This window comes from Streptomyces echinoruber (assembly GCF_014651135.1).
Lineage (GTDB): Bacteria > Actinomycetota > Actinomycetes > Streptomycetales > Streptomycetaceae > Streptomyces > Streptomyces echinoruber.
The window spans coordinates 309194-366864 of the sequence record NZ_BMWH01000001.1; the positions used below are offsets into that span (position 1 = coordinate 309194).

The 57671-nt window shown below is 72.5% G+C and carries 44 protein-coding genes and 1 tRNA gene (1 of these 45 cut by a window edge); 16 read left to right on the forward strand and 29 right to left on the reverse strand.

Annotated elements, in window-relative coordinates; genetic code table 11:
• Positions 1–86: 86 nt before the first annotated feature.
• The 4 genes from IE225_RS01255 to rpsA form a co-directional block, all read right to left on the reverse strand.
• Positions 87–467 carry a tetratricopeptide repeat protein gene (locus tag IE225_RS01255; protein WP_190055367.1) on the reverse strand — a complete coding sequence of 127 codons (381 nt, stop codon included), beginning with the start codon at positions 465–467 and terminating at the stop codon, positions 87–89.
• A 111-nt stretch (positions 468–578) separates the two neighbouring features.
• Positions 579–1196: a dephospho-CoA kinase gene (gene coaE / locus IE225_RS01260; protein WP_190055368.1), complete on the reverse strand. Its 618-nt coding sequence runs from the start codon at positions 1194–1196 to the stop codon at positions 579–581.
• 139 nt (positions 1197–1335) lie between these two features.
• Positions 1336–2274: a PAC2 family protein gene (locus IE225_RS01265; protein ID WP_190055369.1), complete on the reverse strand. Its 939-nt coding sequence runs from the start codon at positions 2272–2274 to the stop codon at positions 1336–1338.
• Positions 2275–2760: 486 nt separating this feature from the next.
• Complete coding sequence (rpsA, locus tag IE225_RS01270) at positions 2761–4251, reverse strand: 30S ribosomal protein S1 (protein WP_190055370.1); 1491 nt, start codon at positions 4249–4251, stop codon at positions 2761–2763.
• 394 nt (positions 4252–4645) lie between these two features.
• On the opposite strand from rpsA, the gene IE225_RS01275 reads away from it, so the two are divergent.
• Together IE225_RS01275 and hrpB are read left to right on the forward strand one after the other, a co-directional pair.
• Positions 4646–5455 carry a class I SAM-dependent methyltransferase gene (locus tag IE225_RS01275; RefSeq protein ID WP_190055678.1) on the forward strand — a complete coding sequence of 270 codons (810 nt, stop codon included), beginning with the start codon at positions 4646–4648 and terminating at the stop codon, positions 5453–5455.
• A 224-nt stretch (positions 5456–5679) separates the two neighbouring features.
• Complete coding sequence (hrpB, locus tag IE225_RS01280) at positions 5680–8301, forward strand: ATP-dependent helicase HrpB (RefSeq protein ID WP_190055371.1); 2622 nt, start codon at positions 5680–5682, stop codon at positions 8299–8301.
• Between the two features lie 231 nt (positions 8302–8532).
• Here the strand turns inward: hrpB and IE225_RS01285 are convergent, their stop codons facing one another.
• Positions 8533–10371: a lytic transglycosylase domain-containing protein gene (locus IE225_RS01285; RefSeq protein WP_190055372.1), complete on the reverse strand. Its 1839-nt coding sequence runs from the start codon at positions 10369–10371 to the stop codon at positions 8533–8535.
• A 402-nt stretch (positions 10372–10773) separates the two neighbouring features.
• Between IE225_RS01285 and IE225_RS01290 the strand changes: the two genes are divergently transcribed.
• On the forward strand, positions 10774–11727 hold the full coding sequence (locus tag IE225_RS01290) for a DUF4184 family protein (RefSeq protein ID WP_190055373.1): 954 nt from the start codon (positions 10774–10776) through the stop codon (positions 11725–11727).
• A 545-nt stretch (positions 11728–12272) separates the two neighbouring features.
• Here the strand turns inward: IE225_RS01290 and polA are convergent.
• Complete coding sequence (gene polA / locus IE225_RS01295) at positions 12273–14999, reverse strand: DNA polymerase I (protein ID WP_190055374.1); 2727 nt, start codon at positions 14997–14999, stop codon at positions 12273–12275.
• A gap of 375 nt (positions 15000–15374) precedes the next feature.
• Here polA and IE225_RS01300 point away from each other — a divergent pair, with 375 nt between their 5' ends.
• The 7 genes from IE225_RS01300 to IE225_RS01330 all read left to right on the forward strand — a co-directional run bounded on the left by IE225_RS01300 (position 15375) and on the right by IE225_RS01330 (position 24470).
• The gene (locus IE225_RS01300; protein WP_190055375.1) at positions 15375–17654 is read left to right on the forward strand and encodes an FdhF/YdeP family oxidoreductase; all 2280 of its coding nucleotides are present in this window, start codon (positions 15375–15377) and stop codon (positions 17652–17654) included.
• Between the two features lie 52 nt (positions 17655–17706).
• Positions 17707–18195 (forward strand): PaaI family thioesterase, encoded by a 489-nt coding sequence (locus tag IE225_RS01305; protein ID WP_190055376.1) that lies wholly within the window; start codon positions 17707–17709, stop codon positions 18193–18195.
• A gap of 568 nt (positions 18196–18763) precedes the next feature.
• Positions 18764–19990 carry a branched-chain amino acid ABC transporter substrate-binding protein gene (locus tag IE225_RS01310; protein WP_190055679.1) on the forward strand — a complete coding sequence of 409 codons (1227 nt, stop codon included), beginning with the start codon at positions 18764–18766 and terminating at the stop codon, positions 19988–19990.
• Positions 19991–20120: 130 nt separating this feature from the next.
• Positions 20121–21050, forward strand: coding sequence for a branched-chain amino acid ABC transporter permease (locus tag IE225_RS01315; RefSeq protein ID WP_190055377.1), 930 nt, complete (start codon positions 20121–20123; stop codon positions 21048–21050).
• A 5-nt stretch (positions 21051–21055) separates the two neighbouring features.
• Positions 21056–22888, forward strand: a complete 1833-nt coding sequence (locus IE225_RS01320) for a branched-chain amino acid ABC transporter permease (protein WP_190055378.1) — start codon at positions 21056–21058, stop codon at positions 22886–22888.
• A gap of 5 nt (positions 22889–22893) precedes the next feature.
• Positions 22894–23757, forward strand: a complete 864-nt coding sequence (locus tag IE225_RS01325; protein ID WP_190055680.1) for an ABC transporter ATP-binding protein — start codon at positions 22894–22896, stop codon at positions 23755–23757.
• Positions 23754–24470 (forward strand): ABC transporter ATP-binding protein, encoded by a 717-nt coding sequence (locus tag IE225_RS01330; RefSeq protein ID WP_190055379.1) that lies wholly within the window; start codon positions 23754–23756, stop codon positions 24468–24470. Before IE225_RS01325 ends, IE225_RS01330 begins: the two co-directional genes overlap by 4 nt.
• 176 nt (positions 24471–24646) lie before the next feature.
• On the opposite strand, the gene IE225_RS01335 is transcribed toward IE225_RS01330, so the two are convergent.
• Complete coding sequence (locus IE225_RS01335) at positions 24647–25321, reverse strand: ANTAR domain-containing response regulator (protein ID WP_190055380.1); 675 nt, start codon at positions 25319–25321, stop codon at positions 24647–24649.
• 102 nt (positions 25322–25423) lie between these two features.
• Between IE225_RS01335 and IE225_RS01340 the strand changes: the two genes are divergently transcribed.
• Both IE225_RS01340 and IE225_RS01345 read left to right on the forward strand, forming a co-directional pair.
• Positions 25424–25496: transfer RNA gene (locus IE225_RS01340), tRNA-Leu, on the forward strand.
• Between the two features lie 107 nt (positions 25497–25603).
• Positions 25604–26383, forward strand: a complete 780-nt coding sequence (locus IE225_RS01345; RefSeq protein WP_190055381.1) for a helix-turn-helix domain-containing protein — start codon at positions 25604–25606, stop codon at positions 26381–26383.
• 3 nt (positions 26384–26386) lie between these two features.
• Here the strand turns inward: IE225_RS01345 and pyk are convergent, their stop codons facing one another.
• Positions 26387–27823 carry a pyruvate kinase gene (pyk, locus tag IE225_RS01350; protein WP_190055382.1) on the reverse strand — a complete coding sequence of 479 codons (1437 nt, stop codon included), beginning with the start codon at positions 27821–27823 and terminating at the stop codon, positions 26387–26389.
• Positions 27824–28310: 487 nt separating this feature from the next.
• On the opposite strand from pyk, the gene IE225_RS01355 reads away from it, so the two are divergent.
• A complete protein-coding gene (locus IE225_RS01355) occupies positions 28311–30125 on the forward strand; it encodes a bifunctional metallophosphatase/5'-nucleotidase (protein ID WP_190055383.1) in 1815 nt (604 codons plus the stop codon).
• A 124-nt stretch (positions 30126–30249) separates the two neighbouring features.
• A complete protein-coding gene (locus IE225_RS01360) occupies positions 30250–31164 on the forward strand; it encodes a hypothetical protein (protein WP_190055384.1) in 915 nt (304 codons plus the stop codon).
• Positions 31165–31319: 155 nt separating this feature from the next.
• Here the strand turns inward: IE225_RS01360 and IE225_RS01365 are convergent, their stop codons facing one another.
• The 4 genes from IE225_RS01365 to IE225_RS01380 all read right to left on the reverse strand — a co-directional run bounded on the left by IE225_RS01365 (position 31320) and on the right by IE225_RS01380 (position 37718).
• Positions 31320–32771 (reverse strand): lysine N(6)-hydroxylase/L-ornithine N(5)-oxygenase family protein, encoded by a 1452-nt coding sequence (locus tag IE225_RS01365; protein ID WP_190055385.1) that lies wholly within the window; start codon positions 32769–32771, stop codon positions 31320–31322.
• Positions 32768–34315, reverse strand: a complete 1548-nt coding sequence (locus IE225_RS01370) for a pyridoxal phosphate-dependent decarboxylase family protein (protein ID WP_229879123.1) — start codon at positions 34313–34315, stop codon at positions 32768–32770. The genes IE225_RS01365 and IE225_RS01370 overlap by 4 nt, the downstream gene beginning before the upstream one ends.
• Before the next feature lie 207 nt (positions 34316–34522).
• Complete coding sequence (pepN, locus tag IE225_RS01375; RefSeq protein ID WP_190055386.1) at positions 34523–37066, reverse strand: aminopeptidase N; 2544 nt, start codon at positions 37064–37066, stop codon at positions 34523–34525.
• Positions 37067–37373: 307 nt separating this feature from the next.
• Entirely contained in the window at positions 37374–37718 is a 345-nt protein-coding gene (locus tag IE225_RS01380; protein ID WP_190055387.1) for a chorismate mutase, read from the reverse strand.
• A gap of 188 nt (positions 37719–37906) precedes the next feature.
• Here IE225_RS01380 and IE225_RS01385 point away from each other — a divergent pair, with 188 nt between their 5' ends.
• Positions 37907–38806, forward strand: a complete 900-nt coding sequence (locus IE225_RS01385; protein WP_190055388.1) for a hypothetical protein — start codon at positions 37907–37909, stop codon at positions 38804–38806.
• A gap of 148 nt (positions 38807–38954) precedes the next feature.
• Here IE225_RS01385 and IE225_RS01390 read toward each other — a convergent pair whose 3' ends face one another.
• The 14 genes from IE225_RS01390 to hisI form a co-directional block, all read right to left on the reverse strand.
• The gene (locus tag IE225_RS01390; protein WP_190055389.1) at positions 38955–40418 is read right to left on the reverse strand and encodes a glutamate synthase subunit beta; all 1464 of its coding nucleotides are present in this window, start codon (positions 40416–40418) and stop codon (positions 38955–38957) included.
• On the reverse strand, positions 40411–45006 hold the full coding sequence (gene gltB / locus IE225_RS01395) for a glutamate synthase large subunit (protein WP_190055390.1): 4596 nt from the start codon (positions 45004–45006) through the stop codon (positions 40411–40413). The genes IE225_RS01390 and gltB overlap by 8 nt, the downstream gene beginning before the upstream one ends.
• Before the next feature lie 414 nt (positions 45007–45420).
• Positions 45421–46152, reverse strand: coding sequence for a VIT1/CCC1 transporter family protein (locus IE225_RS01400; protein ID WP_190055391.1), 732 nt, complete (start codon positions 46150–46152; stop codon positions 45421–45423).
• Positions 46153–46346: 194 nt separating this feature from the next.
• Entirely contained in the window at positions 46347–47357 is a 1011-nt protein-coding gene (gene lgt, locus IE225_RS01405; protein ID WP_190055392.1) for a prolipoprotein diacylglyceryl transferase, read from the reverse strand.
• A gap of 116 nt (positions 47358–47473) precedes the next feature.
• Complete coding sequence (locus IE225_RS01410) at positions 47474–48247, reverse strand: DsbA family protein (RefSeq protein WP_190055393.1); 774 nt, start codon at positions 48245–48247, stop codon at positions 47474–47476.
• A 104-nt stretch (positions 48248–48351) separates the two neighbouring features.
• Positions 48352–49170 (reverse strand): tryptophan synthase subunit alpha, encoded by an 819-nt coding sequence (trpA, locus tag IE225_RS01415; RefSeq protein WP_190055394.1) that lies wholly within the window; start codon positions 49168–49170, stop codon positions 48352–48354.
• Complete coding sequence (gene trpB, locus IE225_RS01420) at positions 49167–50450, reverse strand: tryptophan synthase subunit beta (RefSeq protein WP_190055395.1); 1284 nt, start codon at positions 50448–50450, stop codon at positions 49167–49169. The genes trpA and trpB overlap by 4 nt, the downstream gene beginning before the upstream one ends.
• 127 nt (positions 50451–50577) lie before the next feature.
• Complete coding sequence (gene trpM / locus IE225_RS01425) at positions 50578–50784, reverse strand: tryptophan biosynthesis modulator TrpM (RefSeq protein ID WP_190055396.1); 207 nt, start codon at positions 50782–50784, stop codon at positions 50578–50580.
• Positions 50785–50829: 45 nt separating this feature from the next.
• A complete protein-coding gene (gene trpC / locus IE225_RS01430) occupies positions 50830–51639 on the reverse strand; it encodes an indole-3-glycerol phosphate synthase TrpC (RefSeq protein ID WP_190055397.1) in 810 nt (269 codons plus the stop codon).
• 164 nt (positions 51640–51803) lie between these two features.
• Positions 51804–52196 carry a DUF2752 domain-containing protein gene (locus IE225_RS01435; RefSeq protein ID WP_229879178.1) on the reverse strand — a complete coding sequence of 131 codons (393 nt, stop codon included), beginning with the start codon at positions 52194–52196 and terminating at the stop codon, positions 51804–51806.
• Positions 52197–52425: 229 nt separating this feature from the next.
• Positions 52426–52689: an HGxxPAAW family protein gene (locus IE225_RS01440; RefSeq protein WP_190055399.1), complete on the reverse strand. Its 264-nt coding sequence runs from the start codon at positions 52687–52689 to the stop codon at positions 52426–52428.
• A gap of 118 nt (positions 52690–52807) precedes the next feature.
• A complete protein-coding gene (locus tag IE225_RS01445; protein WP_190055400.1) occupies positions 52808–53446 on the reverse strand; it encodes a TIGR02234 family membrane protein in 639 nt (212 codons plus the stop codon).
• A gap of 41 nt (positions 53447–53487) precedes the next feature.
• Positions 53488–54981 carry an anthranilate synthase component I gene (locus IE225_RS01450; protein ID WP_190055401.1) on the reverse strand — a complete coding sequence of 498 codons (1494 nt, stop codon included), beginning with the start codon at positions 54979–54981 and terminating at the stop codon, positions 53488–53490.
• 11 nt (positions 54982–54992) lie between these two features.
• On the reverse strand, positions 54993–55388 hold the full coding sequence (hisI, locus tag IE225_RS01455; protein ID WP_190055402.1) for a phosphoribosyl-AMP cyclohydrolase: 396 nt from the start codon (positions 55386–55388) through the stop codon (positions 54993–54995).
• An 81-nt stretch (positions 55389–55469) separates the two neighbouring features.
• Here hisI and IE225_RS01460 point away from each other — a divergent pair, with 81 nt between their 5' ends.
• The gene (locus IE225_RS01460; protein WP_190055403.1) at positions 55470–56105 is read left to right on the forward strand and encodes a TIGR03085 family metal-binding protein; all 636 of its coding nucleotides are present in this window, start codon (positions 55470–55472) and stop codon (positions 56103–56105) included.
• 229 nt (positions 56106–56334) lie between these two features.
• Here the strand turns inward: IE225_RS01460 and hisF are convergent, their stop codons facing one another.
• From hisF to priA, 3 genes are all read right to left on the reverse strand, one after another.
• Entirely contained in the window at positions 56335–57105 is a 771-nt protein-coding gene (hisF, locus tag IE225_RS01465) for an imidazole glycerol phosphate synthase subunit HisF (protein ID WP_190055404.1), read from the reverse strand.
• A gap of 86 nt (positions 57106–57191) precedes the next feature.
• On the reverse strand, positions 57192–57587 hold the full coding sequence (locus IE225_RS01470; RefSeq protein WP_190055405.1) for a RidA family protein: 396 nt from the start codon (positions 57585–57587) through the stop codon (positions 57192–57194).
• Positions 57584–57671 carry the 3' portion of a bifunctional 1-(5-phosphoribosyl)-5-((5-phosphoribosylamino)methylideneamino)imidazole-4-carboxamide isomerase/phosphoribosylanthranilate isomerase PriA gene (gene priA, locus IE225_RS01475; protein WP_190055406.1) on the reverse strand. It continues 638 nt past the right edge of the window, so only the last 88 of its 726 coding nucleotides appear in the window; its start codon lies beyond the right edge, outside the window — the gene reads right to left on this strand; the stop codon is at positions 57584–57586. The genes IE225_RS01470 and priA overlap by 4 nt, the downstream gene beginning before the upstream one ends.

The following is a 57671-nucleotide window of genomic DNA, read 5'->3' on the forward strand; positions in this document are numbered from 1 at the left end:
CCCCCCCCCCCCCCCCGGGGTCGGGGCCGGGCGTCGCGGCCGAGGCAGCCGATGCGGCCGACATGGCCGATGCGGCCGGCGCGGGGTCAGGAGTCGAACCGCGCGGCCTTCAGATACTGCGGGTTGGGGTCGAGCGCGGCCGCCAGGCGGAAGTGGCGCCTGGCCTGGTCGGGCCGGCCCTGGCGCTCATAGGTGCGGGCGAGCGCGAAGTGGGCGAACGCGTTGTCCGGCTCGCGCTCCAGCACGAGGGAGAACTCCAGCTCGGCGGGCCGCAGTTGCGCCGCCGCGAAGAAGGCCCGGGCGCGCAGCAGCCGGGCGGCCGTGTTCTCGGGGTGGGCGGCGATGACCCCGTCGAGCAGTTTCACGGCGCCCCGCGGGTCGCGGGCGGCGAGCAGTTGCTCGGCGGCCCGGTAGTCGATGACGTGCGTCTCCGGTGAACGTCCGGTGGAATCGCTGGTCTCGGACACGGCACATTCCTTCCCTTGCGAGCAAGGTTCAACGCCCGCGGGAAGGCCGCTATTCCTGGGTGCCCGGGGTGTCCGGGGTGTCCGGGAGGGTGCCGGGGCTGCCGCCGCCGCTCAGGGCGTCGGCCGGGCCTTGTCCCGGGCTCGGCGTTCCAGGTCGGCCCACACCTCCCGCACGCGCTGCCGGAGCTGCTCGCGCGAGCCGTCGTTGCCGATCACGATGTCCGCGATCTCCAGCCGCTTCTCCCGCGGGGCCTGCGCGGCCATGCGGGCGCGGGCGTCCTCCTCGGTCATGCCGCGCTGCCGGACCAGCCGGTCGAGCTGGGTCTCGGGGCGGGCGTCGACGACGACCACGACGTCGTAGAGCGGGGCGAGGCCGTTCTCCGTGAGGAGGGGCACGTCGTGGACGACGACGGCGTCCTCGGCCGCGGCGGCCTCCAACTCCCGGGAGCGGGCGCCCACCAGGGGGTGGACGATGGAGTTCAGGACGGCCAGCTTCTCCGGGTCGGCGAAGACGATCGAGCCCAGCCGGGGCCGGTCGAGGCTGCCGTCGGCGGTGAGCACGTCCTCGCCGAAGGCGTCCACGACGGCCGCGAGGCCGGGCGTGCCGGGGGCGACGACCTCGCGCGCGATGCGGTCCGCGTCGATCAGCACGGCCCCGTGCTCCACGAGCAGCCGCGACACCTCGCTCTTGCCGGCGCCGATGCCGCCGGTCAGACCCACTTTCAGCATGAGCGGAAGCTTAGGCCCTGCCGTCGGCGGGCATCCGGTGGGACCGCGTCGGCAGGGCGTCCGGCGGGCCCGGAGTGTCCGTGTCCGGGAGCGCGGCAGGCCCGGAGTGTCCGTGTCCGGGAGCGCGGCTGGTTCTCGCCTAGTTCTCGCCTTCCCGCTCCGCCAGGAACCGCTCGAACTCGCGCCCGATCTCGTCCGCGGACGGGATCTCCACGGGCTCGGCGAGCATGTTGCCGCGGGTCTGGGCGCCCGCCGCGGCGTCGTACTGGTGCTCAAGTCCCTGGACGAGCGCGGTGAGCTCCTCGTCGCCCTCCCGGATCTGCCGGTCGATCTCGGTCTGGGTGCGGTGGGCGTCCGTGCGCAGGGAGTGGGCGACGGAGGGCAGGACCAGCCCGGTGGCGGCGGTGATGGCGTCCAGGACGGTCAGGGCCGCGTCCGGGTAGGGGGAGCGGGCGATGTAGTGCGGGACGTGCGCGGCGACGCCCAGGACGTCGTGGCCGGCCTGCATGAGGCGGTACTCGACGAGCGCCTCGGCGCTGCCGGGCACCTGCGCCTCCTCGAAGGGGCTGCGGTGGCCGGGCACCAGGTCGGTGCGGTTGCCGTGCGGGGTCAGGCCCACGGGGCGGGTGTGCGGGACGCCCATGGGGATGCCGTGGAAGTTGACCGCCAGGCGGACCCGCAGCCGCTTCACGATCTGCTGGACGGCCGCGGCGAAGCGCTCCCACTCCACGTCCGGCTCGGGGCCGGACATCAGCAGGAACGGGGCACCGGTGGCGTCCTGCACGAGGCGCACCTCGATGGCGGGCTCCTCGTAGGCCACCCACCGGTCGCGCTTGAACGTCAGCAGCGGGCGGCGGGCCCGGTAGTCCACGAGCCGGTCGTGGTCGAAGCGGGCGACCGGCTGGTGCGGCAGCAGGTCCAGGAGCCGGTCGACGATGAGGTCCCCGGTCTCGCCCGCGTCGATGTATCCGTCGAAGTGGTAGAGCATGACCAGGCCGGCCGACTCCTGGGCGAGCGCCATGTCGACGACGGCCAGGCCCTTGGGATCCCACGCGTACAAACCCTGCGGATCAAGCACTGTGACGGCTCCTCCTCGTGTCCGTTACTGCACAACGTGGTGCAGGGGCACGGGCATTCCCGCCTTCGGGCCTCGGGTTTCGGACCTCGGGTTCCGGGCTCCGGGCTCAGGGCCTTACGGGTCCCGGTTCGGGGCCTTGCGGGCTCCGGGCCTTGCGGGCTCCGGCTCCGGGCTTGGAGACCCGACCCGGTTCCGTACTTCGAGCTCCGGTTCCGGGACCGCGGGGGCGCAGCCCGGCTGCGCGTCCCGTCGGCCGTTCGCCGCGCCGCGTATCGCCGACCATGCGCTCATGCGCTTATGCGGCTCATGCGCCGTGCGCGCGGCGTGCGCTGCGTGTCGCCGGAACGGCCGGAGCGGCCGGAGCGGCGGGGCCCGTGATCACACGGCTGCGGGGCCCGCCCCCGGAGGGACGGACCCCGCAGTCACCGGTCATCGTGCCGCCGAGCGGTCACCGCTCGGCGGCCGTGTCTCGGCCTCGGCAGTGCCTCAGCTCTGGCCGCCGGCGAGCTTCTCGCGCAGCGCGGCCAGCGCCTCGTCCGACGCCAGGGCGCCGGAGTTGTCGCCGCCCTCGGAGGAGTACGAGCCGCCGGAGGCACCGGCACCCGCGCCCTCGCCGGTCTCGGCCGCGGCAGCGGCGTCGGCCTCGCGGGACTTGATGACCTGCTGCTGGTGCTGCTCGAAGCGGGCCTGCGCCTCGGCGTACTGGCGCTCCCACTCCTCGCGCTGCTTCTCGTAGCCCGGCAGCCAGTCGTTGGTCTCCGGGTCGAAGCCCTCGGGGTAGATGTAGTTGCCCTGCTCGTCGTAGGACGCGGCCATGCCGTAGAGGGTCGGGTCGAACTCGACGGCGGTCGGGTCGGCACCGAAGGCCTCGTTGGCCTGCTTCAGCGAGAGGCTGATGCGACGGCGCTCGAGGTCGATGTCGATGACCTTGACGAAGATCTCGTCGCCGACCTGGACGACCTGCTCCGGGATCTCCACGTGGCGCTCGGCCAGCTCGGAGATGTGGACCAGACCCTCGATGCCCTCGTCCACGCGGACGAACGCACCGAACGGCACCAGCTTGGTGACCTTGCCCGGGACGACCTGGCCGATCTGGTGGGTGCGGGCGAACTGCTGCCACGGGTCTTCCTGGGTCGCCTTCAGCGACAGGGAGACGCGCTCGCGGTCCATGTCGACGTCGAGGACCTCGACGGTGACCTCCTGGCCGACCTCGACGACCTCGGAGGGGTGGTCGATGTGCTTCCAGGACAGCTCCGAGACGTGGACCAGGCCGTCGACGCCACCCAGGTCCACGAAGGCACCGAAGTTGACGATCGAGGAGACCACACCGGAACGGACCTGACCCTTCTGCAGGGTCGTGAGGAACGTCTGGCGGACCTCGGACTGGGTCTGCTCGAGCCAGGCACGGCGGGACAGGACCACGTTGTTGCGGTTCTTGTCCAGCTCAATGATCTTCGCCTCGAGCTCCTTGCCGACGTACGGCTGGAGATCACGGACGCGGCGCATCTCGACGAGAGAGGCCGGCAGGAAGCCACGGAGGCCGATGTCGAGGATGAGACCACCCTTGACGACCTCGATGACGGTACCGGTGACGATGCCGTCCTCTTCCTTGATCTTCTCGATGGTGCCCCAGGCACGCTCGTACTGGGCGCGCTTCTTCGAGAGGATCAGGCGGCCTTCCTTGTCCTCCTTCTGGAGAACCAGGGCCTCGATCTCGTCGCCGACAGCGACGACCTCGTGCGGGTCGACGTCGTGCTTGATCGAGAGCTCGCGGCTGGGGATGACACCCTCAGTCTTGTAGCCGATGTCGAGCAGGACCTCGTCCCGGTCGACCTTCACGATGACGCCGTCGACGATGTCGCCGTCGTTGAAGTACTTGATCGTCTCGTCGATCGCTGCGAGGAACGCTTCCTCGTTACCGATGTCGTTGACCGCGACCTGGGGGGTGGTGGCGGTGGTCTCGGTGCTGCTCGTCATGTGGTAAAGGGCTCCGGTACGGACATTGAAGTCGTAGGTACTGCTCACGCTGGAGCCCGTTTCGCTCTGCAGAAGCCGGACAGCCAAGGAAGCGCCGGACAAGCAGTGCCCTTTCGGGCCCCGCCGACCGACGCCTCGACAACCGAGGGGACATACATACAGATGCGAGCGCAGCCTGCTCCGTCCGAGGCGCGCAGGCCCGCAGCGCAACTTGTAGCATACGGGGGCAGCCCAGCAGGGTCAATGCGCGAAGGCGCACAGCCGGGGCGGATCGCCGCATTCCCGGCAGAAATTCCGTCCCTTCAGGCCACGCGGGTCCCGCGGTGTCCCCGGAGCGACACCGGACGGCGCCCCCGGGCCGGGCTGGACGAAGGGTACGACGAGGGAGCCGACCATCCAAGAGCCCGAACCGTTCGAGCCGGAGGCCACCCGCCGGGAGGCCGGTGTCGCGGAGAGCACCCGCGCCAACCGGGGCTGGTGGGACCGCAACGCCGACGAGTACCAGAGGGACCACGGCACCTTCCTGGGCGACGACCGCTTCGTGTGGGGCCCGGAGGGCCTGGACGAGGCGGAGGCGGGGCTGCTCGGCCCGCCGGAGGACCTGCGGGGCAAGGACGTCCTGGAGGTCGGCGCCGGGGCCGCCCAGTGCGCGCGCTGGCTGGCCCGGCAGGGCGCGTGGCCGGTCGCCCTCGACCTGTCCCACCGGCAGTTGCAGCACGCGCTGCGCATCGGCGGGTCGTTCCCCCTGGTGTGCGCCGACGCGGCCGCGCTGCCCTTCCGGGACGGCTCCTTCGACCTGGCCTGCTCGGCGTACGGGGCGCTGCCCTTCGTCGCCGACCCGCGGCTGGTGCTGCGCGAGGTGCGCCGGGTGCTGCGTCCGGGCGGCCGCCTCGTGTTCTCCGTGACCCATCCGATCCGCTGGGCCTTCCCGGACGAGCCGGGGCCCGAGGGCCTGTCCGTCTCCGCGTCCTACTTCGACCGCACGCCCTACGTCGAGCAGGACGAGGAGGGCCGCGCGGTGTACGTCGAGCACCACCGCACCCTCGGCGACCGGGTCCGGGACGTGGTGGCCTGCGGCTTCCGGCTGGTGGACCTGGTCGAGCCGGAGTGGCCCGAGTGGAACACCTCGGAGTGGGGCGGCTGGTCGCCGCTGCGTGGCCGGCTGATCCCGGGCACCGCGATCTTCGTGTGCGAGCGGGACTGAGGCTCCCCGGCACGGGCGGGGCGGGTCTCCCGCCGGACGGGGCGGATTCCCTGCCGTCAGTGCCGTTGGTGGGGGCAGGTTCCCTGCCGCGACAAGGGCAGGTTCCCTCCCGGGCAGGGCGCACGCGCCGGGGGCGGGACGTTCCCGTCGGCACGTCCTGCGTCCCGCCGCCGTCGGGGGCGCGCGTGTGAAGGGCGTTCCCGCCGGCGTACGACACTAGGGGCGTGATCCGTGACGACGCCCTGGACGCCCTGCCCGTACGCGGCGCCCTGCCCGCCCTGACCGAGGCCCTGGAGCGGCACGGCACCGCGGTCCTCGTCGCGCCGCCCGGCACCGGCAAGACGACGCTGGTGCCGCTCGCGCTGGCCGGTCTGGTGGGCGCGGGGCCCGCGCGGCGGGTGGTCGTGGCCGAGCCGCGGCGGATCGCGGCGCGGGCGGCGGCGCGGCGGATGGCGTGGCTGCTGGGTGAGCGGCCCGGGGAGAGCGTCGGGTTCACGGTGCGCGGGGAGCGGGTCGTCGGGCCGCACACGCGCGTGGAGGTCGTCACCACCGGTGTGCTGCTGCAGCGGCTGCAGCGCGACCAGGAACTGGCGGGCGTGGACGCCGTCCTGCTCGACGAGTGCCACGAGCGGCACCTGGACGCCGACACCGCGGCCGCGTTCCTGTGGGACGTGCGTGAGACGCTGCGGCCGGAGCTGCGGCTGGTGGCCGCGTCGGCCACGACCGACGCGGAGGGCTGGGCGCGGCTGCTGGGCGGTGCGCCGGTGGTGACGGCGGAGGGTGCCGCGCACCCGGTGGAGGTGGTGTGGGCGCCTCCCGCGCGCCCCGTACGGCCGCCGCACGGCACGCGCGTGGATCCCGCGCTGCTGGCCCACGTGGCGTCGGTGGTGCGGCGGGCGCTGGCCGAGCGGCCGGGGGACGTGCTGTGCTTCCTGCCGGGCGTGGGCGAGCTCGCCCGGGTGGCCGGGCTGCTCGGGGACCTGGGGGACCTGGGGGACCTGGGGGACCTGGGGGACATCGACGTGCTGCAGGTGCACGGGCGGGCGCCGGCGGCGGTGCAGGACGCGGTGCTGTCCCCGGCACGGCGGCGGCGGGTGGTGCTGGCGACCTCGGTGGCGGAGTCGTCGCTGACGGTGCCCGGGGTGCGGGTGGTCGTCGACTCCGGGCTGGCGCGCGAGCCGCGCGTCGACCACGCGCGCGGGCTGAGCGCGCTGGCGACCGTACGGGCCTCGCTGGCGGCGGCGCGGCAGCGGGCCGGGCGCGCGGGGCGTGAGGCGCCGGGTGTCGTCTACCGGTGCTGGGCGGAGGCGGAGGAGGCGCGTCTGCCGCGCTTCCCCTCCCCCGAGATCAGGGTGGCCGACCTGACGGCGTTCGCCCTGCAGGCGGCGTGCTGGGGCGATCCGGACGCCTCCGGGCTGGCGCTGCTGGACCCGCCGCCCGCCGGGGCGATGACGGCGGCGCGGGCCGCCCTGGAGGCGGTGGGGGCGGTGGACGCCGCCGGCCGGGCCACCGGGCGGGGCGTGCGGCTGGCCCGGCTGGGTGTGCATCCGCGCCTGGGGCGGGCCCTGCTGGACGCGGACGCCCCGGACGACCGGGTCGCCGAGGTGGTCGCGCTGCTCGGCGAGGAGGCGCCCCGGGAGTACGGGGACGATCTCGCCGGTGCCGTGCGGCGGGCCCGGCGCGGAGGCGACGCCTACGCGCGGCGCTGGGCCGCCGAGGTGCGGCGGCTGCGGACCGTGCGCGGGGAGGGGACGGCCCGTTCCGCTGCCCCGGAAGCCGCGGCCGGGGCAGGCGGCCGGGGAGCCGCGGCCGGGGCGGACGCCCGGGCCCGGGGAGCCGCGGCCGGGGCGGACGCCGCCTGGGGCGCCGACGACGAGCGGGTCGCCGGGCTCGTCGCCGCTCTCGCTTTCCCCGAGCGGGTCGCCCGGCTGGACGGAGGGTCGTACCTCATGGCCTCCGGCACCCGCGCCGAGCTCGCCGAGGGGTCCGCCCTGCACGGCGCCCCCTGGATCGCCGTCGCCGTCGCCGACCGGCCGCTCGGCAGGGTGCACGCGCGCGTGCGGCTCGGCGCCGTGATCGACGAGGACGTGGCGCGGGCCGCCGCCGGGGCGCTGCTCCAGGAGCGGCAGGAGGTGCACTGGGCGGACGGGGATGTCGTGGCGCGGCGGGTGGAGCGGCTCGGTGCGATCGAGCTGGCGGTGCGGCCCTTGGCCGACGCCGACGCCGGGCTCGTGCGCGGCGCCCTGCTGGAGGGGCTGCGGCAGGAGGGGTTCGGGCTGCTGCGGTGGACGCCGGAGGGGCGGGTGCTGCGGCAGCGGCTGGCGTTCCTGCACCGGCACCTCGGCGAGCCGTGGCCCGACGTGTCCGACGACGCGTTGCACGCGCGTGTGCAGGACTGGCTGGAGCCGGAGCTGAGCCGGGCCCGGCGCCGGGCCGACCTCGCCCGGATCGACGCCCGGGAGGCGCTCGCCCGGCTGCTGCCGTGGGCGTCCGGGGAGGCGGCGCGGCTGGACGAGCTCGCGCCGGAGCGGATCACCGTGCCCAGCGGGTCCCGGGTCCGGGTCGACTACGCCGATCCGGAGCGGCCGGTGCTGGCGGTGAAGCTGCAGGAGATGTTCGGTCTGGAGCGCACCCCGGAGGTGGCCGGGGTGCCGCTGCTCGTCCACCTGCTCTCCCCCGCGGGCCGGCCCGCCGCCGTCACCGCCGACCTCGCCTCCTTCTGGCGGGACGGCTACCGCGCCGTGCGGGCGGAGTTGCGCGGGCGGTACCCGAAGCACCCGTGGCCGGAGGATCCGGCGGCCGCGGAACCGACCCGGCACACCAACGCCCGGCTCCGGCGCGCCTGAGGGCGGTGACGCCGGTCCACAGCCCGGGCGTGACGTCATGTCATATGACGTATGTGCGCGGGCGCGTACGGCCTCTGGTGCGTACGCGCCGGGGGCGCCCACCGCGTAAAGCGGGGGCGCCCCTTCGGGAACGCCTCTCCAAGAGCGTGCTCCGGAATTCGGAGCGTGCCGCCGTGGCCTCAGGCCGGCCTCGGACGGCCTCAGGCCGGCCTCGGACGGCCTCGGACGGCCTCAGGCGGAGAGGCTGGGGCTGGACGGCGCGGAGACGGTGGCCGACGCCGAGGGGCTGCTCGAAGTGTTCGGCGAGGCCTCGGCCGCCTTCACCGTCAGCTCGACGGTGAGGGTCGCGCCGCCGGTGGTGGTGATGCGCAGCAGGAACGTGCCGGCGGTGTCGTCGGCGTACAGCCGCGGCAGCGTCAGCAGGCCGTCCTTGTCGGTCGTCAGCCCGCTCAGGGTGCGTACGGCCTTGCCGCTCGCGTCCTTGAAGTAGGGGCCCTTGTCGTTGACGGCCGGGTCGGTCGCCGACTTGACGAGGGTGGCGGTGGCCGCGACGCCGTCCGCGACGGCCTTGCGGTAGGTGGCCTTCACCTGGACGCGCTGCTCGAACGTGCCGCCCGGGATGCAGGTCAGCGGCGTGTCGCTGGTACGGGTGAGGGTGTCGGCGGCGCGCGGGGTGACGGTCGCGGTGTAGGTGACGCCGGAGACGGTGCGGCCGACGACGACGGCGCGGACGGTGAACGTCCCGGTCTTCTCCCCCGCTTGGAGCGCGGGCGCGGCGGCCACGCCGGAGGCGTCGGTGAGGACCGTGGCGGTCTTCTCGCCGCCGGTGAACGCCGCGTCGGTGTCGCCGGTGACGGTGAAGCGGATCCTCACCTTGGCGACGGGCTTGCCGTCGCTGGTCTCGGCGCGGGTGGCGATCCTCTTCGCGAAGGTGTCGCCGGCCCTCGCGGTGAGCTGCCCGGTGCCGGCGTCCTCCAGGTGGTCCACCGTGTCGGTCGGGGTGGGGGCGGGCGATGTCGTGCCGCCGCCCGGCGGGGTCGGGGTGGGGCTGCCGGGGGTGTCGCCCTTCCCGCCGGGCCCGGGGCTCGGTTTGGGCGACTCGGTGCCCTTCTTGTCCCCGCCGCCGTTCTTGCCGCCGTTCTTGCCGTTCTCGTCGCGGTGCTTGCTTCCGTTCTTGGCGTTCTTGGCGCTGTTGCCGCCCTTGCCGCCGGAGCCCGTCGTCCGGTCGCTGCGGCCGGAGGGCAGGCTGCCGGTGCCGTCGGGGATCGAGTGGGTGCCCTTGCGGTAGTACTCGAACCAGGACATGACCGTGTTCAGGTAGTCCTGCGAGTTGTTGTAGCTGAGGACGGCCCGGTCGATGTCGGCCTGGACGGACAGGTCCCGGCCGTCGCGGCACAGGTAGTGGCCGGTGGCGAGGGCGGCGTCGTAGATGTTGTTCGGGTCCTTCCTGCCGTCGCCGTTGCCGTCGCGGCCCGCCCACGCCCAGGTGGACGGGATGAACTGCATCGGCCCGACCGCCCGGTCGTAGGCGCTGTCACCGTCGTAGGCGCCGCCGTCGGTGTCCTTGATGAGCGCGAAGCCGTTGCCGTCGAGCTTGGGGCCGAGGATGGGCGTGAAGGTGGTGCCGTCGGCGCCGACCCGGCCGCCGTTGGCCTGCCCGGACTCCACCTTGCCGATGGCGGCGAGGAGTTCCCAGGGCAGGTTGCAGCCCGGCTTGGCCTCGCGCAGCGCGGCCGCGGCCCTCTTGTACGCGTCGAGCACGGTCGCGGGGATGCCCGCCTCGGTGGCGCCCGGCGCGGGCGTGGGGCCGGCGGTCGGGGGCGTGCTCGTACCGGGGCTGGGGTTGGGGCTGTTCAGCGGCGGCAGGTCCGTGTAGTAGGGGGAGTTGCCGGTCGCGCTGTCGTCGGCGTTCACCTCGGGCGAGGTCTGCGCTCCCGCGGTGGCCGGTCTGCCGCCGTCGCCGGCCGTGACGCCGGGGGCCTGGGATGCGGACAGTGCAGCGACCGCCGCAGCGGCCACGGCGGTGGTCGCCGCTCCTTTGCGCAGCCTCCTGCCGAAATGCGCCGCCATAGAGTGAACCCCTCCCGTGGACGCCCGAGCGCCCGTCTCCGTCTGCTGTGTTCGCCCTGTTGTGACGGTTGACCCGCCGTGCGGGTTGCCCCCGCGCCGCTTCCCGGGTGCTTTGCCGGTGGTTCTTCCGGTATGCCGTTGTGTTCCGTGGTGCCGGCGCACTTGTCCGTACGGGCGCCGCTCACCCGTTCGGCCACGCGCCGCCGCCCGGCGACCCACGTGACACTACGACAACTTCCTTGGGGCGGGGAGCAGTCCGCGTTCGGTTTTCACCGATCGGCCACGCGCCGTTGGCCGGGGTGTCGCGCGGTGGCGTGCCGCATACTGGCCGCGATACTGGCCGTGGCCGATCTCGGGGCGCGCGCCCCGTCCGACAAGCCCGTGACGCCGTGAGGAGCCCGGTTGCCGTTCACACTGAGCCATGCGGCGGCGGTCCTGCCCGCCGTGCGGGGCGACGGGACGGGGCGGGCCCGGCTGGTGCCCGCGGTGCTCGTGGCCGGTTCCTTCGCGCCGGACCTCACCTACTACGCGGCGGGACTTGTGCCGGGCGCCATGGAGTTCGGCGGGGTCACCCACTCCTTCCCGGGCGTGTTCGGTGTCGACGTGCTGTTCGCCTGGGTGTTGACGGGGTGGTGGCTGTTCGTGCGGGAGCCGCTCGTGGCGCTGCTGCCGCGGGTCCGGCAGGGACGGGTGGCGGCGCTGCTGCGCTGCGGGGCGCCACCCGTGCGCGTGCGGGCGTCGACGGTGGCGCGGTGGTACGTCTCCGCCGTGCTCGGCGCGCTCACCCATGTGGTGTGGGACGCGTTCACGCACGTCGGGCGGTGGGGTGTGCGGCTGTTCCCGGTCCTGGACCAGCCGGTCGCGGGTGTGCCGCTGTACTCGCAGCTGCAGTACGGCACCTCGCTGCTGGGCGCGGCCGTGGTCGCCGTCTTCGCGGCGCACGCGCTGCGCCGGGCGCCGGCCGTCGCGCCGGCGGGGGAAGCAGCGGTGACGGAGGCGGCGGTGGCGGCGGCGGGGGAAGCAGCGGTGACGGAGGCGGCGGTGGCGGCGGTGGCGGTGCTGTCGGCGCGGGACCGGTGGCGGGCCGCCGGGGCCCTGGGCGGCTGCACACTGCTCGGGGCGGCCGCGCGGGTGGCGCGGTGGGCGGCGGGGCGGGGGCCGGGCGCCGATCCGTTCGACCTGATCCCGGCGGTGTGCTTCGGCGCGGGCGCGGGGCTGCTGGCCGGGCTGCTCGGCTGGGCCGCCGCGGTCAGGGCGCGGCGTCCGGTCCCGGTCCACGGTGGCCCGGAAGAGGGCCCGGGGGAGGCGGTGGGGAAGGTGGGGGAGCCGAGCGCGAGCCGTCCCGGCGGCCGGTGACGGCGACGGCCGACGCGACGAACACGGTGACGGTCCGCACCGGCCGCGACCGCGGCAGGCTGTCGAGCAGAAGGGCCAGGTAGCCGCAGGCCAGGTCGGCCCACAGACGCCAGGGCGGGGTCGTGTCGTGGGGTCGTGCGCTCTCCCCGGGCGCGGGTTCCTCTCCCCGGCGCGTCAGGCGGCGCCGGGCGTTCGCGGCGGTGCGGCGCAGCGCCGCGAGCGGGTCGGTGGGGACGCGGGCGGTGCTGGCGCCGGCCGCGAAGGCCGGGACCGGCGGCGGCGCCGAGGAGGCCGCGTCGGCGTCCGCCTGCGCTTCCGCCGGTCGGCGGTTGAGCATGCGTATACCCATGCCCGCATCTTGGGGGCGGGGGACGGCGGCGGCTTTCCCGCGGGGGCCGGAGGAGTGACGGGGCGGCGGCGCCTCCGGCCGCCGCCCCGGCCGGAGGCGGCCCTTCCCGTCCTCCCTGAAGCAGCCCTTCCCGCCCTCCCTCCAAAGGCGGTCTCCCGTCCTGCGGCCGGAGGCGGCCCCCTCCTCCCGCCGCAGGTCAGTGCGCCGCCGACTCCCAGTCCGGCCCCACGCCCACCGAGACGTCGAGCGGGGCGCGCAGGTGGACGGCGGTGGCCATCTCGTGGCGGACGATCTCCTCCGCGGCGGTGCGCTCGCCCGGGGCGATCTCCAGGACGATCTCGTCGTGGACCTGCAGGAGGATGCGGGACCTCAGGCCGGCCTCGCGCAGGGCGCCGTCCACCTTCAGCATGGCGATCTTCACGATGTCGGCGGCCGTGCCCTGGATGGGCGCGTTGAGGGCCATCCGCTCGGCCATCTCGCGGCGCTGGCGGTTGTCGCTGTTGAGGTCGGGCAGGTAGCGGCGGCGCCCGAACAGCGTCTCGGTGTAGCCGGTGGCCCGCGCCTCCTCCACGACCCGGTGCAGGTAGTCCCGTACTCCGCCGAACCGCTCGAAGTAGGCGTCCATCAGCGCCCGGGCCTCGGCCGCCTCGACGTTGAGCTGCTGGGACAGGCCGAACGCCGACAGGCCGTAGGCCAGGCCGTACGACATGGCCTTGATCTTGCGGCGCATCTCCGCGTCCACGGCGGTGGGCGCGACGCCGAACACCTGGGCGGCGGCCGTGGTGTGCAGGTCCTCGCCGGAGGTGAACGCCTCGATCAGGCCCTCGTCCTCGGACAGGTGGGCCATGACGCGCAGCTCGATCTGGCTGTAGTCGGCGGTCATGAGGGACTCGAAGCCCTCGCCGACGACGAAGCCGCGGCGGATGGCCCGGCCCTCGTCGGTGCGGACCGGGATGTTCTGCAGGTTCGGGTCGGTCGACGACAGGCGGCCGGTGGCGGCGACCGTCTGGTTGAACGTGGTGTGGATGCGGCCGTCCGGCGCGATCGACTTGATCAGGCCCTCGACCGTGACCCGCAGCTTGGCCTGCTCACGGTGCCGGAGCATGATCACCGGCAGTTCGTTGTCGGTCTGGGTTGCCAGCCACGCCAGGGCGTCGGCGTCGGTGGTGTAGCCCGTCTTGGTCCGCTTGGTCTTCGGCAGGGCCAGCTCGCCGAAGAGGACCTCCTGCAGCTGCTTGGGCGAGCCGAGGTTGAACTCGTGCCCGGCCGCCGCGTGCGCCTCCTTCACCGCCTGCTGCACGGCACCGGCGAACGTCTGCTCCATCGCCTCCAGGTGCGTCCGGTCGGCGGCGATGCCGTGCCGCTCCATGCGGGCCAGCAGCGCGGAGGTGGGCAGCTCCACGTCGCGCAGCAGCTCCGCGGCGCCGACCTCCCGCAGGCGGCTCTCGAAGGCCGTGCCCAGGTCGAGGACGGTGCGGGCCTGCACCATGAGGGTCTCGGCCTCGGCGCCGTCGTCCGTGCCGAAGGCGAGCTGGCCGTCGGCCGCGGCGGGCGGCGCCAGCTCGCGGCCCAGGTACTCCAGGGACAGCGCGTCCAGGTCGAAGGAGCGGCGGCCGGGCTTGACCAGGTAGGCGGCGAGCGCGGTGTCCATGACGACGCCCTCGATGCTCCAGCCGTGTTCGGCGAAGACCCGCATCGCGCCCTTGGCGTTGTGGAACACCTTCGGGCGGTCCGCATCGGCCAGCCAGGCCGACCAGGCGGTGTCGTCGGCCTCGTCCAGCTCCGCCGGGTCGAACCAGGCCGCCGCTCCCCCGGCCGCGGCCAGCGCCACCTCGGCGACCGAGCCGCTGCCCAGCGCCCAGCTGTCGACAGTGGCCACGCCGAGCCGCTGTGTGCCGTGCTCCGCCAGCCACGCGGCCAGTTCCCCGGTGCGCAGCACCCTGCCGTCCAGTTCCACGCCGTCCACCGCGGCCGGGGCCGACTCGGTCTCCTCGGCGCCCGGGTCGACGGCGAACAGCCGCTCGCGCAGCGACGGGTTGCGGATCTCCAGGGTGTCCAGGATCATCGCGACCGCCTTGCGGTCGTACGGCTCCCGCTCCAGGTCCGCGACGGTCCTGGGCAGCTCCACGTGGCGCTCCAGCTCCGTGAGCCGGCGGTTGAGCTTGACTGCCTCCAGGTGCTCGCGCAGATTCTGCCCGGCCTTGCCCTTGACCTCGCCGGCCCGCTCGACCAGCGCCGCGAACGAACCGAACTGGTTGATCCACTTCGCGGCCGTCTTCTCGCCGACGCCGGGGATGCCGGGGAGGTTGTCGGACGGGTCGCCGCGCAGCGCCGCGAAGTCGGGGTACTGGGCGGGCGTCAAGCCGTACTTCTCGACCACCTTCTCCGGGGTGAACCGGGTCAGCTCGGAGACACCCCTGGTGGGGTACAGCACCGTGGTGTGGTCGCTCACCAGTTGGAAGGAGTCCCGGTCGCCGGTGACGATCAGCACCTCGAAGCCCTCGGCCTCGGCCTGGGTGGCGAGGGTGGCGATCACGTCGTCCGCCTCGTACCCCTCCACCGCGAAGCGGGGCACGCGCATCGCGTCCAGCAGTTCGCCGATCAGCTCGACCTGGCCCTTGAACTCGTCCGGGGTCTTGGAGCGGTTCGCCTTGTACTCCGCGAACTCCTCCGAGCGCCACGTCTTGCGGGAGACGTCGAACGCCACCGCGAAGTGCGTGGGCTCCTCGTCACGCAGTGTGTTGGCCAGCATCGAGGCGAAGCCGTAGATCGCGTTCGTCGGCTGGCCGGTCGCGGTGGTGAAGTTCTCCGCGGGCAGCGCGAAGAACGCGCGGTAGGCCAGTGAGTGCCCGTCCATGAGCAGCAGCCGGGGACGGCCGCCGCCGGGGGTGGTCTCGGTCTTCTTCGATGCTGTCTCTGCCACGCCCCCGATCCTGCCACGCCCCACTGACACTCGGCTCCGCCCCACCGCCCCGCCGCCCCACCACCACCCCGCCGCAGTCCGGCGCGGGCGCGGCACGGGTCCGGCGCGGGTCCGGCGCGGGCGCGACACAGCTCCGGCGTGAGCGCGGCACGGGCCCCGGCGCGGGCCCCGGCGTGGGCGCGGAGGGTGACGGCGGCGCACCGAACTCCCCCTTGCTCCCCGCGGTTTCCACCGCCACCTCACGCCCCTTCCCCTACCGGGAGGGCGGTCTTCCGCCAGCCACGCGTGCGAGGATCAAGGCGAGCAAGGCGAGTCCGTGCCGGCGGAGCCGGACACGCCGGCGAAGTCACCGTGCCAGCGAAGGAGCGCACCGCGATGGCCACGAAGCCGCCCCAGGGTGATCCGGTCCAGGACGCGCCGGAGGTCTTTGAACCGAAGCACGCGGCGGCGGGGCTGCCGGCCGTGGGGCACACGCTGCGCGTCGCGCGGCAGCAGATGGGCGTGCGGCGCGCGGCGCTGACGCTGCTGCGGGTCAACCAGAAGGACGGCTTCGACTGCCCGGGCTGCGCCTGGCCGGAGCCCGACCACCGGCACCGGGCGGAGTTCTGCGAGAACGGCGCGAAGGCGGTCGCCGAGGAGGCCACCCTGCGCCGGGTGACCCCGGAGTTCTTCGCCCGGCACTCCGTGAGCGACCTCGCCGCCCGCAGCGGCTACTGGCTCGGCCAGCAGGGGCGGCTCACCCACCCCATGTACCTGCCCGAGGGCGCCGACCACTACGAGCCGGTGACCTGGGAGCGCGCCTTCGACATCGTCGCGCAGGAGATCGCCGCCCTCGACTCCCCCGACCGGGCCGTCTTCTACACCTCCGGCCGCACCAGCAACGAAGCCGCCTTCCTGTATCAGCTCTTCGCCCGCGAGCTGGGCACCAACAACCTGCCGGACTGCTCCAACATGTGCCACGAGTCGTCCGGCTCGGCCCTGGCGGAGACGATCGGCGTCGGCAAGGGCAGCGTCCTGCTGGAAGACCTGTACCGGGCCGACCTGATCATCGTCGCCGGCCAGAACCCGGGCACCAACCACCCGCGCATGCTCTCCGCCCTGGAGAAGGCCAAGGCCAACGGCGCGCGGATCATCAGCGTCAACCCGCTGCCCGAGGCCGGCCTGGAGCGGTTCAAAAACCCGCAGACGCCCAGGGGGCTGACCGGCGGCACCGCGCTGACCGACCTGTTCCTGCAGATCCGCATCGGCGGCGACCAGGCGCTCTTCCGCCTCCTGAACCGGCTGATCATCGAGACGCCGGGCGCGGTCGACGAGGAGTTCGTACGCGAGCACACCCACGGCTACGAGGAGTTCGCCGCGGCCGCCCGCGCCGCCGACTGGGACGAGACGCTCACCGCGACCGGCCTGACGCGCGCGCAGATCGAGGAGGCGCTCGGGATGATCCTCGCCTCCGAGCGCACCGTCGTGTGCTGGGCGATGGGCCTGACCCAGCACAAGCACGCCGTGCCGACGATCAGGGAGGTGGTCAACTTCCTGCTGCTGCGCGGCAACATCGGCCGCCCCGGCGCGGGCGTGTGCCCGGTGCGCGGCCACTCCAACGTGCAGGGCGACCGCACCATGGGCATCGTGGAGCGGCCCGCCCCGGCCTTCCTGGACGCGCTGGAGAAGGAGTTCGGCTTCGCCCCGCCGCGCGAGCACGGCTACGACGTCGTACGCGCCATCCGCGCCCTGCGCGACGGTGAGGCGAAGGTCTTCTTCGCCCTGGGCGGCAACTTCGTCGCCGCCACCCCCGACACCTCGGTCACCGAGGCGGCCGTGCGCCGGGCCCGCCTGACGGTGCACGTGTCGACCAAGCTCAACCGCTCCCACGTCGTCACCGGCGCCCGCGCCCTGATCCTGCCGACGCTGGGCCGCACCGAGCGGGACGTGCAGGCGGGCGGCGAGCAGTTCGTGACGGTGGAGGACTCCATGGGCGTGGTGCACGCCTCCCGCGGCACCCTGGAACCCGCCAGTCCCCACCTGCTGTCCGAGCCGGCCATCGTCTGCCGCCTGGCCCGCCGCGTGCTGGGCGAGCGCAGCAGGGTGCCGTGGGAGGAGTTCGAGCGGGACTACGCCGCGATCCGCGACCGCATCGCACGCGTGGTGCCCGGCTTCGAGGACTTCAACGCGCGCGTGGCCCGCCCCGGCGGTTTCACCCTGCCGCACGCCCCGCGCGACGAGCGCCGCTTCCCCACCGCCACCGGCAGGGCGAACTTCACCGCGGCGCCCGTGGAGTACCCGAAGGTGCCCGAGGGGCGCCTGCTGCTGCAGACGCTGCGCTCGCACGACCAGTACAACACCACGATCTACGGCCTGGACGACCGCTACCGCGGCATCAGGAACGGCCGCCGCGTCGTTCTCGTCCACCCCGACGACGCCCGCGCGCTCGGCGTCGCCGACGGCTCCTACGTCGACCTGGTCGGCGAGTGGAGCGACGGCGTGGAGCGGCGCGCCCCCGGCTTCCGGGTCGTGCACTACCCGACGGCGCGGGGCTGCGCGGCCGCCTACTACCCGGAGACCAACGTGCTCGTCCCGCTGGACGCCACCGCGGAGGTCAGCAACACCCCGGCCAGCAAGTCCGTCGTGGTGCGTCTGGAACAATCGGCCACCGACTGAGCGTTCGCTCAGTCGATGCCGTACCGATCAACGACGAACGGAGCCTGGTGTCATGGGCGAGCAGCACAGCGTGAAGTTCCCGCAGGAGGTCATCGACGAGTACGCGGCCCTCGGCGTCGATCTGGAGGCCCTCTTCTCCGCCGGGCACCTCGGCACCCGCATGGGCGTGCAGATCACCGAGGCCTCGGCGGAGCGCGTGGTGGGCACGATGCCGGTCGAGGGCAACACCCAGCCCTACGGACTGCTGCACGGCGGCGCCTCGGCCGTGCTCGCCGAGACCCTCGGCTCCGTGGGCGCGATGCTGCACGGCGGCGCCTCGAAGATCGCCGTCGGCGTCGACCTGAACTGCACCCACCACCGCGGCGTGCGCTCCGGCCTGGTGACCGGCGTGGCCACGCCCCTGCACCGGGGCCGCTCCACGGCGACGTACGAGATCGTGATCAGCGACGAGCAGGGGCGGCGGGTGTGCAGCGCCCGCCTGACCTGCCTGCTGCGCGACGTCCGCCCGGGCGACGAGACCCCCGTCCGCGACGCCGGCTGAGCCCGCGCCCGGGCGCCCCGCCCCACCCGCACCCCCCACTCCCGGCGCCCCCTTCCCTCCCCGACCGCCCGGAGATCACCGTGACAGGCCGGAAACGACCCGGCGTGTCACGGTCCGGATTTCGGTATCCCATTCTTCGGGACCGCCCACCAAGCGCCGATCTTCCCTTTCCGCGTGTAACGCTGCGTAACACGCACGCAATCCGGCACCGCCGTTTCCCCTGCCGCGCCGCCCCCTTGCAGGCTCTTTCCGATCTTCCGCGCACCCGTCCCGGCCCCCTTCCCCCGCTCCCTCGCCCACGAGTAATCGGAAGTGCGGGTTCTCACCATGTGGACCGAACGGGAATTCCACCAAAACGGCCGAGAGCCCCCCATGCGCAGGCCGGTGCTCCACCGCGTCATAACAAGAAAGTCACAAGCCAGCGCACGCCGATGCCCAGATCTCCACACCAGGCTTAGAGTCACGCCCAGTCACCGCTCCATCGGGAGTTCGGTACAGGCGCGGCACCAGCCGTCCTCACACAGGGCGGACGTGACCGCGGAAAGGACTGATTGTGCGACAGCGTTCTTTGGTGATACTTACCTCCGTTCTCACCACCGGAGCTCTGACTCTCACCGCCTGCGGCTCCCGAGACAACAGTGGGGACAAGAGCGGCGACGGGTCCGGCACCACCCTGACCATCGGCGTGGACGCCCCGCTGTCCGGCGAGAACTCCACCACCGGCCTCGGCATCCAGTACGGTGTCCAGATCGCCGTCGACGACGCCAACAAGAACAACTGGGTGCCCGGCGTGAAGTTCAAGGTCAAGGCCCTGGACGACAAGGCCCAGCCGGCCAACGGCCAGTCCAACGCCACCGCCCTGGTCGGCGACGGCACCGTCGTGGGCGCCGTCGGCCCGCTGAACTCGGGTGTCGCCCAGTCGATGCAGCAGGTGTTCGCCTCGGCCAACATGGTCCAGATCTCCCCCTCGAACACCAACCCGGAGCTGACCCAGGGCAAGAACTGGCAGACCAAGAAGACCCGCCCGTACAAGACGTACTTCCGTACCGCCACCACCGACGCCAACCAGGGCGGATTCGCCGCCCAGTACGCCGCCCAGGGCCTGAAGAAGAAAAAGGCCTTCGTCGTCGACGACAAGCAGACCTACGGCTCCGGCCTCGCCAAGATCTTCGCGGAGAAGTTCAAGAGCTACGGCGGCACGGTCGTCGGCACCGACCACGTCAACACCGGCGACAAGGACTTCGGCTCCCTCGTCACCAAGATCAAGAACTCCAAGGCCGACCTGCTCTACTACGGCGGCCAGTACGACGAATCCTCGCTGATCACCAAGCAGCTCAAGGACGCCGGCGTCAAGATCCCGCTGTTCGGCGGCGACGGCATGTTCGCCTCCACCTACATCGACGTCGCCGGCAAGGCCGCCGAAGGCGACCTGGCCACCTCCGTCGGCGTCCCCGCCGACACCCTGCCCGCCGCCAAGCAGTTCATCCAGACCTACAAGAGCAAGGGCTACAAGGGCGACTACGCCGCCTACGGCGCCTACGCCTACGACGCCGCCAGCGCCATCATCAAGGCCGTCAAGGCCGTCAAGGACGCCAACGGCGGCAAGCTGCCCAGCGACATCAAGACCGACCTGCGCGCCAAGGTCGTCGACGAGGTCCAGAAGTCCGACTTCGAGGGCATCACCGGCAAGGTCGCCTTCGACCAGTACGGCGACACCACCAACAAGCAGCTGACGGTGTACCAGGTCGTCAACGGCAAGTGGAAGGCTGTGAAGACCGGCACCTACAACGGCTGATCCCCAGCCGCCAGCACACCGCAGCACGGGCCGCGCGGAAGGAGGATCCCGACCGCGCGGCCCCTTCCACACCCCCGCCCGCACCCCGAGTGCGGACGACCACGACCACCAGCGACATGGAGGCCACGCGGTGAACACCCTGCCGCAGCAGCTGGCCAACGGGCTGCTCCTCGGCTCGATGTACGGGCTGATCGCCATCGGTTACACGATGGTGTACGGCATCGTCCAGCTGATCAACTTCGCACACGGCGAGATCTTCATGACCGGCGCCTTCGGCGCCCTCACGGTCTACGCCTACATCCTGCCCCACGGCACCTCGATGTGGGCCGCCGTCCCCCTCATGCTGATCGGCGGCGCCATCGTCGCCGTCCTCGTCGCGGTAGGAGCGGAACGTTTCGCCTACCGGCCACTGCGACAGGCACCACGACTGGCCCCGCTCATCACCGCCATCGGCCTCTCCCTGGCCCTGCAGGAAGTCGTCCGCAACTTCTACCCCGGCGCCGACAAAGCCCGCTCCTTCCCCAGCCTCGACACCACCCACGACCTCGGCGCCGTCACCATCAAGGACGCCGACATCTTCCTGATCATCGCCGCCATCGTCTGCATGTCCTCCCTCGCCTACTTCGTCCGCAAGAGCCGCACCGGACGCGCCATGCAGGCCACCGCCCAGGACCCCGACACCGCACAGCTCATGGGCATCGACACCAACCGCATCATCGTCATCGCCTTCGCCATCGGCGGCCTCTTCGCCGCCGTCGCCGCCGTCTCCTACGGCCTCAAATACGGCAACGTCGACTACCGCATGGGCTTCCTCATGGGCCTCAAAGCCTTCACCGCGGCCGTCCTCGGCGGCATCGGCAACATCTACGGCGCCATGCTCGGCGGCGTCGTCCTCGGCATCGCCGAAACCCTCGCCTCCGCCTACATCAACAACATCCCCGGCATGCAGCAGCTCGGCGGCCAGAGCTGGGCCAACGTCTGGGCCTTCTGCCTCCTCATCCTCGTCCTGCTGCTGCGGCCCCAGGGCCTGCTCGGCGAACGCGTCGCGGACAGGGCGTGATCACCATGACCGACACCACCAAGACCCCCACCCCCGAAAACACCGCCCCGGCCACCACGGCCCCCCGCGGCCCCCTCCCCCTGCCCACCGCCGCCGCCCGCGCCCTGCTCCTCGCAGGCGGCCTCGCCACCCTCGCCTCCACCTTCCTCGCCTGGACGTGGACCAGCGAATTCCCCGGCGACCTCACCGTCTACGGCTACCCCGGCGGCCTGCAATGGCTCACCTTCACCGCCGGCCTGCTCACCACCCTCTTCACCCTCGCCTCCTACCAGGTGCGCGGCCTGCGCTGGCTGCTGCCCGCCGGCAACAACACCCCCCTCCTCCTCACCGCCGTCGGCGCCTTCGGCGTCACCTGGTTCACCATCCTCGCGATCGCCATCGAACTCGGCGGCCTGGTCAACCTCGAACCCGGCGGATGGATCGCCGCCGTCGCCTCCCTCCTCCCCCTCCTCGGCGCCCTCGCCCTCCCCCCGGCCACCGCCACCAGCGGCACCGGCAGCACCGGCGGCACCAAGGAGACCATCAAGGCCTACGTCGCCAAACCCGAACACATCCCCGCCGCCCAACCCCTCAACGGCTGGGCCCAGCGACTGATCATCACCGCCGTCACCGCCCTCGGCCTCGCCGTCTTCACCTACGGCATCGACACCGAATACGGCGAACTCTTCATCGGCTACCTCATCGTCGTCGTCTTCGCCGTCTGGGCCCTGCACACCGCCGGCCTCCTCGACCGCTTCTCCCGCCTGGTCGCCGCCAACCGCGGCTTCACCCTCGCGATGGGCTTCGCCGCCGCCATCGCCTTCCCCTTCACCCAGACCGACGACCACTACGCCAACATCGGCGTCAACATCCTCATCTTCGGCACCGTCGCCCTCGGCCTGAACATCGTCGTCGGCCTCGCCGGCCTCCTCGACCTCGGCTACGTCGCCTTCCTCGGCGTCGGCGCCTACACCGCCGCCCTGGTCTCCGGCTCCGAATTCTCCAAATTCTCCGGCGTCCAATTCCCCTTCTGGGCCGCCGCCCTCACCGGCATGGCCGCCTCCCTCGTCTTCGGCGTCCTCATCGGCGCACCCACCCTGCGCCTGCGCGGCGACTACCTCGCCATCGTCACCCTCGGCTTCGGAGAGATCTTCCGCATCGCCGTCAACAACATGGACGGCCAATCCGGACCCGACGTCACCAACGGCCCCAACGGCATCCCCTCCATCCCCGACCTGAAGCTGTTCGGCTTCAACTTCGGCAACCCCCACGACCTCGGCGGCTTCACCCTCGGCCGATTCGCCAACTACTACCTGCTGATGGTCCTCATCATGGCCATCGTGGTCCTCGTCTACACCCGCGCCGCCGACTCCCGCATCGGCCGCTCCTGGATCGCCATCCGCGAGGACGAGACCGCCGCCACCGCCATGGGCATCAACGGCTTCCGCGTCAAGCTCATCGCCTTCGCCCTCGGCGCCTCCCTCGCCGGCCTCGCCGGCACCGTCAGCGCCCACGTCACCTACAGCGTCGTCCCCACCCCCTACCAGTTCGCCGGCTCCACCCCGCCCAACTCCGCCTTCCTCCTCGCCGCCGTCGTCCTCGGCGGCATGGGCACCGTCGCCGGCCCCCTGCTGGGCGCCGCCCTGCTCTACCTGCTGCCGGAGAAACTGGACTTCCTGCAGGACAAATCCCTGCTCGCCTTCGGCATCGCACTCATCCTGCTGATGCGCTTCCGCCCCGAAGGCATCATCGCCAACCGCCGCCGGCAGCTCGAATTCCACGAAACCGGCCAGCTCGACATCCCCGACACCCCAACCCTCACCGGCGAACCCGCCGTCACCACCAAGGCGGGGGCGTGACCACCATGACCACACCCGTACTCCAGGCAAGCGGCGTCACCATGCGCTTCGGCGGCCTCACCGCCGTCCGCTCCGTCGACTTCACCGTCAACACCGGCGAAATCGTCGGCCTCATCGGACCCAACGGCGCCGGCAAGACCACCTTCTTCAACTGCCTCACCGGCCTCTACGTCCCCACCGAGGGCACCGTCACCTACAAAGGCACCGTCCTGCCGCCCAAACCCCACCTCGTCACCAAGGCAGGCATCGCCCGCACCTTCCAGAACATCCGGCTCTTCGCCAACATGACCGTGCTGGAAAACGTCCTCGTCGGACGCCACACCCGCACCAAGGAAGGCCTCTGGTCCGCCCTCCTGCGCGGCCCCGGCTTCCGCAAAGCCGAAAAAGCCAGCGAAGAACGAGCCATGGAACTGCTCGACTTCGTCGGCCTCGCCGCCAAACGCGACCACCTCGCCCGCAACCTCCCCTACGGCGAACAGCGCAAGCTCGAAATCGCCCGCGCCCTCGCCAGCGAACCCGGCCTGCTGCTCCTCGACGAGCCCACCGCCGGCATGAACCCGCAGGAGACCCGCGCCACCGAGGAACTCGTCTTCGCCATCCGCGACAAAGGCATCGCCGTCCTCGTCATCGAGCACGACATGCGCTTCATCTTCAACCTCTGCGACCGCGTCGCCGTCCTCGTCCAAGGCGAAAAACTCGTCGAAGGCACCTCCGACGTCGTCCAGGCCGACGAACGCGTCGTCGCCGCCTACCTCGGCGAACCCTTCGAAGGCGACCCCGGCACCGCCGAAACCGCCGACGTCGCCGCCGCGGAAACCGGCGCCGCCCCGCAGAGCAGCACCACCAGCACCAAGGGAGAAGCCCAGTGACCGCACTGCTCGAGGTCGAGGACCTCAGGGTCGCCTACGGCAAGATCGAAGCCGTCAAAGGCATCTCCTTCAAGGTCGACGCCGGCGAAGTCGTCACCCTCATCGGCACCAACGGCGCCGGCAAGACCACCACCCTGCGCACCCTCTCCGGCCTGCTCAAACCCACCCACGGCAAGATCACCTTCGACGGCAAGCCCCTCAACGGCACCCCCGCCCACAAGATCGTCGCCCTCGGCCTCGCCCACTCCCCCGAAGGCCGCCACATCTTCCCCCGCCTCACCATCGAGGAGAACCTCCAACTCGGCGCCTTCCTCCGCAAGGACAAGGCAGGCATCGACAAGGACATCCAGCGCGCCTACGACCTCTTCCCCATCCTGGGAGAACGCCGCAAACAGGCCGCCGGAACCCTCTCCGGCGGCGAGCAGCAGATGCTCGCCATGGGCCGCGCCCTGATGTCCCAGCCCAAACTGCTCATGCTCGACGAACCCTCCATGGGCCTCTCCCCGATCATGATGCAGAAGATCATGGCCACCATCGCCGAACTCAAATCCCAGGGCACCACCATCCTCCTCGTCGAACAGAACGCCCAAGCCGCCCTCTCCCTCGCCGACCAGGGCCACGTCATGGAAGTCGGCAGGATCGTCCTCTCCGGCACCGGAGAAGACCTCCTCCACGACGAATCCGTCCGCAAGGCCTACCTCGGCGAGGACTGACACCCACCACCCCACCCACCCACACCGACACGGCCGAGGCCCGCACCCCACCCCGGGGTACGGGCCTCGGCCACATCAACGCTCGGACTCTCGGACTCCTGGACTCCCGGGCTCTCGGACTCCCGAACTCCTGGGCTCCCGGGCTGCCGGGCTCTCGGACTCAGCCGGCCCCGGACTCACCCCTTGTCCGACTGCTTCGCCGCCTTCGCCGCCTTCTTCTCCTCATGATCGTCGATCACAGCCCGCGCCACCTGCTGCATCGACATCCGCCGATCCATCGACGTCTTCTGAATCCACCGGAACGCCGCCGGCTCCGTCAGCCCGTACTCCGTCTGCAGGATCGACTTCGCCCGGTCCACCAGCTTGCGCGTCTCCAGCCGCTGGGAGAGATCCGCGACCTCCTTCTCCAGCTCCTTCAACTCGTTGAACCGGCTCACCGCCATCTCGATCGCCGGCACCACGTCGCTCTTGCTGAACGGCTTCACCAGATACGCCATCGCCCCCGCGTCCCGGGCCCGCTCCACCAGATCCCGCTGCGAGAACGCCGTCAGCATCAACACCGGCGCGATCCGCTCCCCCGCGATCTTCTCCGCCGCCGAGATCCCGTCCAGCTTCGGCATCTTCACGTCCAGGATCACCAGATCCGGCCGGTGCTCACGGGCCAGCTCCACGGCCTGCTCGCCGTCACCGGCCTCACCGACGACCGTGTAGCCCTCCTCCTCCAGCATCTCCTTCAGGTCGAGCCGGATCAGGGCCTCGTCCTCCGCGATCACGACACGGGTCGTCATCGGAGGCACGTGCGACTTGTCGTCGTCGGGCACGTCAACGGGCTGGGGCGACTCGGCGGTCACGGAAGCTCCTCGTTCGGGGCAGGGGTACTGCTGACACGAGGGTACCTAGCTGCGGTATGGTGGGGACGCGGCGGGTATCCGTCGACCTTCAATTTGAAGGGGGCCCCGGTAGCCCAGCGGTAGAGGCAATGGTCTCAAACACCATACAGCGTCGGTTCGAATCCGACCCGGGGTACGTTTCCTCGGATTCCAAGGTCACCTTCTGAGAAGCGGACGCTCACCTTCGCGTGAACCTCCGCTTTTTGTTTCGCTCGGTCGCGATCAGTAGCGCACAGTGGTCGCATGTACGACATCGGTACACGCAAGCGAGCTTTGGCGCTCGTCGCTCAGGGGCGCAGCCTCAACTCCGTCAGCAGGGAGACAGGCGTGTCCCGGGCCGCGATCCGTTCGTGGCAGACCCGTATCGAGCCGCTCGGCTGGGCAAGCCGCGCAGTTCCCTGCCCTCGGCGTCAAGACGTTCCCAGACTTCCCGAGGAGCCGGCCGCCTACGCCTACCTTCTGGGGCTGTATCTCGGCGACGGCTGCATCAGCGCGTTCGCGAAAGGCGTGTACTTCCTGCGCATCACCTGCGCCGACGCCTGGCCTGGACTGATTGACGCCTGCGCCGAGGCCATGCGCTTGGTCCGCCCTGACAACAAGGTGTTCCGCGTGCAACGGCAGGGCTGCCAGAATGTCACCTGCTACAGCAAGCACTGGACGTGCCTCTTCCCCCAGCACGGCCCCGGCAAGAAGCACGAGCGCCGGATCGTGCTCGAACCCTGGCAGCGGGAGATCGTCGACGCGCACCCCTGGGAGTTCATCCGCGGTCTGATCCACTCGGACGGCTGCCGGGTCGTCAACTGGACGACCCGGCTGGTCGGCGGTGAGCGCAGGCGCTATGAGTATCCGCGGTACTTCTTCACGAACACGTCCGCCGACATCATCCGTCTCTTCACGGACGCCTTGGACAGGGTGGGTGTGGAGTGGCGGACGTTGAACCAGAGTCGCGCCGCCGTCACCGTCTCGGTCGCCCGGAGGGCGTCCGTGGCGCTGCTCGACGCTCATGTTGGGCCCAAGCACTGAGGGTCACCCGAGGGTGTCGCCCTCTCCGATGTGGTGGACGCGGACCATGTTCGTCGTGCCGGGCATGCCGGGTGGGGAGCCGGCGGTGATGACGACGACGTCGCCGGGTCGGCAGCGGCCGTATTGCAGGAGCAGTTCGTCGACTTGCCGGACCATGGCGTCGGTGGAGTCGGCGTGGGGGCCGAGGAAGGTTTCGACGCCCCAGGTGAGGCTGAGCTGGGAGCGGGTGGCCGGTTCGGGGGTGAAGGCGAGGAGGGGGATCGGGGAGCGGTAGCGGGAGAGGCGGCGGGCGGTGTCGCCGGACTGGGTGAAGGCGACGAGGAAGCGGGCGTGGAGGAAGTCGCCGATCTCGGCGGCGGCGCGGGCGACGGCGCCGCCCTGGGTGCGGGGTTTGTTGTTTTGGGTGAGCGGGGGCAGGCCGTTGGCGAGGAGGTCGTGTTCGGCGGCCTCGATGATGCGGGCCATGGTGGCGACTGTTTCGGTGGGGTATGTGCCGACGCTGGTTTCGCCGGAGAGCATGACGGCGTCGGTGCCGTCGATGACGGCGTTGGCGACGTCGCTGGCCTCGGCTCGGGTGGGGCGGGAGTTGTCGACCATGGAGTCGAGCATCTGGGTGGCGACGATGACGGGCTTGGCGTTGCGTTTGGCCAGTTTGATGGCGCGTTTCTGGACGAGGGGCACTCGTTCGAGGGGCATTTCGACGCCGAGGTCGCCGCGGGCGACCATGATGCCGTCGAAGGCGGCGACGATGTCGTCGAGGGCGTCGACGGCCTGGGGTTTTTCGATCTTGGCGATGACGGGGAGGCGGCGGCCTTCTTCGTTCATGATGCGGTGGACGGGTTTGGCGTCGTGGCCGCTGCGGACGAAGGAGAGGGCGATGATGTCGAAGCCGGTGCGCAGGGCCCAGCACAGGTCGTCCTCGTCTTTTTCGGAGAGGGCGGGGACGGAGACGGCGACGCCGGGGAGGTTGAGGCCCTTGTGGTCGGAGATCATGCCGCCTTCGAGGACGGTGGTGTGGACGCGGGGGCCGTCGACGGCGGTGACCTGGAGGCAGACGCGGCCGTCGTCGACGAGGATGCGTTCGCCGGGGCGGACGTCGGTGGCGAGGCCGGCGTAGGTGGTGCCGCAGGTGTGGTGGTCGCCTTCGGTGCCTTCTTCGGTGGTGATGGTGAAGGTGTCGCCGCGTTCGAGGAGTACGGGTCCTTCGCGGAATCGGCCGAGTCGGATCTTCGGTCCTTGAAGGTCGGCGAGGATGCCGACGCTGCGGCCGGTTTCGTCGGCGGCCTTGCGGACGTGCTGGTAGCGCTCCTCGTGTTCGGCGTGGGTGCCGTGGCTGAGGTTGAAGCGGGCGACGTCCATTCCGGCTTCGACCAGGGCTTTGATCTGGTCGTAGGAGTCGGTGGCGGGGCCCAGGGTGCAGACGATTTTCGCTCGGCGCATGGTGCGAGCCTAGGGCTTACCGGCGGGTAGCGAATTGGCTGGGTGTGACCACTCAACGGCCTTGGGGTGAAAGGTTGTTGACAAGTTTTTCATTGTGCGACGAGGTGCTCTGATGAGCATTTCCCGGTGTCGGCCGCTGTTTTTTCGGGCTGGTGTGCGTCGGGTTTATGGAATGTGCGGGTGATTTCGGTGGCGCGTTCGGCTTGACGGGCGAGGGCGGTTGAAGGCGGGTGGAGGCGGGGTAAAGGGGGTGGCCGGCCGGGGTTCGCCGGGGTGGTCGTACGTCTCGTTCCGTCCTCGCCGGCCGGTGCGGGCGCTTGGGTTCGTCCGGCGGGTCACCGGATCGAAACCTGCCGGACCTGTTGCCGTCGGTCATGTTCAGGTCAGAATCTACGCGCATCACCCGTATCTGCTGTCTACCCCACCTGCCGTCTACCGCACCTGCCGTCTGCGCGCGTCGTCGCCTGGCCGAGGAGAGAGACCGGACATGCCGTTGAACCGCCGGAAGTTTCTGAAGGAGTCCGCCGTGACCGGGGCGGGGGTGGCCCTCGCCGGTGCGGCGGCGGCCCCGGCGGCGCAGGCCGCCGAGGCGCGGGAGGCGACGGGCCGCGGGAGGCCCGCCAGGCGGTACTCCCTCACCGTGATGGGCACGACCGACCTGCACGGGCACGTGTTCAACTGGGACTACTTCAAGAACGCGGAGTACCGGGACAGCGCGGGCAACGCGCAGGGTCTGGCGCGGATCTCGACGCTGGTGAACCAGGTCCGCGAGGAGAAGGGCCGGCAGAACACGCTGCTGCTGGACGCGGGCGACACGATCCAGGGCACTCCGCTGACGTACTACTACGCGAAGGTGGAGCCGATCACCGCGCAGGGCGGCCCGGTGCACCCGATGGCGCAGGCGATGAACGCGATCGGCTACGACGCGGCGGCGCTGGGCAATCACGAGTTCAACTACGGCATCGAGACGCTGCGCAGGTTCGAGCAGCAGTGCCGTTTCCCGCTGCTCGGTGCGAACGCGCTGGACGCGACGACGCTGAGGCCGGCCTTCCCGCCGTACTTCGTCAAGAAGTTCCGTGTGCCGGGTGCGCCGCCGGTCAGGGTCGCGGTGCTGGGGCTGACCAACCCGGGCATCGCCATCTGGGACAAGGCCTATGTGCAGGGGAAGTTGACGTTCCCGGGGCTGGAGGAGCAGGCCGCGAAGTGGGTGCCGAGGCTGCGTTCGATGGGGGCGGACGTGGTGGTGGTGTCGGCGCACTCGGGTACGTCGGGCACGTCGTCGTACGGTGACCAGGTGCCGTACGTGGAGAACGCGGCGGTCAACGTGGCCCGGCAGGTGCCCGGCATCGACGCGATCCTGGTCGGGCACGCGCACGTGGAGATCCCGGAGCTGAAGGTCGTCAACGAGCGGACCGGGCGGACGGTCGTGCTGTCGGAGCCGCTGTGCTTCGCGGAGCGGCTGACCCTGTTCGACATCGAGCTGGTCCTCCGCGGGGGCCGGTGGGAGGTGGAGTCGGTCTCCGCCTCGCTGCGCGATGCCCGCACCGTCGCCGACGACCCGCGGATCACGAGGCTGCTGTCGGACGAGCACGCGAAGGTGGTGGCGTACGTCAACCAGGTGGTGGGCCGGGCCACACAGACGCTGACGACGGCCGAGGCCCGCTACCAGGACGCCCCGATCGTCGACCTGATCACGAAGGTGCAGGAGGACGTCGTCAAGGCGGCTCTGGCGGGCACCGAGTACGCGTCGCTGCCGGTGATCGCGCAGGCCTCGCCGTTCTCCCGCACGTCGGAGATCCCGGCCGGCGACGTGACGATCCGGGATCTGTCGAGCCTGTACGTGTACGACAACACGCTGGTCGCGAAGCTGATGACGGGTGCGCAGGTGCGGGCGTACCTGGAGTACTCGGCGGAGTACTTCGTGCAGACGGCGCCGGACGCGGCGATCGACGTGGAGAAGCTGACGAACGCGGGCGGCCGCCCGGACTACAACTACGACTATGTGTCGGGCCTGAAGTACGACATCGACATCGCGCAGCCGGCGGGTTCGCGGATCAGGAACCTGACGTTCGGCGGGGCGCCGCTGGACGACGCGCAGCAGTTCGTGCTGGCGGTGAACAACTACCGGGCCAACGGCGGCGGCGCGTTCCCGTACGTGGCGTCGGCGAAGGAGCTGTGGTCGGAGTCGACGGAGATCCGCACCCGGATCGCGGAGTGGGTGACCGCGAAGGGGGTGCTGGACCCGAAGGACTTCGCGTCGGTGGACTGGCGGCTGACGCGCGACGGCACGCCGGTGTTCTAGGCGGGGGCCGTGCCGCATCCGCCTCCGGCAGCACCGCCGGGAATGCCGGGACCGCCGGGGGCGCCGGGGGCGGATGTGGCAGACTCCCGGGCCGATACGTCGGTCGTTACGGGGGAGAGAATCCATGTATCCGGGTCAGCAGCAGCCGGGGCCGTACGGGCAGCCGGGACCCTATGGCGGGCCGGGGGCGTACGGGCAGCCGGGACCGTACGGCGGGCCGGGGCCGTACCAGCCCCATCCGCAGCCGCCGCAGGGACCGTACCCGCCGCAGCCGCAGGCACCGCAGCCGTACCCGCCGCAGGGCCACGTCCCGCCGCCGCAGGCCCCGCAGTTGCGGATCGGTGACGCGCGGATGCGGATCGATCCGAACCTCACGCCGGACCAGCGCGGCCTGGTGCTGAAGATCCAGCAGAAGTCCAAGACGTTCGCGGTCGGCTTCGTGCTCGGCCTTCCGCTGACCTTCGGCGGTGTCCACTACGGCCTCACCGAGAAGCCGGCCGGTTTCGCCGCCGCGGCGGCCGGGCTGGTCCTGCTGGCCGTCGGGGCGCTGGCGCAGACACACCTGGTCGCGCTGCGCCGGCAGTTGCGGCTGATCACCCCGGACGCCTGGCGCTCTCCCGCGGCGCATCTGCCCGGCGCCCGCAAGGCCGCCACCCTCGCCGCCTACGTCAACGGCGTGCTGGTCGTGCTGTCCCTCGGCGCCGCGGGCTGGCTGCTGGTCAAGGGCGCCGGCTGGGGCGCGTACGGCAACTCCTTCGGTTTCGGCGCGCTCGTGCTCGGCGCGTCCCTCCCGCTCGGCATGGGTCTGGCCGCCGCGTCCACGATCCCGCAGCTGCTGCGGGTGATCCCGGCCGGTGCGCGGGTCGGGCGTGCCCTGTACTCGGTCATCCTGGCGCTGGCGGCGATGATGCTCGGCAACGGCGTCAAGGAGGCCGAGCCGCGGGCCGTCGTGGTCGGCGGGACGGTCTCCGCGGTCTGCCTGGGCGCCATGGCGCTGCTGGGCCGCGCCGCCCGGCGGATGCGCGGCGAGGGCCTGTGAGCCACCGTCCGGCGGATGCGCGGCGAAGGTCGGTGAGCCACCGCCCGGCGGGTGCACGGCGAAGGTCGGTGAGCCACCGCCCGGCGGATGCGTGGCGAAGGTCGGTGCCCGCCGGACGGTGACGCGCGGCGGGATCTCGTCCCGCATCCGCCGCCTCAGGTCCCGTCCGCGAGGGGGGTGAGTTCCCGGGGGTGACGGGCGGGCGGGGTCTGCGGGCACGGGTGGGGGTGGGGATGGAGCTGGTCGAGGCCGAAGGTGGTGAAGGCGGTGCGTCCGGGCAGGCGGTAGACCTCCCTGCCGGTGAGGGTGTTGAGGATGCTCGCGCTGCGCCAGGCGGCCAGGCCCAGGTCGGGGGCGCCGACGCCGTGGGTGTGGGTTTCGGCGTTCTGGACGTGGACGGCGCAGCCGGTGGCGCTGATGGCGGGGTCCAGGACGAGGCGGTGGCGGGCGTCGATGCGGGGGCGGCCGCGGCTGTCGCGGCGCAGGTGGGGGTCGAGGTCGGCGAGGATGCGGTCGAGGGGGCGCTGCCGGTAGCCGGTGGCGAGGACGACGGCGTCGGTGGTGAGGCGGCTGCGGGTGCCCTGCTGGACGTGTTCCAGGTGGAGTTCGATGCGGCCGCCGTTGCGGCCTGCGGTGCGGACGCGGACGCCGGGGACGAGGTGGGCGTCGGGCCAGCCGCCGTGCAGGGTGCGGCGGTAGAGCTCGTCGTGGACGGCGGCGAGGGTGTCGGCGCCGATGCCCTTGTGGAGTTGCCACTGGGCGGCGAGGAGCCGGTCGCGGACGGGTTCGGGCAGGGCGTGGAAGTAGCGGGTGTAGTCGGGGGTGAAGTGTTCCAGGCCGAGCTTGGAGTACTCCATGGGGGCGAAGGCCGGGGTGCGGCCGATCCAGTGCAGGCGTTCGCGGCCGGGGGGCCGGTGGCGGAGCAGGTCGAGGAGGACTTCGGCGCCGGACTGGCCCGAGCCGACGACGGTGACGTGCCCGGCGGCGAGGAGGGTGTCGCGGTGGGTGAGGTAGTCGGCGGCGTGCAGGGCGGGGACGTCGGGTGCGTCGACGAGGGGGCGGAGCGGGTCGGGGACGTGGGGTTCGGTGCCGATGCCGAGGACGACGGCGCGGGTGTGGGTGCGGCCGGTGGCTCGGGCCTCGCCGTCGGGACCGAGCCGGGTGTGGTCGACCTCGAAGAGGTTGCGTCCGGGGTTCCAGCGGACGGCGTCGACCCGGTGACGGAAGCGGAGCCGGGGGAGGTTCTCGCTGACCCAGCGGCAGTAGGCGTCGTACTCGGCGCGCTGGATGTGGAAGCGCTCGGCGAAGTAGAAGGGGAAGAGGCGGTCGCGGGTCTTGAGGTAGTTGAGGAACGTCCAGGGGCTGGTGGGGTCGGCGAGGGTCACCAGGTCGGCGAGGAAGGGGACTTGGAGGCGGGTGCCGTCGATGAGCAGGCCGGGGTGCCAGTCGAAGCGGGGGCGTTGTTCGTAGAAGACGGTGTCGAGGCCGGGGATCGGGTGGGCGAGGGCGGCGAGGGACAGGTTGAACGGGCCGATGCCGACGCCGACCAGGTCGCGGGGGGCGCCGGGCTCGGGCTCGTGGCGGGGCGGGTGGGGGGTGGTGCTCATCGGGGGGTGTGTCCTTCCACGAGGTTCTCGGCGGCGTCCGCGGGGTTCTCGGTGGGGTCGCCGGTGTGTCTCCCGGTGTGTCTCCCGGTGTGTCTCCCGGCGCGCTCCTCGATGTGTTCTTCAACGTGTTCTTCGAGGTGTTTCTCGAGGTATTCCTCGAGGTGTTTCTCGAGGTGCTCTTCGAGGTGCTCTTCGGCGTGTCGGAGCAGGGCGGCCAGGTCGTCGGGCCGGGTGTGGGGGTTGAGGAGGGTCGCCTTGAGCCAGAGGCGGCCGTCGAGGCGGGCGCGGCCGAGGACGGCGCGGCCGTCGGTGAGGAGGCGGCGGCGGACGGCGGCGACGGTGGTGTCGGGTGCGTGGGCGGGCCGGAAGAGGACGGTGCTGAGGACGGGTTCGTCGTACAGCTCCCAGGCGGGATGGTCGCGCACGAGGGCGGCCAGGTCGCGGGCGCGGGCGCAGACGGTGTCGACGAGGGCGCCGAGCCCCGAGCGGCCGAGGGTCTTCAGCGTGACGGCGATCTTGAGGATGTCGGGGCGGCGGGTGGTGCGCAGGGAGCGGCCGAGCAGGTCGGGCAGGCCCGCTTCGGTGTCGTCGTCGGCGTTGAGGTAGTCGGCGCGCTGGTTCAGGGCGGTGAGGTCGCTCGGGTCGCGGACGGCGAGGAGTCCGGCGGCGGCCGGCTGCCAGCCGAGCTTGTGCAGGTCGAGGGCGACGGTGTGGGCGGCGTCGAGGCCGGTGAGCCGGGCGCGGTGGCGGTCGCTGAACAGCAGGCCCGCGCCGTAGGAGGCGTCGATGTGGAGGCGGGTGCGGTGGGCGGCGCAGCGGGCGGCGATCTCGGGCAGGGGGTCGATGAGGCCGGCGTCGGTGGTGCCGGCGGTGGCGGCGACGAGCAGGGGACCGGGCAGTGCGGTGAGGGCGGCGTCGAGGGCGGCGGGGTCGAGGGTGCCGCCGGGTGCGGGTACGGCGACGGGGTCGGGCAGGCCGAGCAGCCAGGCGGCGCGCGGCAGGGAGTGGTGGGCGTTGGCGCCGTGGACGAGGCGGAGGCCGGCGCCGTGCCTTTCGCGGGCGAGGAGGAGGGCGAGCAGGTTGGATTCGGTGCCGCCGGTGGTGACGAGGGCGTCGGGTGCGGGTGCGGCGGGGAAGACCTCGGCGGCGAGTGCGCGGGTGACGAGTTCCTCCAGGGCGGAGGCCGAGGGGGCCTGGTCCCAGGAGTCGAGGGAGGGGTTGAGGGCGCTGGCGGCGAGGTCGGCGGCGGTGGCGACGGCGAGGGGTGGGCCGTGCAGGTGGGCCGCGCACAGGGGGTGGGCGGGGTCGGCGGCGCCGGCGGCGAGGGCGTGGACGAGGGTGCGCAGGGCGTCGGGGTCGCCGTGCGCGGGCAGCACCTCCCCCACCGCGTCCCGCAGGCGGGCGGCGACCTGTCCGGGGCCGCCGGCGGGCAGCGGGCCGCCGCGGGCGCGGGCGCCCGCGGCGAGCGTGTCGAGCACGGTGCCGAGCAACGGCCGCAGTGCGTCGGGGCCTTGGGGGCCTGAGGCGAGGGGCGGTGTGCGCATGGGTTCCTCCGGGGCGCGGTGCACACGGGTTTCCGCCGGGATTCCGCGGGGGTTCCAGCTTGGCGCGCCGGGGGCGGTGTGTCCGTGAAGCCGGGCGGTCGGAACCCGAAAGGTGTACGGCCGCCGGGGCTTTCGGCCTCGGAAGGGGGCGGGCCCGGGAGGGGGCCGGGGGTTGCCGGTCCTCTCCCGGGCCCGCCGTGGGGTGCGTCACCGTTCCTGTGCCGCGGCCTCCTTGGTCTCCTTGGCCTCTTTGGCTTCCTTGTCGTCGTGGGCCCGGCGGATGCGCAGGGCGCGTGCGAGGTCGTCGAGTTCGTCGACGAGGCGGCGGCGCAGGGCGGGGACCGGGTCGGCCTCGCGCAGGCAGGTCTCGCCGAGCCGCAGGTGGTCGGCGTCGACGGCGTGGGCGGGGAAGGCCCAGCGTCCGGCGGCGGCGGCGATGGCGGGGCCGCGGCGGGCGGCGACGGCGACCGCGTCCTGGTAGTAGCGGGGCACGTAGTCCCGTACCAGGTCGGCCTGTTCGGGCTGCCAGAAGCCCTTGGCGGTGGCGGTGAACAGGTAGTTGGACAGGTCGTCGGTGGTGAACATCGCCTGCCAGGCGCGGTGTTTGGCCTGCGGGTCGGGCAGGGCGGCGCGGCAGCGGGCGGCGCCCTCCTGGCCGGTGGCGCTGGGGTCGCGGGCGAGTTCGGCGGCGATGGCGGCCTCGTCGGTGGCGCCGAGGACGGCGAGGCGGCCGAGGATGCGCCAGCGCAGCTCGGGGTCGAGTTCCGGGCCGCCGGGTACGGTGCCGTCGGCGAGCCAGGCGGTGAGCGTGTCGGAGCGGGTGGCCACGTCGATGAAGTGGCGTACGGCGATCAGGCGCAGGCCGGGGTGGTCGCCGTCCTCGGTGCGGCGGATGAGGTCGCGGCACAGGTCGGCGAGGGTGGCCAGGGCGGCGGGCCGGTCCTCGGGGCGGACGTAGCGGTTGGCGATGTGGGTGTGGGCGAAGGCGAGGACGCCCTGGGCGACGGCGAGGTCGGTCTCGTGCGGCAGGTGCGCGCGGGCGGTGGCCAGGTAGGTGGCCGGGGGCAGTTCGCCGTCGCGGACGGCGTCGCGCAGGGCGTTCCAGACGACCGCGCGGGTGAGCGGGTCGGGCAGGCCGGAGAGGTGGTGGCGGACGGCGGGGAAGGAGTCGGGGTCGAAGCGGATCTTGGCGTAGGTGAGGTCGCCGTCGTTGAGCAGCAGCAGCGCGGGCCGTTTGCCGACGGGTTCGGCGGTGGTCTGCGGCAGGTCGATCTCGCGGCGTTCGCGCAGGGTGAGGTGGCCGTCGTCGGAGACGTCGTGGTCGTACAGGCCGACGGCGACGCGGTGCGGGCGGCTGCCGGCGCGGGTGACGGTGAGCAGGCAGGTGCCGTCGTCGCAGCGGCTGAGGGTGGGGGTGAGGGTGTCGACGCCGGTGGTGCGCAGCCAGGCTTCGGCCCAGGCGTGCACGTCGCGGTCGGTGGCGGAGGCGAGGGAGTCGAGGAAGTCGGCGAGGGTGGCGTTGCCGAAGCGGTGGCGGGTGATGTGGTGGTTGATGCCGGCGAGGAAGTCCTTCTCGCCGAGCCAGGCCACGAGCTGGCGCAGGGCGGAGGCGCCCTTGGCGTAGGAGATGCCGTCGAAGTTGAGCAGCGCGGAGGCGGTGTCCTGGACGGCCTCGGGGGCGACGGGGTGGGTGGAGGGGCGTTGGTCGGCGTCGTAGCCCCAAGCCTTGCGGGTGATGCCGAACTCGGTCCAGGGGCCGGTGAACCGGGTGGCCTCGGCGGTGGTCTGGTAGCCCATGTACTCGGCGAAGGACTCGTTGAGCCAGATGTCGTCCCACCACTTGAGGGTGACGAGGTCGCCGAACCACATGTGGGCCATCTCGTGCGCGATGACCATGGCGCGGGTCTGGCGTTCGGTGTCGGTGACGGCGGAGCGGTGGACGAACTCGTCGCGGAAGGTGACCAGTCCGGGGTTCTCCATGGCGCCGGCGTTGAACTCGGGGACGAACGCCTGGTCGTAGGAGTCGAACGGGTAGGGCTCGGTGAACTTCTCGTGGTAGCGGTCGAAGCAGGCGCGGGTGACGTCGAGGATCTCCTCGGCGTCGGCGTCCAGGTAGGGGGCGAGGGAGCGGCGGCAGTGGATGCCGAAGGGCAGGCCGCGGTGTTCGGTGCGCACCGAGTGCCAGGGACCGGCGGCGACGGCGACGAGGTAGGTGGAGATCGGCGGGGTGGGCGCGGCCTTCCACACGCCGTCACCGGTGTGCTCGGTGATGCCGTTGGCGAGGACGGTCCAGCCTTGCGGGGCGGTGACGGTGAGGTCGAAGACGGCCTTGAGGTCGGGCTGGTCGAAGGCGGCGAAGACGCGCTGGACGTCGTCCAGGAACAGCTGCGTGTAGACGTACGTCTCGCCGTCGCCGGGGTCGGTGAAGCGGTGCATGCCCTCCCCGGTGCGGGAGTAGCGCATCCGTGCGTCGACGCGCAGTTCGTGCTCGCCGGCGGTGAGGTTCTTCAGGGGCAGGCGGTTGTCGTCCAGTGTGTCCGGGTCCAGGGGCTGCCCGTCGAGGGTGGCGGACCGCAGCTGCTCGGGCTTGAGCTCGACGAACGTGTCCGCGTCCGCACGTGCGGTGAACCGGATGACGGTGCGGGAGCCGAAGGTCTCCTCCCCGGCGGTCAGATCCAGGTCGATCGTGTACCGGTGGACGTCGAGGAGTCGGGCACGGGTCTGCGCTTCGTCGCGCGTCAGTACGGACATGCAGGCCATGCTGCCCGATGGCACCGGCAGCGCACAGGGGTGGTCCGGTGCGGGGTGGCGGGGCGGGGTGGCGCAAGCGGTTGCGCGGCGGTCGCGAGGGCTTGCGTGGCGGTGACGGGGTGGTGGGCGACGGGGTGGTGCCGGGGTGCGGCGCGGGCAGGGGCGCCGGGCCGGAACCGGGGCGTCCGGGCCGGAACCGGGGCGTCCGGGCCGCGGTGGCGCGGTGGTGAGGGGCCGCCGCGCCGGGGTGGTGCGGTGCGGTGGCGGGAGGCCGCCGCGCCGGGGGCGGCGGGGCCCGGGCCCGGGGTCAGTGGGGCACGCCGCCGTTCCCGGTCTCCTCGGCGATGCGCTCGTGGTGGCGGATCACCTCGGCCACGATGAAGTTGAGGAACTTCTCCGCGAACGCGGGGTCCAGCTTCGCGTTCTCCGCCAGGGCCCGCAGCCGGGCGATCTGCCGCGCCTCCCGTGCCGGGTCCGCGGGCGGCAGCCGGTGCGCGGCCTTGAGCCGGCCGACCTCCTGGGTGCACTTGAAGCGCTCGGCGAGCATGTGGACGACGGCCGCGTCGATGTTGTCGATGCTGTCCCGCAGCCGCTCCAGTTCGGCCCGGACGGCCGGGTCGACGTCGTCGACGCCGGTGGTGCTGGTGGTCATGGGCGTCCACCCTACGGGTTTCCGGGCCGGTCGATCATGGGTGGTTCACGGAGTGGACACCGGCCTGCCCGCACCGCCCGTCCGCGCGGGCGGAGCGGATCCGGCCGGCGAGATTCCGCACGGCTGCGCCTGCAGTGGGAACGCCTACAGTGGGAACAAGGCGGTGGCGGCGTCCTTGGGGGCACGGCGTGACGAACGGCGGACCTGTCGAGCACGGCTACCCGCACCTGGAGACGGTGCAGGCCGCGATCACCGCGCTGTACCGGCGGCTGTCCTACGACACCGTCCAGACCTTCGCCACCAGCGTGGCCCCCGCCGACGTCGCCTTCTGCGACGCCGACGACCTGTACCTGGGGGCCCAGCGGGTGGCCCGGGAGCTGGTGCGCCACTACCACCTGCCGGACGCCCGGCTGGTGGTCGGCTTCCGCGCGATGGAGCACGCCGCCCACATCGAGCTGGCCGCGGGACCCGAGTACTTCGTCGAGCTGAACGACCGCTTCCGCACCCACCGCCGGGACATCGGCGCCGCCCTGGCCCATGAGGTGATGCACGTCTACCTGCACCGGCTGGGCCTGTCCTTCCCCGGCGTGCGCGCCAACGAGATCCTCACCGACACCGCGGCCACCTACCTGGGCGCGGGCTGGCTGCTGCTGGACGCCTACCGTGAGGACGCCGTCTCCTCGCAGAAGCTGGGCTACCTCACCCCGGAGGAGTTCGGGTACGTGCTGGCCAAGCGCGCCCTGGTGTTCGGTGAGGACCCCTCGACGTGGTTCACCAGCCCGCAGGCCTACACGGCGTACGTCGCGGGGCGGGAGCTGGCCCGGCGGGACGAGCAGCAGCCGCCGCTGACGGCGGCCGGCTGGGCGGGCCGGCGCCGCTACGCCCGGGACCGCCGCCACGCCCAGGAGCGCGCCGCCGCGGTGGCCGGCCGGGCGGGCGTGCCGTACTCCTTCGCCCCGGACGGCGACGGTCCCCTGCGGGTGTCGTTCCCCTGCCCGACCTGCCGGCAGCGGATCCGGCTGCCGGTACGGGGGCGGGTGCGGGCGCGGTGCCAGTTGTGCCGGACGGTGCTGGAGTGCGACACGTGAATCGGAACGAAAGGTGACGACGCCTGCCCGGGCGTCCGGTCGGGGACTGGTGGGCAGGCGTCGTCGGTGTTCCGTACGCCGTTGTACGGGACGTTTCTCGGGTGCCGTCAGACCGCCGGCGCGCGGTCCGTCGGGCGGATCGGTGCCGTCAGACCGCCAGTGCGCGGTCCGTCGGGCGGATCGGGGCCGGCAGGTCGCTGGCGCCGGTCAGGTAGCGGTCGACCCCGCGGGCGGCCGAGCGGCCCTCGGCGATGGCCCACACGATGAGGGACTGGCCGCGGCCGGCGTCACCGGCCACGAACACGCCCGGCACGTTGGTCTGGAAGTCGGCGTCGCGGGCGATGTTGCCGCGTGCGTCGAGCTCCAGGCCGAGCTGCTCGACCAGGCCGTTCTCGCGGTCGGTGCCGGTGAAGCCCATCGCCAGCGTCACCAGCTGGGCCGGGATCTTGCGTTCGGTGCCGGGCTTCGGGGTGAACCGGCCGTCGACGAACTCGACCTCGGTCATGTGCAGCCACTGCACGTTGCCGTCCTCGTCGCCCTCGAAGTGGGTGGTCGAGACGGAGTAGACCCGCTCGCCGCCCTCCTCGTGCGCGGAGGTCACCTTGTACAGCATCGGGAAGGTCGGCCAGGGCTGGGTGACCGGGTCCCGCTGCTCGCCCGGGCGCGGCATGATCTCCAGCTGGGTGACCGACTTGGCGCCCTGCCGGTGGGCGGTGCCCACGCAGTCCGCGCCGGTGTCGCCGCCGCCGATGACGACGACGTGCTTGCCCTCGGCCGAGATCGGGGAGGTGACATAGTCGCCCTCCTGCACCTTGTTGGCCAGCGGCAGGTACTCCATGGCCTGGTGGATGCCCTTGAGTTCGCGGCCGGGCACCGGCAGGTCGCGCGGGGTGGTCGCGCCGACGGCCAGCACGATCGCGTCGTAGCGCTTGCGCAGGTCCTGCGCGTTGAGGTCGCGGCCGATCTCGATGCCGGTGCGGAAGCGGGTGCCCTCCGCGCGCATCTGCTCGATACGGCGGTTGATGTGCCGCTTCTCCATCTTGAACTCGGGGATGCCGTAGCGCAGCAGGCCGCCGATGCGGTCGGCGCGCTCGTAGACGGCCACCGTGTGGCCGGCCCGGGTGAGCTGCTGCGCCGCGGCCAGGCCCGCCGGGCCGGAGCCGATGACCGCCACCGTCTTGCCGGACAGGCGTTCGGGGATCTGCGGGGCGACCCCGCCGTTCTCCCACGCCTTGTCGATGATGGAGACCTCGACGTTCTTGATGGTCACCGGCGGCTGGTTGATGCCGAGCACGCACGCCGACTCGCACGGGGCCGGGCACAGGCGGCCGGTGAACTCGGGGAAGTTGTTGGTGGCGTGCAGGCGTTCGGAGGCGGCCGCCCAGTCCTCGCGGTAGACGTAGTCGTTCCACTCGGGGATCAGGTTGCCCAGCGGGCAGCCGTTGTGGCAGAACGGGATGCCGCAGTCCATGCACCGGCTGGCCTGCTTGCTGATGATCGGCAGCAGGGAGCCGGGGACGTAGACCTCGTTCCAGTCCTTGACGCGCTCGTCGACGGGGCGGGTCTTGGCGACCTCGCGGCCGTGGTTGAGGAAACCCTTCGGGTCAGCCATTGATCGCCGCCTCCATCATCTTCTCGTGCGTTTCGGACTCGGAGAGACCGGCTCGCTCGGCGGCGTCCTTGGCGGCGAGCACTGCCTTGTACGTGCTGGGGATGATCTTGCTGAAGCGGTCCACGGCGGTGTCCCACTCGGCGAGCAGCTTCTCGGCGACGGTGGAGCCCGTCTCCTCGTGGTGGCGGCGCACCACGTCGTGCAGCCACTGCTTGTCGGCCTCGTCCAGCGCCTCGATCGCGCCGAGGTTGCCGGGGTTGACGTTGTTGCGGTCGAGGTCGACGACGTAGGCGATGCCGCCGGACATGCCGGCCGCGAAGTTGCGGCCGGTCGGGCCGAGGACAACCGCGCGGCCGCCCGTCATGTACTCGCAGCCGTGGTCGCCCACGCCCTCGGAGACGACCAGCGCGCCGGAGTTGCGCACGCAGAACCGTTCGCCGACCGTGCCGCGCAGGAACATCTCGCCGCTGGTGGCGCCGTAGGCGAGGGTGTTGCCGGCGATGACGCTGTACTCGGCGAGGTGGTCGGCGCCGCGGTCCGGGCGGACGACGATGCGGCCGCCGGAGAGGCCCTTGCCGACGTAGTCGTTGGCGTCGCCCTCCAGGCGCAGCGTGACACCGCGCGGGATGAAGGCGCCGAAGGACTGGCCGGCGGAGCCGGTGAAGGTGATGTCGATGGTGTCGTCGGGCAGGCCTGCGCCGCCGAACTTCTTCGTCACCTCGTGGCCGAGCATGGTGCCGACCGTGCGGTTGATGTTGCGGATCGGCACCTGGGCGCGCACCGGCTGCGCGTCGGTGGCGGAGTCGGCGGCCAGCGCGTCGGCGGCGAGCCTGATCAGCTCGTTGTCGAGCGCCTTCTCCAGGCCGTGGTCCTGCGGGACGGCCGCGTGGCGCACCGCGCCCTCGGGCAGTTCGGGCACGTGGAACAGCGGCTCCAGGTCCAGGCCCTGCGCCTTCCAGTGGTTCACCGCGCGGGTGACGTCGAGGACCTCGGCGTGGCCGACGGCCTCCTCGATGGAGCGGAAGCCCAGCTCGGCCAGGAGCTCGCGGACCTCCTGCGCCACGAACTCGAAGAAGTTCACGACGAATTCGGGCTTGCCGGTGAAGCGTTCGCGCAGCACCGGGTTCTGCGTGGCGATGCCGACCGGGCAGGTGTCCAGGTGGCACACGCGCATCATCACGCAGCCGGAGACGACCAGCGGCGCGGTGGCGAAGCCGAACTCCTCGGCGCCCAGCAGCGCGGCGATGACCACGTCCCGGCCGGTCTTGAGCTGGCCGTCGGTCTGCACCACGATCCGGTCGCGCAGGCCGTTGAGCAGCAGCGTCTGCTGCGTCTCGGCCAGGCCCAGCTCCCAGGGGCCGCCGGCGTGCTTCAGCGAGGTCAGCGGGGAGGCGCCGGTGCCGCCGTCGTGGCCGGAGATCAGCACCACGTCCGCGTGGGCCTTGGACACGCCCGCGGCGACCGTGCCGACGCCGACCTCGGAGACCAGCTTCACGTGGATGCGGGCCTGCGGGTTGGCGTTCTTCAGGTCGTGGATGAGCTGCGCCAGGTCCTCGATGGAGTAGATGTCGTGGTGCGGCGGCGGGGAGATCAGGCCGACGCCGGGCGTGGAGTGCCGGGTCTTGGCCACCCACGGGTAGACCTTGTGGCCGGGCAGCTGGCCGCCCTCGCCGGGCTTGGCGCCCTGGGCCATCTTGATCTGGATGTCGTCGGCGTTGACCAGGTATTCGGAGGTGACGCCGAAGCGGCCGGAGGCGACCTGCTTGATCGCCGAGCGGCGCGCCGGGTCGTACAGGCGCTCCGGGTCCTCGCCGCCCTCGCCGGTGTTGGACTTGCCGCCGAGCCGGTTCATGGCGACGGCGAGCGTCTCGTGCGCCTCCTGCGAGATGGAGCCGTAGGACATCGCGCCGGTGGAGAACCGCTTGACGATCTCGGAGACCGGCTCGACCTCCTCGATCGGGACCGGCTTGCGGTCCGACTTGAAGCCGAACAGGCCGCGCAGCGTCATCAGGCGCTCGGACTGCTCGTTCACGCGCTCGGTGTACTTCTTGAAGATGTCGTACCGCTTGGTGCGCGTGGAGTGCTGCAGGCGGAAGACGGTCTCCGGGTCGAACAGGTGCGGCTCGCCCTCGCGGCGCCACTGGTACTCGCCGCCGATCTCCAGCGCGCGGTGCGCCGGGGCGATGCCGGAGGCCGGGTAGGCCTTGGCGTGGCGGGCGGCTACCTCCTCGGCGATGACGTCGATGCCGACGCCGCCGATCTTGGTGGTGGTGCCGTGGAAGTACTTGTCGACGAACTCCTGCTCCAGGCCGACCGCCTCGAAGACCTGGGCGCCGCGGTAGGAGGCGACGGTGGAGATGCCCATCTTGGACATCACCTTCAGCACGCCCTTGCCGAGCGCGTGGATGAGGTTCCTGATGGCCTGTTCGGGCTCGATGTCCTTCAGGAACGTGCCGGCGCGCAGCAGGTCCTCGACCGACTCCATCGCCAGGTAGGGGTTGACGGCGGCGGCGCCGTAGCCGATGAGCAGCGCGACGTGGTGCACCTCGCGCACGTCGCCGGCCTCCACCAGCAGGCCCACCCGGGTGCGCTGCTTGGTGCGGATGAGGTGGTGGTGGACGGCCGCGGTGAGCAGCAGCGACGGGATCGGCGCGTGCTCGGCGTCGGAGTGCCGGTCGGACAGCACGATCAGGCGGGCGCCGTTGGCGATGGCGGCGTCGGTCTCGGCGCAGATCTCCTCGATCCGCTCGGCCAGCGCCCGGCCGCCGCCGTGCACCCGGTACAGGCCGGAGAGCGTCGCGGCCTTGAAGCCGGGCATGTCGCCGTCGGCGTTGATGTGGATGAGCTTGGCCAGCTCGTCGTTGTCGATCACCGGGAAGGGCAGGACGACGCTGCGGCAGGACGCGGCGGTCGGCTCCAGCAGGTTGCCCTGCGGGCCGAGCGAGCTGCGCAGCGAGGTGACCAGCTCCTCGCGGATGGCGTCCAGCGGCGGGTTGGTGACCTGCGCGAAGAGCTGGGTGAAGTAGTCGAAGAGCAGGCGCGGCCGCTCGGAGAGCGCGGCGATCGGCGAGTCGGTGCCCATCGAGCCGATCGGCTCGGCGCCGGTGCGGGCCATCGGCGCCAGGATGACGCGCAGTTCCTCCTCGGTGTAGCCGAAGGTCTGCTGGCGGCGGGTGACCGAGGCGTGGGTGTGCACGATGTGCTCGCGCTCGGGCAGGTCGCCCAGCTCGATCTCGCCGGCCTCCAGCCACTCCTGGTAGGGGTGTTCGGCGGCGAGCCTGGCCTTGATCTCGTCGTCCTCGATGATGCGGTGTTCGGCGGTGTCGACGAGGAACATGCGGCCGGGCTGCAGGCGGCCCTTGCGGACCACCTTGGCCGGGTCGATGTCGAGGACGCCGACCTCGGAGCCGAGGACGACCAGGCCGTCGTCGGTGACCCAGTAGCGGCCGGGGCGCAGGCCGTTGCGGTCCAGCACGGCGCCGACCTGGGTGCCGTCGGTGAAGCAGACGCAGGCCGGGCCGTCCCAGGGCTCCATCAGCGTGGAGTGGTACTGGTAGAAGGCGCGCCGGGCCGGGTCCATGGAGTCGTGGTTCTCCCACGCCTCCGGGATCATCATCAGCACCGCGTGCGGCAGCGACCGGCCGCCCAGGTGCAGCAGCTCCAGCACCTCGTCGAAGGAGGCGGAGTCGGAGGCGCCGGGGGTGCAGACCGGGAAGATCTTCTCCAGCTTCTCCCTGCTGCCCAGCAGCCCGGACTCGAGCTGCGACTCGCGGGCCCGCATCCAGTTGCGGTTGCCCATGACCGTGTTGATCTCGCCGTTGTGCGCGACGAAGCGGTAGGGGTGCGCCAGCGGCCAGCTCGGGAAGGTGTTGGTGGAGAAGCGGGAGTGGACCAGCGCGATCGCGGAGGCGAAGCGGCGGTCGGACAGGTCCGGGAAGAACGGCTCCAGCTGACCGGTCGTCAGCATGCCCTTGTAGACGATGGTGCGCGCCGACAGCGACGGGAAGTAGACGCCGGCCTCGCGCTCGGCGCGCTTGCGCAGCACGAACGCCTTGCGGTCCAGCTCGATGCCCCGGCTGGTGTGGTCCGTGACGAACAGCTGCCGGAAGGCCGGCATCGTCGAGCGGGCGGTGGCGCCGAGCAGTTCGGGCGCGACGGGGACGTCACGCCAGCCGAGGACCGTCAGGCCCTCCTCGGCGGCGAGCGCCTCGATGCGGGCGACCGCGTCCTGGGTGCCCTCCTCGGGCAGGAAGGCGATGCCGACCGCGTACGCGCCCGCCTCGGGCAGTTCGAATCCGGCCACCTCGCGGAAGAAGGCGTCGGGTACCTGCGCGAGCAGGCCGGCGCCGTCGCCGGAGTCCGGCTCGGAGCCGGTGGCGCCGCGGTGCTCGAGGTTGCGCAGCACCGTCAGCGCCTGTTCGACCAGCGTGTGGCTGGCCTGGCCGGTCAGGGTGGCGACGAAGCCGACGCCGCAGGCGTCGTGCTCGTGGCGGGGGTCGTACATACCCTGCGCAGCAGGGCGAGCATCCATGAACGACCAGTTCTGGCCATTCGTGGAGTGCTGGGACGGCTGGCGCGGCGTACGCATCGGCTCTCCCGTCGTCGTCAAGTGGCTGGTGGTCCTCCCGGGCCGCCAGGGGCCGGCTCCGGGGGAGAAAACTGCCGAGGGACGACGCTGGCCCTCTGCGTGGCATCGAAATTTCGTGCAGGTTACATGATGGAGCGGTTCTCGGGAACCGGATGCTCCGTTTCAACATGCGGACACCGCCCGGCCGCGGAGGGGGTGCCGCGGCGGCGGTGGAAGCGGTGGGGCCGGCGCGGACGGATCGGTCGGATCGGTGCCCGTCGGCCCGAAGGGACGGGGAGGGCGTCGTCGCCCACCCCGCTGGTACGCGGCGGGCGTCATCGCCCACAGCGCGTACGGCTCATGCCCGGTGGTCACGCGGTCGAAACCAGCGAGTAACGGCTATTTATGCGGTCCCGCGCATAAGTGCCGGCCGCGTTATCCTACGGCGGTTCCGAACAGGCTGCCCAGGGCGTACGTCACACCCGCCGCGGCACCCCCCAGGGCGAACTGCCGCACACCGCTGTACCACCAGCTCCGCGCGGTCACCTTGGCGACGAGCGCGCCGCACGCGAACAGCCCGGCCAGCGCCACCAGGACCGCCGGCCACAGCGCACTCGCCCCCAGCAGGTACGGCAGCACGGGCAGCAGCGCGCCCAGCGCGAACGACCCGAACGACGACACGGCCGCGACCATCGGCGAGGGCAGGTCGCCGGGGTCGACGCCGAGCTCCTCGCGGGCGTGGATCTCCAGGGCCTGCTCGGGGTCGCGGGAGAGCTGCGCGGCCACCTGCCGGGCCAGCTCGGGGTCGACGCCGCGCGCCACGTACAGCGCGGCGAGCTCCTCCTCCTCGTCCTGCGGGTGCTTGCGCAGCTCGCGCCGCTCGACGTCCAGCTCCGCCTCGACCAGCTCGCGCTGCGAGGCGACGGAGGTGTACTCGCCGGCGGCCATGGAGAAGGCGCCGGCGGCCAGGCCCGCGAGGCCGGTGAGGACGACGGTGCGGGTGCCGACCGAGCCGCCGGCGACGCCGGTGATCAGGGCGAGGTTGGAGACCAGGCCGTCCATCGCGCCGAACACCGCGGGGCGCAGCCAGCCGCCGTTGACGTCCCGGTGCGTGTGGTTGTCACGGTGCGCCTCGTGCAGCGCCGCCTCGGTGTCGATGATGGCCATGCGGATCCCCCCGGGATGCTGTGGAGTACCGTGGAGTGCTGTTTGGACGGGTTCTACTTTTCGACAACACCCCAAGGTACGCCCTGGATTCCTCTTCCGCCAGCAAGGAAAGGCTGCGCTAACCTGCGGCCTTTACAGACAGTGAGGGCGCCCGGATGGCTCCGGGCGCCCTCGGCGACGTACGCGCACGGCCGTCAGGTCGTGTTCGCCGAGCCGGCCTCGTCCTTCACGTCCTTCGCGTGCTCCGCGTCCTCCGCGCGCTCCGCCACGTCCTTCGTGTCTTCCACGTTCTTCGCGTCGGGCCCCGGTCCGCCGCCGGACTCGGTCCCGCTGTCCGCGCCGTCCTCGCCGTCGGCGGCGGACTCCTGCGCGGCGGCGGACTCCTGCGCGGCGGCGGGCTCGACCACGGCCTCCCGGCCGGGCCGCCGCTTCGCCGACACCACGATGTAGCAGACCGCGAGCAGGAACACGATCAGCGCGGTCCAGTCGTTCAAACGCAGCCCCAGGATGTGGTGGGCGTCGTCGACGCGCAGGTACTCGATCCAGCCGCGGCCCACGCAGTAGGCGGCGACGTACAGGGCGAACGCCCGGCCATGGCCCAGCTCGAAGCGGCGGTCCGCCCAGATGACGAGCAGGGCGACACCGATGCACCACAGGCATTCGTACAGGAACGTCGGATGGTAGTAGCCGGGCACCCGCCCGTCCGCCGACGACGTGATGTGCAGCGCCCACGGCACCTTGGTGGGCTTGCCGTACAGCTCCTGGTTGAACCAGTTGCCCCAGCGGCCGATCGCCTGCGCGAGGGCGATGCCGGGGGCGACGGCGTCGGCGTAGGCGGGCAGCGGGATGCCGCGGCGGCGGCAGCCGATCCAGGCGCCCAGCGCGCCGAGCGTGATCGCGCCCCAGATGCCGAGGCCGCCCTGCCACACCTTGAAGGCGTCCACCCAGTCGCGGCCCGCGCTGAAGTACAGCTCGTAGTCCGTGATCACGTGGTAGAGCCGGCCGCCGACCAGACCGAAGGGAACGGCCCAGATCGCGATGTCGGCCACCGTGCCGGCCCGCCCGCCCCGGGCGATCCAGCGCTTGTTGCCGAGCCACACGGCAACGAAGACGCCGATGATGATGCAGAACGCGTAGCCGCGCAGCGGAACGGGGCCGAGGTAGAGCACCCCGCGCGACGGGCTGGGAATGTAGGCAAGTTCCATGGCAGGGTCGACGCTACCGTGCCGCACCGTACCCGCGGCAGCCAACCCGGCTACGGGTCCGTAACGGGCGGTACGGGCGTGCCGGTACGGGCCCCGCGGGGCGGGTGCGGCCGGGGTCAGTGCCGGGCGGCCTCCTCCACGGCCCGCTTCAGCGCGGCCGGGGTCATCCGACTTCCGACGACGTCCTTGCCGTTGAGCAGCACGGTCGGGGTGCCGCTGTAGCGGGCGGACTGGAAGGCGGCGTGGGACTTCCTGACCCAGCCGTCGTGCGTGCCGTCGTCGACGCACTTGCGGAACGCGGGCGTGTCCAGGCCGGGGACCTTGCCGGCCAGCTCGATGAGCCGGGCGTTGTCCGCGTAGGCGTCGTCGCTCTCCTCGGGCTGGTGGTCGTACAGCACGTCGTGGTAGGCGGTGAACTTCCCGGCGTCCTGGGCGCAGGCCGCGGCGTTGGCCGCGCGCAGCGAGCCGCTGCCGCGCAGGTTGCCGTCGATCAGGGTCACCAGGTGGTACCGCGCCTTGAGCTTGCCGGAGCCGACCAGCTGGTGGACGGTGGAGCGGTACGCCGCCTCGAAGGCCTTGCAGGCCGGGCAGCGGAAGTCCTCCCAGACGGTGAGCGTGGACTGGGCGCCGTCCTTGCCGACGGGGACGGCCAGGGCGTCCTTGCCCTGCGCGCCGGAGGGCGCCACGACCGGGCCGGCGCTGCGGGAGCCCTCGTCCTCGCCGGCGCTGGCCGCGATCACGCCGATCACCGCGGCCAGGGCCAGTACGCCCGCCACGGCGGCGCTCACACTCAGCGCGCGCCGGCGCTTCTGGGCGACCTTCTGCTTCTCGCGCTCGACCGCCAGCCGCTGCCGGGCGGTGCGCTGTGCGTCACGGTTGTTGTTGCTCACATCCCGCAAACGAACCGGGGAGGCGCAGCGCGCCTCCCCGGCCCGAGGTCAACCCGTTCGAGTGACCGAAGGACGTGTGGCTGACCGAAGGAGGTGGGGCGCCGTCAGGCTCGCCCGCGCACGCCCTGCGCCAGCTCGCCCGCCAGTTCCCGCACGGCCCGCAGCCCCGCCGCGTGGTCGGGGGCGTCGAGGAGCCGCTTGACGAAGGCGGAGCCGACGATGACGCCGTCGGCGAAGCCGGCGACCTCGGCGGCCTGGGCGCGGTTGGAGACCCCCAGGCCGACGCAGACGGGCAGGTCGGTGCCGGTGGCGCGGGTGCGCCGCACCAGGTCCCGCGCCTGCGCGCCGACCGTCTCGCGGGTGCCGGTGACGCCCATCAGCGAGGCGGCGTAGACGAAGCCGCTGCCCGCCGCGGTGATCTGGGCGAGCCGCTCGTCCCTGCTGCTCGGGGCGACCACGAAGACCGTGGCCAGGCCGTGCTTCTCGGCGTGCTCGCGCCACAGCCCCGACTCCTGCACGGGCAGGTCGGGCAGGATGCACCCGGCGCCTCCCGCCTGGGCGAGTTCGGCGGTGAAACGCTCGACACCGTAGCGGTCGATCGGGTTCCAGTACGTCATGACGAGCACCGGCTTGCCGGTCGCCTCGTGGGCCTCCCGCACCGTGCGCAGCACATCGGCGATCCGCACGCCGCCGCGCAGGGCGATGTCGTCGGCGGTCTGGATGACGGGGCCGTCCAGGACCGGGTCGCTGTGCGGCAGGCCCACCTCGACGACGTCCGCGCCGGCCTCCAGCACGGCCTTGACCGCCTCGATGCCGCCGTCCACGGTCGGGAAGCCGGCCGGGAGGTAGGCGATGAGCGCCGAGCGGCCCTCCGCCTTCGCCGCGGCGAGCGTGTCCGCCAGCAGCCGGATGTTCCCGCTCACTGCGCGTCCTCCTTGATCTCGGCGGTGCTCTCCGCGTCGGCGGCGACCTCGGCGTCGGTGTCGTACAGCCCGAAGTAGCGGGCGGCGGTGTCCATGTCCTTGTCGCCGCGGCCGGAGAGGTTGACGACGATCAGCCCGTCCGGGCCGAGCTCCCGCCCGACCTCCAGGGCGCCGGCCAGGGCGTGTGCGCTCTCGATGGCCGGGATGATGCCCTCGGTCTCCGACAGCAGGCGCAGCGCCCGCATGGCCGCGTCGTCGGTGATCGCGCGGTACTCGGCGCGGCCGGAGTCCTTGAGGTAGGAGTGCTCGGGGCCGATGCCCGGGTAGTCCAGGCCGGCCGAGATCGAGTACGGCTCGGTGATCTGGCCCTCGTCGTCCTGCAGGACGTAGGAGCGCGAGCCGTGCAGGATGCCGGGCTCGCCCGCGGTCAGGGTGGCCGCGTGTTCGCCGGTCTCGATGCCGTGCCCGGCCGGTTCGCAGCCGATGAGGCGCACGCCGGTGTCGGGGATGAAGGCGTGGAAGAGGCCGATGGCGTTGGAGCCGCCGCCGACGCAGGCGACGGCCGCGTCCGGCAGCCGCCCGGCGCGCTCCAGGAGCTGGCGGCGGGCCTCGACGCCGATCACCCGGTGGAAGTCGCGCACCATGGCGGGGAACGGGTGCGGCCCGGCGACGGTGCCGAACAGGTAGTGGGTGTGGTCGACGTTGGCGACCCAGTCGCGGAACGCCTCGTTGATGGCGTCCTTCAGCGTGCGGGAGCCGGACTTCACGGCGACCACCTCGGCGCCGAGCATGCGCATGCGGGCCACGTTGAGGGCCTGCCGCCTGGTGTCGATCTCGCCCATGTAGATCGTGCACCGCAGGCCGAAGAGCGCGCAGGCGGTCGCGGTCGCGACACCGTGCTGGCCGGCGCCGGTCTCGGCGATGACGCGGGTCTTGCCCATGCGCTTGGTCAGCAGGGCCTGCCCCAGCACATTGTTGATCTTGTGGGAGCCGGTGTGGTTGAGGTCCTCCCGCTTGAGGAAGACCCGGGCGCCGCCGGCGTGCCGGGCGAAGCGCGGCACCTCCGTCAGCGGGCTGGGCCGGCCGGTGTAGTGCACGAGCAGCTCGTCGAGTTCGCGCGCGAACTCGGGGTCGGCCTTCGCCTTCTCGTACTCGACGGCGACCTGGTCCACGGCGGCGACCAGCGCCTCCGGGATGAACTTGCCGCCGAACGCGCCGAAGTAGCCGTCGGCGCTGGGAACTTGGCCTTCCGGGTCGGGGATGAAGAACTCACTGGGCATGCGATCACCTCACAGGGGCCGAAGCCCCGGGGCAGGTCGGTCCGGGGTCACGGTGGCCGCGCACGGGCCGACGGCGGTGTGCGGAAGGGCCCCGCGCCGGGCGGGGAAGGCCGGGAACCGGCGTGCGTCAGCGGGACGCGGCCGGGCTCACCGCGGGCGACGTGCGCGCCCCGGGCCATCGCATGCCGTTGACCTGGCCCGGTTCGTCCCCGATGACGTAGCGCACCCGCCTGCCGTGCACCCGGCGGGCGGGCGCGCGGCAGCCGCGGGGCCGGCAGCCGCGCGCGAGGCGGGCGTACGGGTCCCGGGACGCCAGGGTGATCGACAGCTTCATCGAGGCCTACCTTACCGGCGGACGCGCCCCCGACCGGCCGTCCGCTCAGGACCGCCCGTGCCGCAGCGCCGGGTGGGCGCCCGCGGCCACCAGGTCGGCGACGGCCGCCTTGGGGTCCTTGCCGGTGACCAGGGACTCGCCCACCAGGACGGCGTCGGCGCCGGCGTTGGCGTAGGCGATCAGGTCGTGCGGGCCGCGCACGCCGGACTCGGCGACCTTGACGATGCCGTCCGGGATCTCGGGGGCCACCCGCTCGAAGGTCGTACGGTCCACCTCGAGGGTCTTGAGGTTGCGGGCGTTGACGCCGATCACGCGAGCGCCGGCGGCGACCGCGCGCTCCACCTCCTCCTCGTCGTGCACCTCGACCAGCGGCGTGAGCCCGATGGACTCGGCGCGCTCGACGAGGGACTCCAGGGCGGGCTGGTCCAGGGCGGCGACGATCAGCAGCGCGAGGTCGGCGCCGTGGGCGCGGGCCTCCCACAGCTGGTACGCGGTGACGATGAAGTCCTTGCGCAGCACGGGGATGTCCACGCGCGCGCGGACCGCCTCCAGGTCGGCCAGGGAGCCGCCGAAGCGGCGCTGCTCGGTCAGGACGGAGATGACGGCGGCGCCGCCCGCCTCGTAGTCGGCGGCGAGTCCGGCCGGGTCGGCGATCGCGGCGAGCGCGCCCTTGGACGGGCTGGAGCGCTTGACCTCGCAGATCACCCGGACGCCGTCGCCGCGCAGGGCGGCCGCGCCGTCCCGGGCGGCGGGGGCCTTCGCCGCGCGCTCCTTGAGCTCGTCGAGGCTGACGCGCGCCTGCCGCTCCGCGAGGTCGGCACGGACTCCGTCGATGATCTCGTCGAGCACACTCACGCGAGCGGCCCCCTTCCAGACGGTTGGCTGTGGACGTGACGGCTGTCCGTCACGCGGCCCGCCCGGCAGGCGAAGCCGATGGTCACTGCGATGGTAGCCGGAGCGGGGCGAAGCCCTCGCATCCGGTTGACGCGGGTCCCCCTACCCGGACGCACAGCTGTCGATCAAGGGTGGAGCAGGCCACCGAACGGCAGGTTCCGGACAACCGTGAACATCAGCAGCAACGCGCCCAGGCTCCACAGCAGCGCCGGCGGCGGGGTGGCGCGCAGCGGGCGGCCGCGTACCGCGCACACCACCCAGACGGTCCACAGCACGGCGAAACCGGCGTACCCGGCGACGGCCAGGGCGTTGTCCCGCACGGCGGTGAGGAGGTCCCCGTGGACGACGGCGTGCGCGCTGCGCAGCCCGCCGCAGCCCGGGCAGTACAGGCCGGTGTACCGCAGCAGCGGGCAGACCGGGTAGTGGCCCGGCTGGTTGGGGTCGACGGCCCCCACATACGCGAAGGCCCCGGCCACGGCGGCCAGGACCCCGGTGGGCACGGCGAGCCGCCGGTGCAGGGGCGGCCGGTGCGCGGTCGCGGCGCGGGGCGCGGGGACGGCCGGGGGGCGGGGCGTCGCGCGGGACTGGTCGGCGGTCACGCGGGCATTGTGCCCCGCGGGGGCGGCACGCGCGCGGCGAGGGGGCGGCCGGTGCCGCACCTCTCGTCCCGGTCCCGCCCCGCGGCCAAGGGCACGCGGCCGTACAGCGGTGCCGTACGACGGGGCCGCGCGGCCGTGCCGGGCCGGATCAGTGCTCGGTGCGCGCCGGCTCGCGCTGCTCAAACTCCTCGCCCGTCCGCTTGTGCACGGGGTGCAGGTCCTTGGCCTGGCCCAGGCCCATGGCGCGCATGATGCCGCCCACGACGGCGCCGAGGAGGATGACGGCGATGCCGATCCAGAAGCCCACCGGGTTGGCCATCACCGTGAAGGCGCCCGCCATGCAGAAACCGATGAAGGCGATGATGACACCGGTCCAGGCGGCCGGGGTGTGACCGTGGCTGCTGCCCGCCATGACTTGCTCCTCGTTGCTGTGTACCTGTCTGAGCCGGATGCTCGCCTTCATTGTCCCGTACCCGCGCGGGCCGGATGACCGGGGGTCGCCCCTGCCTCGCGCCCGCGGGGCGGGCGGGTCAGGCGCCGGTGGGGTCCTCGCCGCGGTCGAGGGCCTTCCACAGGTCCTCGGGGCGGTCGGGGTCGACGGGGCGGGCGGCCCGGGCGCGGGGCGCGCCGGAGCGCTCGTAGCGGCCGGACAGGGCGGGCCACAGGCGGCCGTAGCGCAGGGCGAGCAGGCCCGCCAGAAGCAGCAGGGCCCCGCCGCCCGCGGCGACGTACGGCCAGCCGGTGTGGGAGAGGGCCCCGGCGGTGGCGGCGGTGTCGCCGGAGACCTGCCGGGCCCGGTCGTCGAGGGCGGAGCTGTCGGAGGCGCCGAGCAGGGCGGCGGCCGCGGCGCCCGCGCCGGACAGCGCCAGCAGCGCGGCGACCAGCAGGCGCCCGGCGCGGCGGACGGCGAAGACGGCGACGAGCGCGGCCAGGCCCACGACGGCGAGCGCCGCGGGCACGCCCGTGACCTCGCTGCCCTTCACCGTCAGCGGGAAGGAGCCGCCGGCCACCGTCGCGGAGCCCTCGGCCCAGCGCTGCCGGCTGGCCAGCAGGCACACGGCCGCGCCGAGCGCCCCGCACAGCAGGGCGGCGGCGAGGCTCCGTCGGCCGGACCGGGCGGCTGCAAAGGCTTCGGGACGGGGGTGCGGTACGGCAGTCACGTACTCCACTATCGCCTGCACCCCGGGCGAACCGTCACCCGGGGTTCACTTCAGGCGCTACCCAGACGATTCGCCGTGTGCACCGCGCGCAGCACGGCCGCCGCCTTGTTGCGGCACTCGGTGTCCTCGGCGACCGGGTCGGAGTCGGCGACGATGCCCGCGCCGGCCTGCACGTACGCGGTGCCGTCGCGCAGCAGGGCGGTGCGGATGGCGATGGCGGTGTCGGAGTCGCCGGCGAAGTCGAGGTAGCCGACGCAGCCGCCGTACAGGCCGCGCCGGGACGGCTCCAGCTCGTCGATGATCTGCATCGCGCGCGGCTTGGGCGCGCCGGAGAGGGTGCCGGCCGGGAAGCAGGCGGTGAGCACGTCGAAGGCGGTGCGGCCGGCGGCGAGGCGGCCGGTGACCGTGGAGACGATGTGCATGACGTGCGAGTAGCGCTCGATGGACATGAAGTCCACCACCTCGACGGAGCCCGGCTCGCAGACCCGCCCCAGGTCGTTGCGGCCGAGGTCGACCAGCATGAGGTGCTCGGCGCGCTCCTTGGGGTCGGCCAGCAGCTCCTCGGCGAGGGCCTGGTCCTCCTGCGGGGTGGCGCCGCGGGGCCGGGTGCCGGCGATGGGGTGCAGCAGGGCCTGCCCGTCCTCGACCTTCACCAGGGCCTCGGGGGACGACCCGACGACGTCGAAGCCGTCGAAGCGCAGCAGGTACATGTACGGCGACGGGTTGGTCGCGCGCAGCACCCGGTAGACGTCCAGGGCGCTCGCCGTGCACGGGGTCTCGAACCGCTGGGAGGGGACGACCTGGAAGGCCTCGCCGGCCCGGATGCGCTCCTTGATGTCCTCCACCGCCTCGCGGAAGTCCCGGCCGCCCCAGCGGGCGGTGTACTCCGGCAGCTCCGAGGGCGGCAGGACGGCCGGGGGCTGGGCGACGGGCCGCGACAGGTCCGCCTCCATCGCGTCGAGGCGGGCGACGGCGTCGGCCCAGGCCTCGTCGACGCCGGTGTCCAGGTCGTTGTGGTTGATGGCGTTGGCGATCAGCAGGACCGTGCCGTCCCAGTGGTCGAGGACGGCGAGGTCGCTGGTGAGCAGCATGGTCAGCTCGGGCAGCCGCAGGTCGTCGCGCTCCCCGGGGCCGATCCTCTCCAGGCGGCGCACGACGTCGTAGGCGAGGTAGCCGACCATGCCGCCGGTGAACGGGGGCAGGCCCAGGTCGTGGGCGAGGTCGCGGGGGGTGTGCAGCGCCTCGACGGTGGCGCGCAGCGCGGCCAGCGGGTCGCCGCCGGTGGGGACGCCGACCGGCGGGGTGCCCAGCCAGTGGGCGCGCCCGTCGCGTTCGGTGAGGGTGGCGGCGCTGCGGACGCCGACGAAGGAGTAGCGGGACCACGAGCGCCCGTTCTCGGCGGACTCCAGCAGGAACGTGCCGGGCCGCTCGGCGGCGAGCTTGCGGTACAGCGCGACCGGGGTGTCGCCGTCGGCCAGAAGCTTGCGGGTGACCGGGATGACCCTGCGGTCGCCGGCCAGCTTGCGGAACGTCTCGAGATCCATGGCCGCCGACCTTACTGATCCCGCGCGCCGGCGCCCGCACCGGCGTCCTTCAGCAGCACGTCGGCGTCGAAGCAGGTGCGGTCGCCGGTGTGGCAGGCCGCGCCCACCTGGTCGACCTTGACCAGCACGGCGTCGGCGTCGCAGTCCAGCGCGACGGACTTGACGTACTGCACGTGGCCGGAGGTGTCGCCCTTGACCCAGTACTCCTGACGGCTGCGCGACCAGTACGTGCACCGGCCCGTGGTCAGCGTGCGGTGCAGCGCCTCGTCGTCCATCCAGCCCAGCATCAGCACCTCGCCGGTGTCGTACTGCTGGGCGATGGCGGGCAGGAGGCCGTCGGGGCTGCGCCTCAGGCGCGCGGCGATGTCGGGGTCGAGCCGGCTGGGCCGCCGGGGTGCGCTGGTCATGGGGCCATTGTGCCGCGCCACGGCGGCGGCCCGGCCCGCTGTCCACTGTCCGGGCACGCTACTCGGTCGTAGGCTGACGTCATGTCGACCTTTGCCAAGCGTGAACGGCTTCTGCTCGCCGATCTCCTGGAGACGACCGGCCCGGACGCGCCGACCCTGTGCGAGGGCTGGCGGACCCGGGACCTCGCGGCGCACGTGGTGGTGCGCGAACGCCGGCCCGACGCGGCCGGAGGCGCACTGATCAAGCAGCTCGCCCCGCGCCTGGACCGGGTGATGGCGGAGTACGCCGGGAAGCCGTACGAGGAGCTGCTGCAGCTCATCCGCACCGGCCCGCCGCGCTTTTCACCCTTCCAGCTCAAGCAGATCGACGAGGTGGCGAACACCGTCGAGTTCTACGTCCACACCGAGGACGTCCGCCGCGCCCAGCCCGACTGGACGCCGCGCGAGCTCGACCCTGTCTTCCAGGACACCCTGTGGTCCCGCCTGGAGCGCACCGCGCGCCTGCTGGGCCGCCGCGCCCCGACGGGCCTGGTGCTGCGCCGCCCCAACGGCCAGACGACGGTCGCCCACCGCGGCACCCCGGTGGTCACGGCCACCGGTGAGCCGTCGGAGCTGCTGATGTTCGCCCTGGGGCGGCAGAGCGCGGCCAAGGTCGAGCTGGACGGCGACAAGGAGGCGATCGCCCGGCTGCACGAGGCGAAACAACTCGGGATCTGAACGGCCGACCGCCGGTCCTTCCGCACCGGGGCCCGTCGGGTCTCACCGGGTTCCGTCGGGTCGCGTCAGGTCACGAGCGGCAGCGACGCGCCCGCCGGCAGCGCGACCGCGGTGACGGCGAGGGCGCAGCGCGCCGCTGCCGAGGATCACCCGGCGCGCCCCGTACCGGTCGGCTGCCACCCGGCGGGCAGGGGGCCCACCGGGCGAGGCGTCCGCCGGGCGAGGCGTCCTATCGGACGGGGTGTCCCGCCTCCCGCAGTGTCTGCTTGACCTCGCCGATGCGCAGGTCGCCGAAGTGGAAGACCGAGGCGGCCAGCACCGCGTCCGCGCCCGCCTCGACCGCCGGGGCGAAGTCGGCGAGCCGGCCGGCGCCGCCGGAGGCGATGACCGGGACGGTGACGTGCTTGCGGACCGCCGCGATCATCTCCAGGTCGTAGCCGTCCTTGGTGCCGTCGGCGTCCATGGAGTTCAGCAGGATCTCGCCGGCGCCCAGTTCGGCGGCCCGGTGCGCCCACTCGACGGCGTCGATGCCGGTGCCGCGGCGGCCGCCGTGGGTGGTGACCTCGAAGCCGGAGGGGGTGCTGGTGCCCTCCGGGGTGCGGCGGGCGTCCACGGACAGCACCAGCACCTGGCTGCCGAAGCGTTCCGCGATCTCGCGGATCAGTTCGGGGCGGGCGATCGCCGCCGTGTTGACGCCCACCTTGTCGGCGCCGGCCCGCAGCAGCCGGTCGACGTCCTCGGCGGTGCGCACGCCGCCGCCCACGGTCAGCGGGATGAACACCTGCTCCGCGGTGCGGCGCACCACGTCGTAGGTGGTCTCGCGGTTGCCGGACGAGGCGGTGATGTCCAGGAACGTCAGCTCGTCCGCGCCCTCGGCGTCGTACACCTTGGCCATCTCGACCGGGTCGCCCGCGTCGCGCAGGTTCTGGAAGTTGACGCCCTTGACGACCCGGCCGCCGTCCACGTCCAGGCAGGGGATGACTCGGACCGCCAGGGTCATGACTTCACGGCTCCTTACCGAACAATCCGAAACCGGACAATCCGAAACCGAACAATCCGGAACCAGACAATTCTGAACTACTGCTTCTACCGGCCTCTGTAGGCCTCGAGTTCCACCGACACCAGCACGCGCGGGTCGACGAACCCCTCCACGACCAGGAAGGTCGCCACCGGCCGCACGGAGTCGAACAGCTCCTTGTGGGCCCGGCCGACCTCCTCCAGGTCCCGCGGGTGCGCCAGGTACATGGAGGTGCGGATCACGGACTCGACGCCCAGCCCGAACTCCCCGATCGCCTCCAGCGCGCTGGTGAACGCGGCCTTCGCCTGCGCGTACGGGTCGCCCTCCCCGTACAGCACATCGCCCCGGAACGGGGTCGTGCCCGCCACCAGGACGCGGTCGCCCGCCGCGACGGCGCGTGCGAAACCGAAACTCTCTTCCCAGGGATTCCCGCTCTGCACGCGCCGCACGGCTTCGGACGTCATGACGACACCGCCTCCAAGGCTTCTTCCAGGGTGAACGCCTTCGCGTACAGCGCCTTCCCGACGATGGCCCCTTCGACACCGAGC

Excerpts from the sequence above, each read along its gene's own strand:
- IE225_RS01305 (WP_190055376.1), top strand. The coding sequence starts at position 17,707 with ATGGGCGAGCAGCACAGCGTGAAGTTCCCGCAGGAGGTCATCGACGAG.
- IE225_RS01285 (WP_190055372.1), bottom strand. The coding sequence starts at position 10,371 with ATGGCGGCGCATTTCGGCAGGAGGCTGCGCAAAGGAGCGGCGACCACC.
- IE225_RS01325 (WP_190055680.1), top strand. The coding sequence starts at position 22,894 with ATGACCACACCCGTACTCCAGGCAAGCGGCGTCACCATGCGCTTCGGC.
- lgt (WP_190055392.1), bottom strand. The coding sequence starts at position 47,357 with ATGGAACTTGCCTACATTCCCAGCCCGTCGCGCGGGGTGCTCTACCTC.
- IE225_RS01440 (WP_190055399.1), bottom strand. The coding sequence starts at position 52,689 with ATGGCGGGCAGCAGCCACGGTCACACCCCGGCCGCCTGGACCGGTGTC.
- pepN (WP_190055386.1), bottom strand. The coding sequence starts at position 37,066 with ATGTCCGTACTGACGCGCGACGAAGCGCAGACCCGTGCCCGACTCCTC.
- hisF (WP_190055404.1), bottom strand. The coding sequence starts at position 57,105 with ATGACCCTGGCGGTCCGAGTCATCCCCTGCCTGGACGTGGACGGCGGC.
- IE225_RS01470 (WP_190055405.1), bottom strand. The coding sequence starts at position 57,587 with ATGACGTCCGAAGCCGTGCGGCGCGTGCAGAGCGGGAATCCCTGGGAA.
- IE225_RS01300 (WP_190055375.1), top strand. The coding sequence starts at position 15,375 with ATGGCCACGAAGCCGCCCCAGGGTGATCCGGTCCAGGACGCGCCGGAG.
- IE225_RS01380 (WP_190055387.1), bottom strand. The coding sequence starts at position 37,718 with ATGACCACCAGCACCACCGGCGTCGACGACGTCGACCCGGCCGTCCGG.
- IE225_RS01460 (WP_190055403.1), top strand. The coding sequence starts at position 55,470 with ATGTCGACCTTTGCCAAGCGTGAACGGCTTCTGCTCGCCGATCTCCTG.
- IE225_RS01450 (WP_190055401.1), bottom strand. The coding sequence starts at position 54,981 with ATGGATCTCGAGACGTTCCGCAAGCTGGCCGGCGACCGCAGGGTCATC.
- IE225_RS01390 (WP_190055389.1), bottom strand. The coding sequence starts at position 40,418 with ATGGCTGACCCGAAGGGTTTCCTCAACCACGGCCGCGAGGTCGCCAAG.
- hisI (WP_190055402.1), bottom strand. The coding sequence starts at position 55,388 with ATGACCAGCGCACCCCGGCGGCCCAGCCGGCTCGACCCCGACATCGCC.
- gltB (WP_190055390.1), bottom strand. The coding sequence starts at position 45,006 with ATGCGTACGCCGCGCCAGCCGTCCCAGCACTCCACGAATGGCCAGAAC.
- IE225_RS01355 (WP_190055383.1), top strand. The coding sequence starts at position 28,311 with ATGCCGTTGAACCGCCGGAAGTTTCTGAAGGAGTCCGCCGTGACCGGG.
- IE225_RS01345 (WP_190055381.1), top strand. The coding sequence starts at position 25,604 with ATGTACGACATCGGTACACGCAAGCGAGCTTTGGCGCTCGTCGCTCAG.
- IE225_RS01320 (WP_190055378.1), top strand. The coding sequence starts at position 21,056 with ATGACCGACACCACCAAGACCCCCACCCCCGAAAACACCGCCCCGGCC.
- coaE (WP_190055368.1), bottom strand. The coding sequence starts at position 1,196 with ATGCTGAAAGTGGGTCTGACCGGCGGCATCGGCGCCGGCAAGAGCGAG.
- IE225_RS01360 (WP_190055384.1), top strand. The coding sequence starts at position 30,250 with ATGTATCCGGGTCAGCAGCAGCCGGGGCCGTACGGGCAGCCGGGACCC.
- trpB (WP_190055395.1), bottom strand. The coding sequence starts at position 50,450 with ATGCCCAGTGAGTTCTTCATCCCCGACCCGGAAGGCCAAGTTCCCAGC.
- IE225_RS01370 (WP_229879123.1), bottom strand. The coding sequence starts at position 34,315 with ATGCGCACACCGCCCCTCGCCTCAGGCCCCCAAGGCCCCGACGCACTG.
- IE225_RS01400 (WP_190055391.1), bottom strand. The coding sequence starts at position 46,152 with ATGGCCATCATCGACACCGAGGCGGCGCTGCACGAGGCGCACCGTGAC.
- rpsA (WP_190055370.1), bottom strand. The coding sequence starts at position 4,251 with ATGACGAGCAGCACCGAGACCACCGCCACCACCCCCCAGGTCGCGGTC.
- pyk (WP_190055382.1), bottom strand. The coding sequence starts at position 27,823 with ATGCGCCGAGCGAAAATCGTCTGCACCCTGGGCCCCGCCACCGACTCC.
- IE225_RS01365 (WP_190055385.1), bottom strand. The coding sequence starts at position 32,771 with ATGAGCACCACCCCCCACCCGCCCCGCCACGAGCCCGAGCCCGGCGCC.
- trpM (WP_190055396.1), bottom strand. The coding sequence starts at position 50,784 with ATGAAGCTGTCGATCACCCTGGCGTCCCGGGACCCGTACGCCCGCCTC.